General features: G+C 47.1%; 42 protein-coding genes and 1 tRNA gene (1 of these 43 cut by a window edge). 23 read left to right on the top strand and 20 right to left on the bottom strand.

What is annotated here, in order from left to right; all coding sequences use genetic code 11:
• Positions 1-111 precede the first annotated feature (111 nt).
• The 5 genes from K0504_RS13110 (at position 112) to K0504_RS13090 (ending at position 3,719) form a co-directional block, all read left to right on the top strand.
• Positions 112-1,245 (top strand): serine hydrolase domain-containing protein, encoded by a 1,134-nt coding sequence (locus K0504_RS13110; protein ID WP_220104650.1) that lies wholly within the window; start codon positions 112-114, stop codon positions 1,243-1,245.
• 320 nt (positions 1,246-1,565) lie between these two features.
• Positions 1,566-2,006, top strand: coding sequence for an energy transducer TonB (locus K0504_RS13105; RefSeq protein ID WP_220104649.1), 441 nt, complete (start codon positions 1,566-1,568; stop codon positions 2,004-2,006).
• A 122-nt stretch (positions 2,007-2,128) separates the two neighbouring features.
• Entirely contained in the window at positions 2,129-2,440 is a 312-nt protein-coding gene (locus K0504_RS13100; RefSeq protein WP_220104648.1) for a hypothetical protein, read from the top strand.
• 431 nt (positions 2,441-2,871) lie between these two features.
• Positions 2,872-3,264, top strand: a complete 393-nt coding sequence (locus tag K0504_RS13095; RefSeq protein WP_220104647.1) for a VOC family protein — start codon at positions 2,872-2,874, stop codon at positions 3,262-3,264.
• 8 nt (positions 3,265-3,272) lie between these two features.
• The gene (locus tag K0504_RS13090; protein ID WP_225918133.1) at positions 3,273-3,719 is read left to right on the top strand and encodes an MBOAT family O-acyltransferase; all 447 of its coding nucleotides are present in this window, start codon (positions 3,273-3,275) and stop codon (positions 3,717-3,719) included.
• 52 nt (positions 3,720-3,771) lie between these two features.
• On the opposite strand, the gene K0504_RS13085 is transcribed toward K0504_RS13090, so the two are convergent.
• From K0504_RS13085 to rsxA, 9 genes are all read right to left on the bottom strand, one after another.
• Positions 3,772-4,329, bottom strand: a complete 558-nt coding sequence (locus tag K0504_RS13085) for a hypothetical protein (RefSeq protein WP_220104645.1) — start codon at positions 4,327-4,329, stop codon at positions 3,772-3,774.
• A gap of 168 nt (positions 4,330-4,497) precedes the next feature.
• Complete coding sequence (locus K0504_RS13080) at positions 4,498-5,034, bottom strand: flavodoxin (RefSeq protein WP_220104644.1); 537 nt, start codon at positions 5,032-5,034, stop codon at positions 4,498-4,500.
• 321 nt (positions 5,035-5,355) lie between these two features.
• A complete protein-coding gene (locus K0504_RS13075; RefSeq protein WP_220104643.1) occupies positions 5,356-5,616 on the bottom strand; it encodes an RnfH family protein in 261 nt (86 codons plus the stop codon).
• The gene (locus K0504_RS13070; protein ID WP_220104642.1) at positions 5,607-6,281 is read right to left on the bottom strand and encodes an electron transport complex subunit E; all 675 of its coding nucleotides are present in this window, start codon (positions 6,279-6,281) and stop codon (positions 5,607-5,609) included. Before K0504_RS13070 ends, K0504_RS13075 begins: the two co-directional genes overlap by 10 nt.
• Complete coding sequence (rsxG, locus tag K0504_RS13065) at positions 6,278-6,916, bottom strand: electron transport complex subunit RsxG (protein ID WP_220104641.1); 639 nt, start codon at positions 6,914-6,916, stop codon at positions 6,278-6,280. The genes K0504_RS13070 and rsxG overlap by 4 nt, the downstream gene beginning before the upstream one ends.
• A 9-nt stretch (positions 6,917-6,925) precedes the next feature.
• Entirely contained in the window at positions 6,926-7,930 is a 1,005-nt protein-coding gene (locus tag K0504_RS13060) for an RnfABCDGE type electron transport complex subunit D (RefSeq protein WP_220104640.1), read from the bottom strand.
• A 15-nt stretch (positions 7,931-7,945) separates the two neighbouring features.
• Positions 7,946-9,448 (bottom strand): electron transport complex subunit RsxC, encoded by a 1,503-nt coding sequence (gene rsxC, locus K0504_RS13055; protein ID WP_220104639.1) that lies wholly within the window; start codon positions 9,446-9,448, stop codon positions 7,946-7,948.
• Between the two features lie 108 nt (positions 9,449-9,556).
• A complete protein-coding gene (locus K0504_RS13050; RefSeq protein ID WP_225918132.1) occupies positions 9,557-10,084 on the bottom strand; it encodes an RnfABCDGE type electron transport complex subunit B in 528 nt (175 codons plus the stop codon).
• Between the two features lie 29 nt (positions 10,085-10,113).
• The gene (gene rsxA / locus K0504_RS13045) at positions 10,114-10,698 is read right to left on the bottom strand and encodes an electron transport complex subunit RsxA (RefSeq protein ID WP_220104638.1); all 585 of its coding nucleotides are present in this window, start codon (positions 10,696-10,698) and stop codon (positions 10,114-10,116) included.
• A gap of 352 nt (positions 10,699-11,050) precedes the next feature.
• Between rsxA and nifL the strand changes: the two genes are divergently transcribed.
• The 8 genes from nifL to K0504_RS13005 all read left to right on the top strand — a co-directional run bounded on the left by nifL (position 11,051) and on the right by K0504_RS13005 (position 20,389).
• Positions 11,051-12,661 (top strand): nitrogen fixation negative regulator NifL, encoded by a 1,611-nt coding sequence (nifL, locus tag K0504_RS13040; protein ID WP_220104637.1) that lies wholly within the window; start codon positions 11,051-11,053, stop codon positions 12,659-12,661.
• The gene (gene nifA, locus K0504_RS13035; protein WP_220104636.1) at positions 12,658-14,208 is read left to right on the top strand and encodes a nif-specific transcriptional activator NifA; all 1,551 of its coding nucleotides are present in this window, start codon (positions 12,658-12,660) and stop codon (positions 14,206-14,208) included. Before nifL ends, nifA begins: the two co-directional genes overlap by 4 nt.
• A gap of 168 nt (positions 14,209-14,376) precedes the next feature.
• The gene (locus K0504_RS13030) at positions 14,377-15,210 is read left to right on the top strand and encodes a lipase family protein (RefSeq protein ID WP_220104635.1); all 834 of its coding nucleotides are present in this window, start codon (positions 14,377-14,379) and stop codon (positions 15,208-15,210) included.
• Between the two features lie 171 nt (positions 15,211-15,381).
• Positions 15,382-16,764 carry a nitrogenase cofactor biosynthesis protein NifB gene (gene nifB, locus K0504_RS13025; protein WP_220104634.1) on the top strand — a complete coding sequence of 461 codons (1,383 nt, stop codon included), beginning with the start codon at positions 15,382-15,384 and terminating at the stop codon, positions 16,762-16,764.
• A complete protein-coding gene (locus K0504_RS13020) occupies positions 16,764-17,081 on the top strand; it encodes a 4Fe-4S binding protein (RefSeq protein WP_220104633.1) in 318 nt (105 codons plus the stop codon). The genes nifB and K0504_RS13020 overlap by 1 nt, the downstream gene beginning before the upstream one ends.
• Positions 17,065-17,709, top strand: coding sequence for a nitrogen fixation protein NifQ (locus K0504_RS13015; protein WP_220104632.1), 645 nt, complete (start codon positions 17,065-17,067; stop codon positions 17,707-17,709). The genes K0504_RS13020 and K0504_RS13015 overlap by 17 nt, the downstream gene beginning before the upstream one ends.
• 81 nt (positions 17,710-17,790) lie before the next feature.
• On the top strand, positions 17,791-18,336 hold the full coding sequence (locus K0504_RS13010) for a DUF3124 domain-containing protein (RefSeq protein ID WP_220104631.1): 546 nt from the start codon (positions 17,791-17,793) through the stop codon (positions 18,334-18,336).
• Positions 18,337-18,457: 121 nt separating this feature from the next.
• Positions 18,458-20,389, top strand: a complete 1,932-nt coding sequence (locus K0504_RS13005) for a GGDEF domain-containing protein (RefSeq protein WP_220104630.1) — start codon at positions 18,458-18,460, stop codon at positions 20,387-20,389.
• Here the strand turns inward: K0504_RS13005 and K0504_RS13000 are convergent.
• On the bottom strand, positions 20,379-20,768 hold the full coding sequence (locus K0504_RS13000; RefSeq protein ID WP_225918131.1) for a DUF3224 domain-containing protein: 390 nt from the start codon (positions 20,766-20,768) through the stop codon (positions 20,379-20,381). The genes K0504_RS13005 and K0504_RS13000 overlap by 11 nt on opposite strands.
• Before the next feature lie 171 nt (positions 20,769-20,939).
• Here K0504_RS13000 and K0504_RS12995 point away from each other — a divergent pair, with 171 nt between their 5' ends.
• A complete protein-coding gene (locus K0504_RS12995; protein WP_220104629.1) occupies positions 20,940-23,288 on the top strand; it encodes a YgiQ family radical SAM protein in 2,349 nt (782 codons plus the stop codon).
• Positions 23,289-23,298: 10 nt separating this feature from the next.
• Here K0504_RS12995 and K0504_RS12990 read toward each other — a convergent pair whose 3' ends face one another.
• The 4 genes from K0504_RS12990 to K0504_RS12975 form a co-directional block, all read right to left on the bottom strand.
• Positions 23,299-24,129 (bottom strand): alpha/beta hydrolase, encoded by an 831-nt coding sequence (locus tag K0504_RS12990; RefSeq protein WP_220104628.1) that lies wholly within the window; start codon positions 24,127-24,129, stop codon positions 23,299-23,301.
• 203 nt (positions 24,130-24,332) lie between these two features.
• Positions 24,333-24,809, bottom strand: coding sequence for an Lrp/AsnC family transcriptional regulator (locus K0504_RS12985; protein ID WP_449867077.1), 477 nt, complete (start codon positions 24,807-24,809; stop codon positions 24,333-24,335).
• Between the two features lie 383 nt (positions 24,810-25,192).
• The gene (locus K0504_RS12980) at positions 25,193-30,622 is read right to left on the bottom strand and encodes a response regulator (protein ID WP_220104626.1); all 5,430 of its coding nucleotides are present in this window, start codon (positions 30,620-30,622) and stop codon (positions 25,193-25,195) included.
• 203 nt (positions 30,623-30,825) lie between these two features.
• A complete protein-coding gene (locus K0504_RS12975; RefSeq protein ID WP_220104625.1) occupies positions 30,826-31,395 on the bottom strand; it encodes a hypothetical protein in 570 nt (189 codons plus the stop codon).
• Positions 31,396-31,719: 324 nt separating this feature from the next.
• On the opposite strand from K0504_RS12975, the gene K0504_RS12970 reads away from it, so the two are divergent.
• The 4 genes from K0504_RS12970 (at position 31,720) to K0504_RS12955 (ending at position 38,621) form a co-directional block, all read left to right on the top strand.
• Positions 31,720-32,310 carry an ECF-type sigma factor gene (locus K0504_RS12970; RefSeq protein WP_220104624.1) on the top strand — a complete coding sequence of 197 codons (591 nt, stop codon included), beginning with the start codon at positions 31,720-31,722 and terminating at the stop codon, positions 32,308-32,310.
• The gene (locus tag K0504_RS12965; protein ID WP_220104623.1) at positions 32,310-35,144 is read left to right on the top strand and encodes a serine/threonine-protein kinase; all 2,835 of its coding nucleotides are present in this window, start codon (positions 32,310-32,312) and stop codon (positions 35,142-35,144) included. Before K0504_RS12970 ends, K0504_RS12965 begins: the two co-directional genes overlap by 1 nt.
• A 398-nt stretch (positions 35,145-35,542) precedes the next feature.
• Positions 35,543-36,994: a hypothetical protein gene (locus K0504_RS12960; RefSeq protein WP_220104622.1), complete on the top strand. Its 1,452-nt coding sequence runs from the start codon at positions 35,543-35,545 to the stop codon at positions 36,992-36,994.
• 466 nt (positions 36,995-37,460) lie between these two features.
• A complete protein-coding gene (locus K0504_RS12955) occupies positions 37,461-38,621 on the top strand; it encodes a site-specific integrase (protein ID WP_220104621.1) in 1,161 nt (386 codons plus the stop codon).
• 179 nt (positions 38,622-38,800) lie between these two features.
• On the opposite strand, the gene K0504_RS12950 is transcribed toward K0504_RS12955, so the two are convergent.
• On the bottom strand, positions 38,801-39,106 hold the full coding sequence (locus K0504_RS12950) for a hypothetical protein (protein ID WP_220104620.1): 306 nt from the start codon (positions 39,104-39,106) through the stop codon (positions 38,801-38,803).
• Between the two features lie 108 nt (positions 39,107-39,214).
• Here K0504_RS12950 and K0504_RS12945 point away from each other — a divergent pair, with 108 nt between their 5' ends.
• The 3 genes from K0504_RS12945 to K0504_RS12935 all read left to right on the top strand — a co-directional run bounded on the left by K0504_RS12945 (position 39,215) and on the right by K0504_RS12935 (position 41,270).
• Positions 39,215-40,234 carry a TIR domain-containing protein gene (locus tag K0504_RS12945; protein ID WP_220104619.1) on the top strand — a complete coding sequence of 340 codons (1,020 nt, stop codon included), beginning with the start codon at positions 39,215-39,217 and terminating at the stop codon, positions 40,232-40,234.
• Positions 40,235-40,354: 120 nt separating this feature from the next.
• Complete coding sequence (locus tag K0504_RS12940) at positions 40,355-40,768, top strand: hypothetical protein (RefSeq protein ID WP_220104618.1); 414 nt, start codon at positions 40,355-40,357, stop codon at positions 40,766-40,768.
• Entirely contained in the window at positions 40,758-41,270 is a 513-nt protein-coding gene (locus tag K0504_RS12935; RefSeq protein WP_220104617.1) for a hypothetical protein, read from the top strand. Before K0504_RS12940 ends, K0504_RS12935 begins: the two co-directional genes overlap by 11 nt.
• A gap of 235 nt (positions 41,271-41,505) precedes the next feature.
• Here the strand turns inward: K0504_RS12935 and K0504_RS12930 are convergent, their stop codons facing one another.
• The 3 genes from K0504_RS12930 to K0504_RS12920 form a co-directional block, all read right to left on the bottom strand.
• The gene (locus tag K0504_RS12930; protein WP_220104616.1) at positions 41,506-41,787 is read right to left on the bottom strand and encodes a hypothetical protein; all 282 of its coding nucleotides are present in this window, start codon (positions 41,785-41,787) and stop codon (positions 41,506-41,508) included.
• An 89-nt stretch (positions 41,788-41,876) separates the two neighbouring features.
• Entirely contained in the window at positions 41,877-42,734 is an 858-nt protein-coding gene (mobV, locus tag K0504_RS12925; RefSeq protein WP_220104615.1) for a MobV family relaxase, read from the bottom strand.
• Positions 42,731-43,174, bottom strand: a complete 444-nt coding sequence (locus tag K0504_RS12920) for a hypothetical protein (RefSeq protein WP_220104614.1) — start codon at positions 43,172-43,174, stop codon at positions 42,731-42,733. The genes mobV and K0504_RS12920 overlap by 4 nt, the downstream gene beginning before the upstream one ends.
• Before the next feature lie 276 nt (positions 43,175-43,450).
• Between K0504_RS12920 and K0504_RS12915 the strand changes: the two genes are divergently transcribed.
• Positions 43,451-43,897, top strand: coding sequence for a hypothetical protein (locus tag K0504_RS12915; protein ID WP_220104613.1), 447 nt, complete (start codon positions 43,451-43,453; stop codon positions 43,895-43,897).
• A gap of 383 nt (positions 43,898-44,280) precedes the next feature.
• Here the strand turns inward: K0504_RS12915 and K0504_RS12910 are convergent, their stop codons facing one another.
• Together K0504_RS12910 and K0504_RS12905 are read right to left on the bottom strand one after the other, a co-directional pair.
• A complete protein-coding gene (locus K0504_RS12910) occupies positions 44,281-44,973 on the bottom strand; it encodes a hypothetical protein (protein WP_220104612.1) in 693 nt (230 codons plus the stop codon).
• Between the two features lie 671 nt (positions 44,974-45,644).
• A tRNA-Val gene (locus K0504_RS12905) sits at positions 45,645-45,721 on the bottom strand.
• A gap of 307 nt (positions 45,722-46,028) precedes the next feature.
• Between K0504_RS12905 and pheS the strand changes: the two genes are divergently transcribed.
• Positions 46,029-46,821 carry the 5' portion of a phenylalanine--tRNA ligase subunit alpha gene (pheS, locus tag K0504_RS12900; RefSeq protein ID WP_220104611.1) on the top strand. It continues 188 nt past the right edge of the window, so only the first 793 of its 981 coding nucleotides appear in the window; the start codon lies at positions 46,029-46,031; the stop codon falls past the right edge of the window.

Here is a 46,821-nt window from a genome sequence, read left to right as displayed (position 1 = left end):
CAGTGTGGCTCTGGTTCGACTAACCCACGATAAACCGCAGGAGATCGACACTTCGCCTCAGGGAATCATGATGTCTAGCCATACTCATCACTCATGGAGTCGGATTTAAAGATGAAAATGAAAATGTATAAATACATTGGATTGTTCTTATTAACATTAATTCAGACTGCATCAGCTAAAGATGAATTGTCGTTTAAAGACTGGCGAAATACTGCTATCAATTCAAATTTTTCAGGTGTGGTTTTGGTTGCTGCAGGTAATAAAGTCTTGTTTAAAGAAGCTTTCGGGCTGGCAAATAGAGAGAAGAATATACCTTTTTCCGAAGATACAATTTTTAATATTGGCTCACTAACAAAACAATTTACAGCAACTGCAATTTTAAAACTGCATGAATCTAATAAACTCTCTGTCAATGATCCGCTCTCTAAGTTTTTTGATAATGTTCCCGATGACAAGAAAAAAATTACAGTACATCACCTATTAACACACACTGCTGGTTTTGTTGCTACCCGAGGAGGGGGTAGTTCAAATTTGTATGATGTTGTGACAAGAAAGGAGTTAATTGAAACTGCTTTAAAATCAAAATTACTTGCTCTGCCCGGGGAAGAATATAATTACTCAAATATTGGTTATAACCTACTCGCGATAATTATCGAAAAAATCACAGCGGATAACTATGAAAATTTTTATTATGAAAATCTTTTTGAACCAGCAGGTTTAACTGAAACAGGTTATCGTCTACCCAAACGGGCTGAAAATAGAGTCGCTATAAATTACGGTGCAGATCAAACTGCTTATCAACGACTATTTTCTATTGAAGCAAAAAGTCTCCCCGTCGGAAGCCCTTTTCAGCATTTAAAGATCAAGAAAGGCCCACGCTTTAATATGGAGGGCGCAGGAGGCATGTCATCTACTGTAGGAGATCTATTCTTTTGGTATATGGCTTTGAGTTCAAATTTGATTCTTACTGACGAATCTAAAAAGCAATTATTCTTACCACACAATGCATCGTTAGAGAAAGAGTCCAAATCACATTATGGTTATGGTTGGGATATTAAATCTACTGCTAGAGGAACATTACATGCCCAACACAATGGTTCCAATGGGTACTCTTTTGCCGATATGCATTATTTTGTTGATGAAAATATTTTTATTGTACTAGCGACAAATGACATAGATGTTTATCCAAAAGTTATAATGGACGAGCTTTTATTACTAGTAGAGTCAGGTATGGCTAACAAGTGACTGTGGTGCGACAACTGATTTCTTCGGAAAAGTCATAGTGAAGCATATAGAAAAGGGTTTTGATTCTCGGAGAATATTTGGCTTCGAAGGAAAGCCAAGTGCTAGTGGCTTGGCTATTGAATGGTAATCTAACGATAAACTGGTACTGAGCTTCGATAACTTACAGAAAGTTAGAATTATCGCCCAACATGGAAGACAGACGAGTGATTTTGACATTGAGTATAGATATCGAGGTGATTCGTCGCATTAACAAGAATTATCAGTTTTCTCGTTTCACTCGCCCGCCGTTTCTGGCGTTAGGTCAACTAAGGAAGGTTTAGATGAAATATCAAATATTAAAGTTAATTTCAATATTGCCAATCGTAATTGTAACTAGTGCGAATGCAAACTATGCAGATGTAAAACTCACTCATATCAACCCAGAAAAATCAGCCGCTCAATGGATTAGAACTAAACAGTTCTCACCTCAATATCCTATTGAACTGGCAATGAAAGGTATTGTTGGTTGTGGTGTATTTAAAGTTACCGTCGATGAAAATGGTAAAACAGGTGATGTTGAATTGGTTAGCTCAATTCCAAAGAAAGTTATTTATAAACCAGCCAAAAAGGTTATAAAAAGTTGGGAGTGGAAAAATGTTTCCGATGAGCCTAATTTGGCTGAAGAAAAAGTCATTCGTTTAGATTTTTGCATGGGTGGTAAAACAGAAGTCGAAGCTAAGGCAAGGTGTGCTGAACAAGCAAAATTAGAGTGTAGTGCATAAATTCACCTGGCGAGTTAATGAATTAAATGGCTCGAAACATCAGGGTTTTGCTCCTTAATGCATAATGTCACCCTGTTGTTTTCTTCTTTTTATTAAGGCGTGAGTTTAACAAGGAGAGTTAAATGGGTAATTTGCTGTTTAAAGAAAAAGTAGTTGTAGTCTTTTGTTGGGGGGCTAGTTTTTTGTTTCTTGGAACCGGTTGGTATAGCTTTTTAAATTCTCAAGCTAACTTGAGTAATTTAGCTATTTCAACTGGTGTGGCAATAACTTTGTTTGGTGCTAGTTTGATTCCTAGAATTTTTTTTGTACCTGTTAAATCGGCATTGTCAGATGTTCAATCGCCTATATTGGTCAAATCGGAAACACAGCAATGTTTAACATTAGGCGGCATAGTCATTAGTTCTATTGGCTTGGTTATCCAACTGTTTACCTAACAATAAATTTAACAAGGACAAAAGAAGTTGGCGGTTGTCTCAACTAGCGCATAGTAAACACATCAAGCCGTAATTCAAGCAGGCAGTGATAGCAAAACTACGTGCCAATTTTGTTGGGAGTTGCGCTCTAGTTTAATCAAATCGCCGCTACGTTTCGGGCCTTGGTGCCGTCACTGGCTAGTCAGTGACGGCAGTTGAGCGATTTCATCGCCAATCACTCTTATGATTGGACGTTAAACCTATAAGCGCCCAGTGATGCTGAGTAGTTGCCCCTTTCCCACGAGCGCCCGTTCTTGAAACCTGTATTGCCCTTTACTTATTTTGGTAAATCAAACGGCTTAACGCTTCAAATTTAGCGTGACGTTTTGCGCTTGCTGCATTATCACTTAATAGTATATGAGTTGTAGATCACCACATCATGAGGGCAGGTTATGCACTTAGGCGTATTTTCAATCAGTTTATCGGTTAAAGATTTAGCTAAATCGAAAGCTTTTTATCAAACCATTGGCTTTGATGTGTTTGCCGGCGATGAGGCGCACAATTATCTCATTATGAAAAATGGCGACACCCTGATTGGCTTATTTCAAGGCATGTTCGACAACAACATGTTGACGTTTAATCCGGGGAGGGATGCCAATGCGCAGGAGTTGGCCGAATTTACCGACGTGCAGGCCATATACCAACATGCCGTTGCTAACGGGCTTGAGGTTAAAAATGAAAACTTACCCGAAGGCAATGAGCAGCAAACTACTGGGCCTGGTCATTTCATGCTCATGGATCCCGATGGTAACGCTATTTTGATCGATCAGCACCGCGCATCATGAGCCAAATCATGTCTCTGGCGAATTACGTTAAGCGACGCAACGGAGTGGCGCTAGGCGCGCCGCACTCGATGCGCAATATGCTTTATCGATCGTTTGGTGCGGGGTCGTTTGCCCAGTTCTGGCAACACTGGAATCCTATTTGGGGTTATTACTTAGCGCGCAAGGTGGCAAGGCCGCTAAGTGCCGTGTTGCCAACGTGGATGGCAGTGATCATCACCTTTGCGGTGAGCGGCGCGCTGCACGACATTGCCATTTCGTTGGTGAAAGGGCGTGTGGTGGTTCTTTTTAGCCCTTGGTTTGTACTGATGAGTTTGGTGGTTTTAGCCAGTAGGCAGCCAACGCTTGCGTTTCATCAATCCCCTTGGTTGCTGCGCGCTAGTATCAATTTGTTCATCATTCTGGCTTGTTTAGCCGTGAGTCTGTGGTTATTGCCGTTGTTGGGCTATGGTCACTAAAAAGGGCCCTGTGCGGGGCCCTTTGGTTGAATTTCGGTGGTTGGCTGTTCTCTCAATCATCTAAGTCTTTGAGGTGATCAATCTTCAAGTGCTCTGGAATTTCAATTTTCTCGTCGGCTTGTTTTTCTTTTCGTTTTTGCTCTTTTTCGGCCTCAATCTGCTTCATGGCATCTTGCAAGGCAACCTCGCTATGAAAAGCGGTGGCGTCGTATTCATCGCCCACTGCAATAATCATCAGTTCGCCATCAATCATGTTGCCTGCAAAGACATAGTTTTGTTGCATCTCTGATGGCCAGTAGCCGGTCGGATCTTCTTTGTTTGACGGGCTAATGCCGCAATAGCCGGTGAGGCTGGCGTCTACATAAACAGGCACATCACCACGAAACGCTTCTTGTAAGTTGATGACCACACCTTTGACGCCCTCATAATAATCAGGCAGGCGGTAAATACGGGAAACTGAGCCAATAAACACATAGTCTGAGAGGCCGATGGCCTTCATCATCGATGCCTTACGGGCTAACGGCTCACCATTGGTTTGACAGGCTAAGGCGTGGGGAATGCTCACAACCAATGCAATGAAGAGTAGGCAGCGGCTATAAAAATTTTGCATGGACAACTCAAACTATGACAACAAATGCTCTGGCGAGCATTTTAACCAGTTTGGCAAGCCAGCTCCATCTTTTGCCACGTAAAGCTTGGTGGTTGTGAAATGTGGTTGTCATGAGTCAGCCCGTTTTCTGGGCTGAGCTCATGTTCAACTGTAAATTCAGCGGGTTCGTTATACGCCAAAGGCCGATTTAACGGAGTTCAGCCAAGCTTCAATACGCTCTGCGTGCTGATCACTTTGGTTATCGTTGTCGAGTACCAAACCAACAAACTCGTCTTCGTCCAACGCTTGAGAAGCATTAAAGGTATAACCTTCCGCAGGCCAAGCGCCTACCATTTCGGCACCGCATTCTGCTACGGCGTCATATAGCTCGCCTAGACCATCTACAAATTCATCAGGGTAGTTAACTTGATCACCTAAACCATAAACGGCCACTTTCTTGCCGGCTAAATCTAAGTCATCAAAGTTTGGCATGAACTCTTCCCAGCTTTCAGCCTGAGACTCCGACGATAAGCCGGGTAGCTGGCCTTCACCGAGTGTTGGTGTGCCCAAAATCAGGTAGTCATAGCCAGCCAATGTATCGGCATCAATACGATTGATGTTCAATGGCTTATCAGCTAATTCTTCGCCCAATGCTTTGTGCATCATTTTGGCGATTTTGCGAGTGGTTCCTGTGTCTGTTCCGAAAAAGATCCCAATTGCGGCCATGGCGCTACTCCTTGTTAGGTGCTTGATGAATTTGCTCTACAAACCAACAAGCGCTTATTGAAATTAAGAAAACAAAACGTTTGAACGATTAAGTCATGGAGTTGCAATAGACCTGCCAGTTAAGAGGTTATTTAAGTGGTTGAAAGTAAAGGAATGTTGATTCTTGGATTTGATGCTTGTACGGGCTTTGTCATAAAGGCGACAAACAAGGACGACAAATAAATGAGGTTGGTGTTGAGGCGGGACAATGGCTTTAGCTAACGATGGTGGTTGCGTCCGGCAGCAACGACTCAATGAACTGCCAGACATTCGCATTAGTGATTAATCATCATCGTCGTCATCTTCATCGGCTTGCCAAGTGATGGGGCGATAAATTTCCACTCGGTCGCCATCCACGAGCGCGGCATCTAAGGTCACGAACTTACCGAAGACGCCAATCTTTTGTTGCTCCAATTGAATGTCGGGGCACAAATCCAAGATGCCCGATTGGTTGATGGCGCTGACAGCAGTAGCGCCGTCAGCCAGTTCTAATTCAAGCCATAATTGCTGGCCGGGTTCAGCATAGGCAACACTTACGCGCATGATTGCTCTCCTTGCAAACGATGTTGACGGGCTTCAAGCCAACGCTGCCATTGGCGCTGAGCCATGAGCATAAAGCCGAGGATCAAGAAGCCGCCTGGCGGTAAAATCATTAACAATAACCCTCGGTAGTTGGGGATCACCGTGATTTCTAAGAATTCGAAGTGGCTGCCGAGTAATAAGCTGGCATCGGCAAACAACGTACCTGAGCCAAGAATCTCGCGGAATCCACCGAGTACGACGAGCACCCAAGTAAACCCTAGGCCCATGGCCACTCCATCAGCAACAGCGGGCAGGGCCGGCTGTTTGCTGGCAAATGATTCAACCCGGCCTAGAATGGCGCAGTTGGTAACAATGAGCGGAATAAACAAGCCCAGCACCTTGTGCAATGAATGCATCCAGGCGTTGAGTACCAGGTCGGTTAGTGTTACCAGAGTTGCGATCATCAAAATATTGATTGGGATGCGTACCGCACGACTAATGGCCGGTTGAAACACCGAAGCCAGCAGGTTGGCGCAGACCATAACGGCCAGCGTCGCTAACCCAAGACCAAGACCATTGGTGGCTGAGGAGGTAACGGCCAGCAGCGGACATAGCGCTAAACACTGGCTAAGGACCACGTTGTTGCGCCATAACCCTTCGGCAAAAATACTGCGATAGTTGCTCATGATGATTCTCCCTCAGAAGCCTTCGCATGTGCCAGCGACTCCAAATCAAGCAGAGCCTGATGGACGCGGTTGACGACTGCGCGTGGGGTAATGGTGGCGCCGCTAAATTGATCAAATTCGCCGCCATCTTTTTTAACGGCCCATTGATTTTCAGGCGTATTGGTCAGTGATAAACCATCGAAACTGGTGATCCAATCATGTTTAGCCACTTCAATTTTGTCACCTAAACCAGGGGTTTCGGCATGGCTTAGCACGCGTACACCAATGATTTGTAATTGCTCGTCTAGGCCGATCATCAGTTTGATGGGGCCGGCGTAACCGCTCGCTTCGGTTTCCACTACGTAGCCAGAGGCCGCGCCATTGTCACTGGCGGTAAACAGCTGATACTGGCGCCCATCAACCCGCCAATTGGTTGATGTAGCAATCAAATCATTACTGTAGCGTGCGACGGGCATAACGAGCGCTAGTGCCATCTGTTGGTCTTCATACTGACGCATGGCGATAGCAGGGGCTGTCACTTGACTGATCAGCAACAACAAACCTGTAGCAAGGCCAGTCGCGGCGGCTAACGATGCCGATTGATAAGATGTGTAGTCGCGAATTTTGTCGAGGTGATTTTGAATACAAGGCAACATCAGAAGCTCCTACAACGAAAATCGATTGGGTTGGCCAAAAACAGCAGGTTTCAGGTAATGATCAATAACCGGCGTGGTGGCATTCATAATCAGTACCGCAAAGGCCACGCCTTCGGGGTAACTGCCAAACGTGCGTATCAACCAAATCAGCACACCACAGCCAATGCCGAATAAAATTTGCCCTTTGGGACTGGTGGGTGATGTCACCATGTCGGTTGCAATAAAAAATGCTGCGAGCATTGCTCCACCACTGAGTACATGAGCGCTGGCTGAACCAAAACTTTCAGGAGCAATGGCATGTGAAATGGCTGCAGGAATAGCAATGCTGAGCAACAAGGTGGCGGGAATCCGCCAGTGAATGATGCCGCGCCAAATTAGGAACAAACCGCCAAGCAAAATAAGTAGGGCACTGGTTTCGCCTAAGCTACCGGCGTGATGACCCGTGGTTAATTCACTTAGCGAGGGCAGCGCGCCGGTTAGTTGGCTCAATGGTGTGGCCGCGCTAACGCCATCAATCGCGTTAGTCGATAACCATTGTTCACCCAGCAATAAGCCGTCGGCACCTTGTTGCGGTGGGTTCGGTAAACGCCAATCGGTCAGTTCGACTGGGAAGCAAATGAGCAACATGACGCGGCCAAGCATGGCTGGATTAAATGGGTTTTGACCGAGGCCTCCAAACACCGTTTTACCAATCACGATGGCAAAAAACACGCCGCTAACGGCTATCCACCAAGGCGTTGATGGCGGCAAACTAAGCGCCAGTAACCAACCAGTGAGTATCGCTGAGCCATCAAGTGCGCTGTGGGTGGATTTGCCAAGCAGTTTAAGGCCAATGTATTCAAACAACACCGCGCTGCTCACACAGGCGAGTAACACGATGACGGCATTAATGCCAAACAGGTAAAGGCCGAATACGGTTGCGGGCACCAATGCGGCTATCACCAAAAACATCAAATGGGTGGTGGATGTGCCACCGTGAGTGTGAGGGCCGGCAACCGGCGTAAATTGAACCATGAGTAAACTCCGGAATTAATTGCTGGTTGGCGTTGAATCGGTGCTGTCGGCTTTCTTACGAGGCGTTCGAGCGGGCCGTTTTCGAGTTTTCGAACGGGCTGCCTTAGCGGCCTTTTTAGCTTCGGCCTCGCGCATGAGTCGAGCCTGACGCGCTTCGGTGAGCTGTCGAGCATGAGCCGATTTACGCTCCATGGTTCGCGACGCATTGAGTGAACTTCGGGCGTGCTGAAAATACTGCACCAGTGGAATTCGTGATGGGCAAACATACGAGCAGGCACCACAGAGCAGGCAGTTGTCTAGCCCAAAGTGGCGCGCGCCATCGAGATCTGAGACGCGACTATGAGCAGCCATTTGAAACGGCATTAACCCCATTGGACAAGCATTCACACAGCGGCCGCAACGCACGCAGTCGTGGCTTTGTTCGGCGCGGATTTCATCGGCACTTAACGCCAGAATACCGCCAATACTTTTATCAATTGGCACAAACGGTGACGGCAGCACTTGCCCCATCATTGGGCCGCCAGCAACTAGTCGCGCCGCTTCCATTTTCAAACCACCACAACGCGCAATGAGATCCGAAACTAATGTGCCCATGGCAACAATGAGGTTGGTGGGTTGTTCCAGTGCGCCACCCGAGATGGTCATCACGCGACGGATTAATGGGCGCTGATAGCGTACGGCTTCAAACACGGCTTGTGCGGTGGCGACGTTGTGCACCAAAATTCCGATTTCAGTACTGAGCTGGCCGGGCGGTACCGTATGGCCGGTAACTGCTTTAATCAGATGGCGTTCTGAGCCCATTGGATACAAGCTGGGTACGATTTGAACGGACAGGTTAGGCCGATCGGCAACGGCCGATTGCATGGTTGAAATGGAGTCGGGCTTATTGTCTTCAATGGCAATAATGGCCTGCTCGCAGCCGATGGCTCGAACCATTAACGCTGCACCTTCGGCAATCTCTGCGGCTTTTTCACGCATCAAACGATCATCACAGGTTAAATAAGGTTCGCACTCACCGCCATTGAGCAGTAAGGTTTTGACGCCTTTTTGGCGCGCAAAACGAAGCTTTAAGCCACTCGGGAAACCGGCGCCACCTAAGCCAACAATGCCCGCATCCAGCACCCGCTGAATGATCTCTTCTGGAGTTAGCTTGCTGGTATCGCACGGTACATGGGGAATGCCCCAGGTCGGATCGCCATTTCCCTTAATCATTAAGGTGTTGGTTTTCAGGCCCGATGGATGGGCTGAAACGTGAGGTTGAATGGCTTCAACAACGCCATTGATGGGCGCATGCAAAGGCACGCACATATCATTGGGGCCACTGGCAACTAACTGACCTTTGACGATGGTGTCGCCAACATTCACATGCGAGCGCAACACCACACCGTTGCGTTGCTGCAAACTCAGGCAAACACGGCGCGGCTCTTCGCTGCTAACAATTGCTGTATTTTCGGTCAGCTCTTTGTGACCCCGAGGGTGAATACCACCGCTAAAGGGTTTTTTGCGAAGTCCTAGCATGATTCGGCTCCTACGTCAGATAGATGCCAATTGCAGTACCGCAGAGCGCTGAATTGACGAGCGAAAAACGTCATGAATTGTTCCTTGTCCATTAGGTGGCTCCTGCGGTTATGCCACGCGCGGCTTCGGCCACTGCCAGGTATGCAATTCAGGTGCAACGGGTTGCATGGAGAGACAACCTTGTGGGCAGGCTTTTTCACACAGTCGGCAACCGGTACAAACATGACGAATGACGGTATGCATCTGCCGATTGGCGCCCACAATGGCGTCAAACGGACAAGCTTTAAAACAGCGGGTACAGCCAGAGCACTGAGATTCGTCAATGTGCGCAACGACCATCACATCCTCGCCATCGCCGCTCAGCGCAACGCCCAACATGGAAGAAATACTTTGGGCCAATGAACGGCCACCGGGCGGGCAGCAGTCGGGGCCAAGCTTGCCTGCCACCATGGCTTCGGCCGCTTGCCGACAACCGGGCTCACCGCATTGACCACATTGACCGCCGGGCAGCATCCCTTCGAGTTCGTCAACGCGCGGATCGCCGGCCACTTTAAGGGTTTTAGACGCCCACCCCAATAAACCACCAAACACTGCACCAACGGCACTCAGGGCTAAAATGGAAATTAATGTCATCATGTTGCTGACTCCTTATGAAGTGGCGGTGATTAAGCGCTGCCGACGATGCCGGCAAATCCCATGAAGGCCATCGACAGCAAGCCTGCGGTAATAAATGCGATGGGAATTCCGGCCAGTGATTCGGGCACGTTGGCAAGCTTCAGGCGCTGGCGAAGGCCTGCAAACAAGACAATTACCAAAGAAAATCCAACCGCTGAGCCAAAGGCGTAAAACAACGTTTGCAGCAATGTCATGTCTTGCTGAACAACCAAAATGGCGACACCCAACACGGCACAGTTGGTGGTGATCAACGGTAAGAAAATGCCAAGAGACTGATACAGCGGCGGGCTGATTTTTTGGATCACCAGTTCGGTAAACTGAACCACTGCCGCAATCACTAGAATGAAGGCCAAGATCCGCATGATTTGTAGATCGAGTGGCGCCAGTAAAAAATGCTCAACGAGCCAAGACGCCAGCGCGGTTAGGCATAAAACAAAGGTGGTGGCAAAGCCCATTCCAATCGCGCTGTCGATGCGCCCTGACACGCCCATAAACGGACACAGCCCAAGAAATTTGGCCAATACCACGTTATTAACTAAGGCCGTACTGATCAGCAGAAGTAAGTGTTCAGACATGGTTGCTACTCGGCAGAAAGAGATTCATGCCGAACTATGTTGCAGATGCCATACCAGCTAGCGTGCTTGCCTCAAATCAGTGAGGAATCCCTTTTGTGGTGCGCAATTAGCCCAAAATTGACGACAAAACCAACCCACCGCTAAGTGTCTTTTCTGACAAATTATCCAAAAACTTTGTACGGGTTTGTTACAAATCAAACAATGACTCGTTATTGAGCCCTTGTGGCATGGGCGATCACGTGTGGGAATGAGCCTTGCAGCATGACTATTACCGTAGTGCATGATTTGCTTGCCCAGCTATGTAGCGCTGAGCTTTCGGATCATGAGGTAAATGCAGTAGTTAAGGAGCGACATGACTAAGTCTTTTACAGTGCCAGCCGCTAGCGGCAGAACGCTCGAATCGGAAGCCGGCCCTGCCTCATCATTGAATCAGATGGTTCAAATTGTTGAACAGGCACCCATGGCTATTTCCATTAGTGATATGAAGGCCAATATCGTCTACGTGAATGAGGGCTTCAGCCGCATCACCGGCTATGAAGTAGATGAAGTCGTCGGCTGCAATCACTCCATTTTGAGTTATCGCACCACACCCAGTCAGGTGTATCAATCGTTATGGAGCGCCATTACCGCTGGCGAATGTTGGCAAGGGCGGTTGATTAATCGGCGTAAGAGTGGCGAACGCTATTTAGCCGATGTCACCATTTCGCCGTTGCGCGATGATCTGGGTGAAATCACCCATTTTATGGGGATGCACCGTGATGTGACCGAAACCCATGCAATGAATACGCGCCTCAACAACCAAAATACGGTGGTTGAAGCCGTATTAAATGCGGCGCCCGTTGCCATTGCCTTGCTTGATGAAAAGCACAATGTGGTGCTTGATAACTTGGCTTATAAAGCGTTGGCGGCCGATTTTGACAACGAGCCTGCTTACGAAGTGTTAACGCGGTTGAAGCAACAACTCGGCGTTGATGCGATTCGTAAACTCATGACGGCCAACTATGCCGAAGGTCATAGTGTTAGCGTGGATATGAAACGCCAGCAAGATCAACGCTGGTTTAGTTGCCGAGTGTCATCGTTGTCGGTTGATGACGGTGATGTGGATGGTTATTTCACGCCCAAGCCGCAACCTCATTTGATTTTGGCGATTTCCGAATACACGCGGGAAAAACGCCATATCGAGCGACAGCGCATCAGCGAATTACAACGCTCTACCGCCGAATCGGAAATGATGCACGCGATGCAAGAGACGTTGCATGCTGCGATTCATCAGATGCAGGGCCCCATCAACATGATTGAGGCAGCTGTTACCATGATGTGCCGCACCACCAAGCAATGTCCGGGCATGGATGCAATGGAAGATGCCTTGCGAACTGGTGCTGAATCGGTCGAACAATTGAAATTGGCACTACCTGAGCGGGCGTCTGAAGCAACGCAACCGGTCAATGTGAATCAGTTGATTCATGATATTTCAGCCATGGCCACCGAACGATTGTTAGCGCGCTCGATTCCGCTGCAGTTGTCGTTAATGGCAACGTTGCCATCGATTAATGGTCAGCCATCGCGGTTGCGCGTCGCCCTCAAACAACTGTTGGATAACGCCATTGACGCGATTGATTTCTCGAAGTCATCGCAGCGGCAGATATTAATTTCAAGCTTCTTAGATCATGACGAAGTGGTGATCACGTTTGATGATAGTGGCCCTGGCGTTGATAAATCACGCAAGCTCAAAATTTTCCAACCCTTTGTGAGTACGAAACCGGCAACGTCATCGGGTTGTCGCGGCATTGGGTTAAGCATTGTGCAGCAGGTGATTAATGAACATAGCGGCACCATAGACATTCAAGAGAGTGATTTTGGTGGCTGTTGTGCTCGCTTGGTGATCCCTAAACGAGGCCAAATGGCAGAACGCGGGGCTAGCTTTATTTCTAACGCGGTCATGGGTGAAGGAGGTGATGTATGACATCTGCAACTATCTCACCCCGAACGATCGCCGAAAGCCACCTCGCAGCTTTATATGAAGTGAGCAGCGTGCTGGGTGACAGTCTTGACTACCAGCAAACCATGACGAGCGTGTTACGGGTTTTGCATGACAAAGCCAAGCTCAAGCATGCCATGCTGACCTTGCTTGATGATGAGAAACAGGCGTTAGTCATCGACAACCTGCATGCGCCCGACAATGTCGAATCGAGCCAAACCAATAATATTCGCTATAAAAGCGGCGAAGGGGTCATTGGTACCGTGATGCGTTTGGCGCAGCCGGTGGTGTTAACCAAAGTGTCGAACGACATGCGTTTCGCCGATAAGTTGGCGTTGTATGAATTGAATAAGCCGTTTATTGCGGTACCAGTTACCAAAGGTAAATCCGGCGTGCTCGGCGTGCTTGCTGCCCAACCAGAAATAGAGGACACCGAATTACTGGCCGACTTTACTCGGTTCATGGAAATGACCGCCAATTTGGTAGCGCGTAACGTTGAGTTAGCGAAGGGCGTTGAAGCCAAACAAGACAACTTGGAAAAAGAGCGCGACAGGCTTCGTCGTAAGGTACGTAACAATTACAGCCTCGATAACATGGTGGGCCATTCGCAAGCCATGCGACGGGTGTTTGAGCAAATCCGCTTAGTCTCTAAATGGGACAGTACGGTGCTGGTTCGCGGTGAATCTGGCACGGGTAAAGAGCTGATCGCCAATGCCATTCACTACAATTCGCCACGTGCCACTGGGCCGTTTGTAAAGCTCAACTGCGCGGCGTTACCTGATAACTTATTGGAATCAGAGCTTTTTGGTCACGAGAAAGGCGCCTTTACCGGAGCGATGAAACTGCGCAAGGGGCGTTTTGAAACTGCTGATGGCGGCACCTTGTTTCTTGATGAAGTAGGCGAAATTTCAGCCGCATTTCAGGCTAAGTTATTACGGGTACTTCAAGAAGGCGAGTTCGAGCGTGTTGGTGGTAACCAAACGCTGTCGGTTGATGTGCGCATCATTGCGGCCACCAACCGAAACTTAGAAGAGGAAGTGCGCCAAGAGCGGTTTCGGGAAGATCTGTATTACCGCCTTAACGTGATGCCCATCTATCCAGCACCATTGCGTGAACGTGTTGAGGATATTCCTGAACTGACGCAGTTTTTGCTGGAAAAAATTGGCAACCAACAAAAACGTAAGCTGTCGGTTTCCGACGGCGCGATACGCTTGATGATGAATTACGAATGGCCTGGTAACGTGCGGCAGCTTGAAAATATGCTGGAGCGAGCCTCCATCATGAGCGAAACCGGCGAGATCGATCAGGACTTAATCATGTTGGATGACGTTAACGGCGATCGCTTGGCGAGTCGTTCGGCACCAGCTGCAACCGATCTCGACAACCCCGATCTAAATGATCGAGAGCGAGTGATTGCTGCGCTGGAGCAGGCCGGTTGGGTTCAGGCTAAAGCTGCGCGTTTGTTGAACATGACGCCACGGCAAATTGCCTATCGTATTCAAACTATGAATATCCGTATGCGGCAGCTCTAATGCCATTCGCCACCGCTGCAGGCGCCAACCCATAAAGCGCAGCGGTTATCGACAAGCTCCATTGGGGCCTTGTCTGGCGGATCACATTTGTGCTTCTGAATTGCAACTATAGTTAGCCAGCCTAAACTGGCTAACTATAGTTGTGCCAACTAATTCAGGGTGAATGTGATGCTTAAAGTCTCTCCTTATGTTTCGAAACTCGATGCTGGCAATGCTTACTGGATGGCGCGCTTAGCCGAAGCTGTCTATAGCCACCGTTCTGAAAACGATTTGCGACCCGATGAAGCTGCTATTTTGGCCACGCTGAAGGCTGATGACGAAGGCTTTCAGTCAGTCTTTGGTGCCGACAATAACAGCGCGCAAGCGGCGCTGATAGAGCACCAAGACTACCTGTGTATTAGTTGCCGCGGCACCGATGAGTTGGCTGATTGGCTCGACAACATCAAGGCGTTCCCTTCGGAGCAGTTGTTTGGCAAATTCCACCGTGGCTTTTGGCATTCAGTCGAAGACATTTGGGCGCCCATCGCCGAGCGCTTAGCGGCTGTTCAAGCTCAGCAGCAACAGCAAAAAGGGCGCAAACTGCCGGTCTTTATTACTGGCCACAGTTTAGGCGGTGCCATGGCCGTTATCATGGCGGCCAAATTTGTTCATGCCGATGAGCCATTCACCAGTGTTTACACCTTTGGCCAGCCACGCGCCATGACGCGCGAAACGGCACGTTTGTTTAATGTTGAATGTGGCGAACGGGTTTATCGATTCCATAACAACAATGACATGGTGACGCGAGTGCCAGCGCGGGCTATGGGCTATAGCCACGTCGGATGTTATTTGTATATTTCGGAAGAAAAGAGTATCCACCGAGAGCCCGGTTTTTGGTTTCGTTTCCTCGATGCGATTGATGGCGCCGTTGCCGCGGTGAAAGAAAAAGGCCTAGACGGTATTGAAGACCATGGCATGGCGCGTTACCTCGCCTCCATTAAACGCTGGAACTATCACGACTAACATTGTGTGTCAGTTTTGCCACAAGTTGTCATCATCGTTGCTGTTTGTTACATGGCGAATACCTGTAACGCATTGATTTTAAGATGGTTGATGTGTGGAATATAGTTTGCACTAACTCCTTATAAGACGAGGCAGTGTTGCCTTCGGTAACACGCTTAAAGGAGTATGACTATGGTGCAATCAAACGGAGGCTGTGCAAGTGCCTCACCGGCAGCAGCTTCAAGCTGTGAGCAATCAGGCAAATCTGCCGCCGATCTCGGTTTAAATTTGGACGATCCGTCGTTGTCGTCCGACGTTGTTAGTAAGGTGACGTCGCATCCCTGTTATTCCCCCGAGGGCCATAAATACGCCCGCATTCATTTGCCCGTTGCGCCGGCTTGCAACATTCAATGCAATTACTGCAATCGTAAATTTGACTGTAGCAATGAATCTCGGCCGGGCGTGGTGTCCAAGCTATTGTCGCCCGCCAAAGGGGTGCAGCGCTTTGTAAAAGTCAAAGAACGCATCCCTGAAACCAATGTGGTTGGTATTGCTGGGCCAGGCGATCCGCTGGCAAATCCTGCGGCAACATTGGCAACGTTAAAAGCTGCGGCAAAGCAAGACAGCGACGTGCACCTGTGTGTTTCTACCAATGGTTTGGCGCTGCTTGAGTTAGTCCCTTCGTTAGTTAAAGTCGGGGTGTCGCACCTGACTATTACCATTAACTGCATTGATGCGGCCATTGGCGCCAAAATCTACCCTTGGATTTACTTCAACCACAAACGATTACGCGGTCGCGAAGCATCGCAAGTTCTAATCGACCGTCAATTAGCGGGACTAAAAGCCGCTGTTGCCGCGGGGATGTTGGTGAAGGTCAATACGGTGCTTATTCCTGGCATCAATGACCATCATATCGAGGCGCTGGCGCAGGAATTAAAACTGCATGGCGCATTGCTTCATAACATCATGCCGTTAATTTCCGATCCGGCTCACGGCACATATTTTGGCCTCACGGGTCAACGTCAACCAACCGAAGATGAAGTTGCCGAGGCGCGTGCCGCCGCTGGTTCCAATATGGCTCAAATGAGTCATTGTCAGCAATGTCGTGCCGATGCCGTTGGGCACTTAGGGCAGGACATAGATCTGGACGCCGATGAGTCGGTGAAGCCAGTGCAGCAAGAAGTCGCTGAATCATATTTGGTAGCCGTGGCAACTAAAAGTGATGTGCTGATCGATCAGCACTTTGGCCATGCTCAATCCTTTGCGCTTTATCAGATTTACGAGGACAGCATTGCGCCAATGGGTCGCCGTGATGTCAGCCAATATTGCGTTGACAATGAATGCGATGAAACTGAGTCGCGTATGGCGAGCATGCTGCAGGCGCTAGAAGGAGTATCGTCAGTATTATGTGCCCGAATCGGCATGACACCTTGGCAAGCATTGGAGCAAGCGGGCGTGATGCCATCTACCGATTATGCCTTGTTTGACATTCAGCAAGCCTTATCGGCACTTCAACAACAATGGCTTGAGCAGGGTAAGTTTTCCCAACAGTCTCGTTGTAAGGAGGCAGTGTAATGGCCTATTCAATCACTTCTGCATGTATTGGTTGTAACGCTTGTAAATTGGTTTGCCCGCAAAAGGCCATTGTCAGTAGTGCCACGGGCTATGCCATTGCCGAGCACCGCTGTAATGAGTGTGTGGGTCACCATGCCGATCCGCAATGTGCCAGTATTTGCCCCATCGAAACCGCGATTGTTGATCAAGACCATCGGGCACTAAATCCACCAGGCTCATTAACGGGGTTGCCTAATGAACGTCAGGTGATTGCCATGACGAAGTTGGCGGCAAAAGTCTCGGGAGGAAAAGGAGGCGCACATGCTACTAACGGCTGACGGAGATGCTAATTTATCCCATGGAGGCTTTGGCAGTTGCCATGGGGTGACACGAAAACGATTTGATGATGACACCTTGCTATCGCAGCATGGTGCCAATCAACTCATTGCTGCCACGGCAAAAGCACAATTGTGCTCGGTTGCCTCATTGCCGTATGGCTTAGGGTTAGAGCATGCGGCTTATCAAGAGCTGTTGCGACAGCTTAATCACAGCGTCTTATTTCAACTCGATGAGGCTTGGCAAGTCTCATCAGGGCCAAACAAACAGCGGGCAGCGGCATTGGCCGCTCTGGTCAATCTGCAACTGTCAGAGCGAAATGAGCTGGTGACGTTGTTGATGAGTCATCTCAACCCCGCCGTTTACCACGGTGAACTTGTCGCCGTCATCGTGGCAACTGCCTCGTTAACGCCAGGTCATCTTTGGAAATCACTTGGCCTAGCCTCACGGGCTCAACTGCGCCAGCTCTTGAACTATTTCTTTCCGCAGCTGGTGGCTAAGAACGATAACAACATGCGTTGGAAGCGTTTCTTTTATCGTTGTTTGTGCGAGCAGTCCGGTGATTATGTTTGCAAAGCCCCGAATTGCGTTGATTGCAGCTCCTACCGTGAGTGTTTTGTTGCCGAATAAGCCTTGCCGCTGATTGACGAGTAGTTGCTCTAGGCCATCGGCTACTACGCTTAACGTTGATGACGTTCGGTGGAGTGGCCAATGAAAAATCAAAAGCTGTTGTTACAACTCTTGTTTTCGGCGTTGGTCTTTTGCTTGATCATCGGTGGCGGCTATTTGGCAAACTTGCTTGAAAAAATCGAGGCCATTGACGATCAGTTACGATTTGAAATGCGCCGAGACAACCAGCTGTCTGCTGAGCTCGGGCGGTTGCCTTCGGGACATTACCAAACTGTGGTCGCAGTGTATGGTCAATATTGGTCTTCAACAGCCCCCCAGTTACTGCAATTACTACTGATCAACGCAGATCCTGTTCAGCCCATTATCATCGAGTCGATTGAGCTGATTGACAATGACGGTCAGTCGGTTGCTTTGCTGGTGGGGCATGATGTTGAGTTAGCTGCGCAAGCCAGTCATCACACCGAACTTTCAATACCGTACATGCACAAAGCCAAGGTCTCGGTGGCATTCATTCGTTGGCGCAGCAATAACTCAGTAACGGTGCCGGTTGCCCATTTGCTCTCACTTGAACACGGCGACAACCCTGTTGATATGGTGAGTGTTGGCACGCATTCAGTTCGTAAATAGCAAGCGAGCTGTGGGCCAGATCATAGAAACCATAGTATTTGAATGGGATTAATTGCGCCGTTGAGTACCGCCAACCACACTCAAAAGGCTTGTTGGATCAGCAAGGGGTAGGAGATTTACCGTGGCACGAACGCGCATTGGTTATATCACCAACGAAGTTATTGGCAGTTACCAATGGCCTTTGTTCGACGCTGTCATCGACGCTGCTCAACAAGCCGACATCGATTTGATTGCCTACGAAGGGCGCAGCATCAATAGCCCGCTATTCCGCGATACACAATACAACCTCATTTTTGACTTTGTTGATCAACACCAGCTTGATGGTTTGCTGATCTCATCCGGCGCGGTGTTCTGTTTTGTTGAGCCACCGCAAGTGGCACAGTGGCTTGGTGATCGCTTTCAACTGCCATTAGCCAGTATTAGTTTGCCGCTGCCGGGCGCAAGTAATGTGCTGCTGCGCAATGACATTGGCTTTAAAGCCTTGCTTGAGCACGTGATAGAGCAACATCATTGCCGGCGATTGGTTTTTGTTAGCGGGCCTGAGCGCAATGAAGAGGCAAGTGGGCGGCGGCGTATGTTCGTTCGAGCGGTTGCTGCAGACTCGGCACTTCACGCGGATTATATTAAAGGCGATTTCACTGCCCAGAGTGGGTCGCGCGCAATGGAACAGATCATCAATTGGATAGACCAAGGTCAGCAAATTGATGCAGTTGTTTTTGCTAATGATGACATGGCGGTTGCGGGCTTAGAGTACTTAGCCAAACACCGCGCAGCATTGATGAACCAGTTTGTAGTCACTGGTTTTGATGACTCGCCGAGTGCTCGATTAGTGGTGCCTTCGTTGTCGACGGTCAGCCAGCCATTTGAAAAAATAGCCAAAAGAGCCATTCAATGTTTGCTCGATCAAATCGAGGATAATGCTAAGCCGCAAGATTATTGGTTTGATACCGTGCCGATTTATCGCAACAGTTGTGGCTGTGAACCCGAGCAAATGTCGGTCATGCATCCAATGCTGAGATTTGCGTCTAACAAATACAAAATGCACGAGATGACGCAAACTTATAAGGTCAACGAGCTGTTAGCTCAGTTGGCCACCGGTTTACCGTATTTCGACATTAAAGGTTGTTATGTCGCGCTCTATGAAGGCGGACGATTTCCGCATACGGAAGTGGGGCATGATCGTATTCCGAAGCGATCACGACTCATTTTTGCCTACCACGACAGTCAGCACTGCCCGCTGCAAGGGGCTATTACGTACAATACTCGCCAAATTTTACCCTCCAGCTTTTTAAACACAGAGCAGCCGCAACCGCTGCTCGTTAAGCCGTTGATGTTTGATAACCAGCATTTTGGTTTCATTGTGTTTGATGTCACCGTTGGCTGGTTGGAAGATATGGAGTACGTGCGGCGACAAGTGGCGCGTACTTTAAATGCCGCATTGTTATTTGAAGAAAAGAATAAGGCGGTGGAAGCGGCTGAGCTTGCCAACGAAAAATTACGCGCGTTGAACCAGCAATTAGAAACGTTAAATGAATTGTTAGTGAAACGATCTGTGACGGATGAGTTAACCGGCCTGTATAACCGTCGTGGTTTTTTTGATTTGGTGCGGCAATACGCCATTACCGATCGAGTGCTAAATCGTTGCACCTTGTTTTATGTCGACATGAACGATTTGAAAATGGTCAACGATCAACTTGGTCATCAGCAGGGCGACGTGGCGATTCAAATGCTGGCCGATGCGCTGCGTAAGACTTTTCGTCAGGAAGATATTATCGGCCGAATCGGTGGTGACGAATTTGTCGTCTGTGCAAAACGGTGTGGGCCGGATGATATTGAGCCGCTAGAGCAGCGTTTTAAGCAAGTGTTAGAGCGCTGCAATAGCAATGCTGATCTGCCTTGGGATGTGTCATCGTGTATGGGCTATCAGATCTTTAATGGTGGCACCGAGCAAGATCTAGAGCGGGCGCTGGAGCGCGCCGACAATATGCTGTACGAACGTAAAGCTGAGTATAAAAAGCAAAAAGCAGAGCAAGCCAACAAGCCTACTCATTAATCTCAAGATTTAGCTGATAATTAGCGGTGCCGGCTTCGCCAGAAATAAATGAACCTTGCCCCAACATAGCCGCCAATTCATCTGTTCCAGAACTTGCCACAATGACAAACTCACTGCTGGCCACACCATTAATGAACTGACCATTGTGTTGCAATGTGACGGTACCCGAGCGGCCTTCGATTGTGCCCGTGATGGTTTCCAAACCAACGAACACAGCTGAACCATCGGCCTGATAACTCATCAAGTATTGAATGTCACTATTGCCAACAATTGCGCCGGTGTAGCTTTGGGTGATTTTGGCATGGCTTTTTTTCGAGCCATCGGTGTTTTCCAAGTATGGGGTTTCGTCCCAACCGGTTATTTGAAATACGCCTTCCATTTCTATTCTCGTTGGTGAAAGAGCTAAAACCATAGCCGTATTGAGACACATTCTCTAGTCAGACCATTTGTTGGTGGGTTTGTTCTTGATATACCTGACTAAATTACTTGGGATTAAAGTCTGGCGCGGAACCGTGTATAATTCGCGCTCCTAAATCGGAGTGACCACTACATGCAAGCTAAGCTCGCCGTTGAACCTATCTTTGAACATCCCAAATACTGGGCTGAATGCTATGGCACAGCACCGTTTTTGCCAACATCTCGGGCTGAAATGGATGAGCTTGGCTGGGATAGTTGCGACATCATTATTGTGACCGGTGATGCTTATGTCGATCACCCAAGCTTTGGTATGGCAGTGGTGGGCCGTTTACTTGAAGCTCAAGGTTTCCGAGTTGGCATCATTGCGCAGCCCGATTGGCACAACAAAGATGCCTTTATGGCACTTGGCCAACCGAATCTGTTCTTTGGCCTCACGGCGGGCAATATGGACTCAATGATCAACCGTTACACGGCTGATCGAAAACTACGTCAGGACGACGCTTACACCCCCAATAATGAAGGTGGCAAGCGGCCTGATCGCGCGGTACTCGTGTACTCGCAACGTTGCCGAGAAGCCTACAAAGAAACGCCGATCATTTTAGGCGGGATTGAAGCGAGCCTACGCCGCGTTGCCCATTATGATTACTGGTCCGATAAAGTGCGTCGCTCGGTACTGTTTGATGCCAAAGGCGATATTTTGTTGTTTGGCAATGCTGAACGGGCATTGGTTGAAGTCGCTCACCGCTTGGCTGCAGGCGAAGATGTGAAGTCGATGACCAATATTCGCGGCACTGCGGTGATTCTTCCCCAAGCGCCTGAACACTATAAATTGATTGATTCGAGCCGTATCGAAAAGCCAGGCAAGGCCTTTGTCGCACCGAATCCGTATGAATATCAGAGCGATTGTGACAGTAAAAAAGACACCACGAAACAGCCGCAAACCGTCGAGCCACAGCCGATTGTGGTGCGGCCTTCTCGCCATGATGCTGAAACCACAGCTGTTCGCTTACCGCCATTTGAAAAGCTAAATAACGACCGTATTTTGTACGCCCATGCGAGTCGTGTTTTGCATTTGGAAACGAATCCTTATTCTGGCCGAGCGTTGATCCAGCGCCACGGCGATCGAGAATTGTGGGTGAATCAGGCTCCGATTCCTCTAACTACCGATGAAATGGATTATGTCTTTGGTTTGCCGTTTGCACGGGTACCACATCCGAAATATGGTAAAGCCAAGATCCCGGCCTATGACATGATCAAAACGTCCGTCAACATCATGCGTGGCTGCTTTGGTGGTTGTTCATTCTGCTCTATTACCGAACATGAAGGACGGATTATTCAAAACCGCTCAAAAGAATCAATTTTGAGCGAGATTGAAGATATTAGAGACAAAGTTCCGGGTTTTACCGGTGTTATTTCCGATCTTGGTGGCCCAACGGCAAACATGTACCGGCTTGGCTGTATGGATGAAAAAGCCGAAATCAATTGCCGCCGACCGTCGTGCGTGTTCCCCGACATTTGTAAAAAGCTCAATACGGATCATAAGCACACCATCGATTTGTACCGTGAAGCGCGCAAAGTTAAAGGCGTCAAAAAGGTCATGGTGGCGTCTGGCGTTCGTTATGATTTGGCCATTGAATCACCCGAGTATGTCAAAGAACTGGTCACCCACCATGTCGGTGGCTACTTGAAGATTGCGCCTGAACATACTGAAAAATCGCCGCTCGATTTAATGATGAAACCGGGCATGGGCGCTTATGACAAATTCAAAGCCATGTTCGAAAAATACAGTGCTGAAGCAGGCAAGAAGCAATACCTGATCCCGTACTTTATTTCTGCTCATCCAGGTACAACTGACGACGACATGCTGAATTTGGCGCTGTGGTTGAAGAAGAACGACTTCCAGTGCGACCAGGTACAGAATTTCTATCCGTCGCCCATGTGCAATGCGACGTCGATGTATTACTCAGAAACGAACCCGTTAAAAAAGGTGAAGTATAAAAAGCGCGATGAAGTGACCGTGCCAAAAGGAGAGCGCCAACGTCGCTTGCATAAAGCATTGCTGCGTTATCATGATCCTGCCAATTGGAAGCTGATCCGAGAAGGCCTAACGGCAATGGGTAAAAAGCACTTGATTGGCGACAAGCCGAGTTGTTTAGTGCCTGCTGACGATCGCTCTGAGCAGACCCCTGCACAGCGACGCAAGTCCGGTCGTCATGGTGCCAACCGTTTTGCCACTAAGCACAGCTCCAACCAGCCACATCATCGCCAAGGTCAGCACGGCAAGGCTGCGGAGGGCAAAGCTGCCAATAAACCCAATGGGCAAGGTAGCCAATCAAGCAACGGCGCAGCGAGTACGGGCTCGAAAGGTCAAGGAAATAAAGGCAAGTCAGGCAAGGGGGCCGCTGGCCAAGACAAATCTCGGCCTAATGCTGGTGGCTATAAAACGGGCGCTGGCCGCGGAAAAAACAAAGGGCGCCGTTAAGCGCCCAATGTTAGTTGTTGCGGTTATTAAATATATGGCGAAAGCCACGATTGTAGGCTTCCGGCGTCACGCCGCCGTGCGCTTCCCCTTCAATAATCTCAAACTGAAAGACCCAATCAGCATAATTTCGGCTTGCTAGCACTTCCGCCATGATCTTGCTTTCCATCACGTGGGGGACTGTTTCAGCGCCGCCCACCGCCATATAAAAACGACTATTAAGGCGCTGCTCGGTTGTTACCGCAAAGTGGCTGCCGCCATTTCGATAAAGCCTTGCTTCATCTTGTAACAGCTGACGATCATTGACGTACCAAGCTGGCGTGACGGCAATATGCATATTGAATAAATTGGGTTTGTTGAACAGGGTATAAAGGGCAAACAAGCCTCCGTAGGAGTTACCAACTAACGCGCGACGACTTGGATTGACTCTGAATTCTTTCTCAATATACGGAATCACTTGTTGTTCAATAAATTCTAAAAAGGCCTTTGCTCCGGCATTTGTGGCGGGGTTGGCTTTCGGAATAAAATCTTTCACGCGTAACTTACCGTAATCGATATCTTGGCCGGGGTATCCAATGCCAACGGCAATGACATCGGGCATTTTTCGATCGTAAACCAGTCCACCGATCACGCTGTTGATCAACGCAGTATGCCAATACGCATCCAAATAATAGACAACGGGGTAGTGTTTCTCTGCGCTGGTTTGATAGTCGGCTGGGAGGCGAATATGAAGTTCGTAATGTTTGTTTTCGGTCAGATCCGTTTGCAGTTGCCGCACTTGAATATTATTTAGCGTGTAATTGGGGAATTGTTCGGCCGCGCTCACCGAGCCCATTATCAACATGAGCACTAACCCGCAATGACGGCAAATACACCTTAATGTGTTGTGGATAGTGGCCCCGTTCATTTGAATGTCCTTATTGTGCTTGGCAATAAAATCGTTCGCCGAATTGTGGTGGCAACAATCCATTTCATTCAGCAGATGAGTGCGTGGTTGTGACGGACTCGGCAATTTGTCGACTTATCGCTGAATGCCCATTTTCTAAGTTAGCCCCGATAAGGCGTTAGCGGTAATTCTGTTTTATCAATAACCTTACGTAAAACGAAGCTTGAATGAACGCCGGTTACCCCGTCAATGCGCGTTAATCGCCCCAACAGAAACGACTGATAATAGTCCATGTCTGGCACCACCACGCGCAACATATAGTCAGCCGATTGCCCAGTCACAATGCTGCATTCAATTACTTCGGGAAAGTCGGCAATGATCGTTTCGAAATTGCTAAAGCGCTCTGGTGTGTGGCGATCCATCGTGACCGACAAGATGACCGTCAGCTTTAATTCCAACGCTTCTTGGTCTAACAGGGTTACATGTTTTTTGATGATGCCTGTTTGCTCTAGACGTTTCACGCGTCTGGCACATGGGGTAGGAGATAAGCCTATCTTTTCGGCCAACTCTAAATTGCTGATGCGGCCATTTTGCTGCATTTCGGTCAGGATCAATTGATCGTAGTGGTCGAGCTTTATCATGTTGACGACACCTAGTAAATTAGTGTGATGTTTGTCATGTTAATGTGTTGAGTGGTTAAATTCACTATAGATACGTGTTTTGGTGACTTATATCGCTAATAAATATTGTTTTCTAGCGTAATTTGGTGACACTCACTCAGAAGCCTTGGTTAGACTATTTGTAAATCAACAGTCTGTATTAACTGGCCATCCCGGTGAAACAGATTGCCCAACGGGAAACGTGTTGAAGGCTACCCAAAAGGTACGTTAGATCAGGTTCTCCCGGTGCTTCAAAAGAGCATGGCGGCAGGATTTTAATGGCAGAAGAACGTAACAGCATAAAGCAAACCGATAGCATCCCATTTTTGATGAGCCCGCAGCCTCTAGTACTGCGGGCTTTTTTATATGTTCAGTTGTTCTATGGTGATCGCGAGTTGCTCTAACTCGGCCAGTGCGGTATCAAAATCATATTCGCCAGCATGATGCTCAATACGCTCTAACTGCTGCGCGATAGCGGCGGGGTAGTCGTATTCCGCCAGCTGTTCGATTAAGTCGACGGCTTCAGCGTCGTAATCACTAAGCAGTAGTCGCACCTTGTTGATGTGTTCGGCAAGAATGTTGATGCCATCTTGGCTCAATGAAGCGTTGCTTGACGATGAGTCAGCACTCGAGTCGAGCAGTTGTTGAATTTTATCTGTAGCTTGCTGTAAGTGCTTGTCGCAGTTGAGCAATAAGGTTTCGATGTGCTCGTTGCTGGCTTCAAAGTCGTTATTGGGAGTCGCGCCAGCATCAAGGTTTTTCTGGCAATTGATCTCAAGCACATCGGCTGATTGTCTTAATTGCAGGGCGCCTATATTGCCAGCGTTGCCTTTTAAGGTATGGGCCAAGCGCGTGGCGGTTTGCCAGTCTAATTCGCCCCAAGCTTGGCGGAATTCGTTAGCAAATTGAGCCTGACCACTAATGAATTTTGCTAACAGTTTGTGGTAGAGCGCGACTTTGTTATTGCAGGTAGAAAGCCCTGCTTGTTGATCAAGCACGGCCAGTTCATCAGCCTGTTCCTGCGGTGATGTGGTTTGTTCTATGTCAGAAGCCTCCGCGCGGGGAGCGCTACCGGCGTTAAACCACTTGGCCATCGTGGCTATCATGGCATCGAAATCGATAGGCTTGGAAATATAATCGTTCATTTGTGCTTGCAGTACTTTTTCACGATCACCGGCCATGGCATTGGCCGTCATGGCAATAATGGGCAAATCGGGTAAAAATTTTCGAATCGCTTGCGTGGCTGAATAACCATCCATAATTGGCATTTGGATATCCATCAGGATGCCATCAAATGACTCCTGCTTGGCCATTGCAATGGCTTCCTCGCCGTTATTTGCCAATTTGGCGGAGACGCCCAAATCGCTCAGTAACTCCAATGCTAGCTCTTGATTTAATTCGTTATCTTCTACTAACAAAATGTGGCATTGGCTGAGTTGTTGACGTTGTAACTGTTGCTGCTTGTGTTGATCGGCATCGGATTGATAAAGCGCTAAATCAAGGCCTGCTTGACGAATAAGCTCATTGTAAATGACCGATGCTGTAATAGGTTTGGGGAGATAGCTGTTGATTCCAGCCTGCTCAGCCTTGTGACGAAAACCTTGATGATCATAGGCTGAAATGAGGATGCAATGCAGCTCCGGTTTGTTTTGTCGTAATTGCTGACAGGTTTCTATGCCGTCCATTTCCGGCATGTTCCAGTCGACGATAGCAACATCAATTGGTGCGGCTACAGCCATGTCCACGGCAGCTGCGCCGGAATTGGCCGTGAACACCTCACAACCAAACGATGAAATGATGGATGACATCACCTCGCTTGCCGGCTCGTTGTCATCCACAACTAGTACGGTTAAATCAGCCAACGAATTAGCTGAGCCGAGCGCTCTTGACGCGGCGCGATCCGGATTCAATTTAAGCCAAGCGTTAAATTGGAAGTTGCTGCCTTGACCGATTTCGCTCTCAATCCAGATGTTACCGCCCATCAGCTCAACAAGCTTGCGGCAGATGGTCAAGCCCAGGCCAGTGCCGCCGTATTGACGCGTTGTGGACGAGTCCGCCTGAGTAAACGATTGAAATAATTTGCGTTGCTGTTCAGGGCTAATACCAATGCCGGTATCTTTAACGGAAAAACAAAGCTGACATTGATCGGCTGTTTGTTGTAATAGGCGCACCGAAAAAATGATTTCACCATGATCAGTAAACTTAATCGCGTTGCTGGCTAAGTTGGTCAAAATTTGGCTGATACGTAGCGGGTCGCCCATCAAATTGTTGGGTACATCAGCGCCGATATCAATAACTAACTCAACGCCTTTCTGCTGGGCTTTGACTTGAATGAGAGTAAGCAGGTTATCAAGAATATCGCGCAAGCTGATATCCAGCACTTCCATGTCTAATTTGCCAGCTTCGATTTTTGAAAAGTCGAGAATGTCGTTGATGATCCCCAGCAGCGAGGCAGCTGCATGCTCGACTTTACGTAGGTAGTTTTTGGATTTACGCGGAAGGTCACCATTGAGTGCTAAATGCGTCATACCAATGATGGCATTCATTGGTGTACGAATTTCGTGACTCATATTCGCGAGGAAGTCTGATTTAGCCTGGTTGGCCTGCTCTGCATCTTCTTTTGCTTGACTGAGTTGCTGTGTCAACAGGGCAATTTTATTAATGTCGTAGCACCACACCAAGGTGGCTTGTTGGCTGCGAAACTCGGTATCGCTGAAACTAGTTAAGCAGCGAAACTTGCTGCCATCGGGCCGGCATAATTCAATTTCTGTAGTGGCAACAAACCCTTGGTCTTTTCGAAGTTGGATATGTTGTTGACGCAGCTCTTCATCGCAATAATAGGAATGTTTGCCCGGCTGGTAGGTGTCACCGGTCTGGCAACCAATCAGATCATTAAAGGTTTGATTAGAGAAGACAAAGACCTGCCGTTGCATAATAGCAACGCCAATGGGCGCCGAGTTGAGTATGGTGAACAGCAATTGTTCGCGCTGCTGCAATTTGGCTTCGGCCGCTTCTCGGGCACGAATGTGGGCTGACAGTTTACGGTTCCAGACGATTACCACCAGTAAAATGACAAAGGCGCCAGCACCAATTCGCCAAACCAAGGTGTAATCTGCTTTTTCAACAACATTGTCGGGCACCCAATTGAGTACGATGGTGTCTCGTTGCTGTTGACTAATGGTGCGTTGTGCTTTCGCAATAATACCGCGCAAAAGCTTTTCTGACTTCAAGGTGTACAGCGTTGAGGCAACCGCATGGTTAAATTTCCCACCGATTTTTAAGTTGGTTAGCCCTTTGGTTTGAATGAGGTAATTGAGCACGACTAAAGAGTCGACGGTGCCATCGAGTTGGCCTGATGAAACTTGCTGCAGCGCTTGTTGGGTGTTGTCGAGAAGTTGCCAATCAACACCTGGGTAGTTATCCATAATAACGTCTGTTTGTGACGCGCCACGAATGATGCCGATTTTAAGGCCAGTTAATTGATCGGGCGAGTAACGATCAGCTGCACTTTGGTGAATGGCAAATGCAACATCGGATGTGACAAAAGGTTGCGCTGCTAAATAGTCCAATGCCAGCAAGGGATTGCCAATGGCAGCAGATGCCATGGGCGTGCTTCGTTGCTCAATCAGTGTGACTGACTCGCTCCAACTCGCCACCTCGACGGGCTCGAACACAATCCCGCTTTGTTCACTGAGAAGCGAGAGGTAATCGGCAACGATGCCAATAAAATTTCCATTTCCGTCAAATGATTCCAGTGGCAATGCGGCTGGGTCAACGGCAACTTGAATCACCGGATTTTGGGCTAACCACGAGCGTTCTTCGTAGGTGAGATTAAGTAACTGGCCGGACAGACCGTAAGACTCATAACGTTGGCGTAAGTAAGTCAGCTGTTCGCTACTCAGAAAATTAAATTGAGAGAGATCGGGTATGTGCGCTGAATTGATTTGTTGTGGTGTATCGGCTTGTAAATACAGATGTATGCGGCCGACCATCAAGCTACTGCCCGCTTCTTGGTAATAACTTTCTTTCGATATAACGACGAGATCTTCGGCATTAATGGCTTCAACGGCAGTCAACTCGCCATTGTGTTGCTGTAGCCGTATTAACACCGATTTAGGTGATTCTGACTCAACTCGAATCGCCTTGATATTACTGTCTTGCTGAAAGATATGGAGAATACTATTTAAGCCGCTGATGTCATTGTTGAACACATAAGGCGCGATAACCTCAGCGATTAAGTCGGCGCGTTCTATTTGTAGAGTGAAATCCGAATTGAAATACAAGTTTAGAATGTCGGAATATTCTGGCGTGCTCTTAAGGCGCGCTAGCGCTGTATTAAATTTGTCCCTTAGCGTTTCATTGCGAAACGCTACTCGCAGCCCATATTGATGTGAAAAGATCTGATGCTCGCTGATGTCTTCGGTTTTGATGTTGGTGGTGCCGGAATGCTGTATTGCCCAATGCAACATTTTTGGGTTGCTAACGAGTACCTGAGCATCGCCTTTAAGGAAGTGATCGATCGAATTTGGAATTGACGTGTATTCCATATACTCCAGATGATTGGCTTCAATTAATTGCAAATACTCCTCATCGAGTTGTTCTTTGGCTCTTCGATAGGCCGAAACTTTCAGGCCCTTTAAGTCCTGTATTGATGCCAAATTAATGCCATCTTTCTTTTGCGTTAATGCCGCCACTTCTAGATCAATAAAGGGCTCTGAGTAGTAATAATCATCATCATCTGGAAGATATGGCGTGACGGAAAAATCAATACTTTCATCATCATTCAATACGCTAACGGATCGAGAAACTGGGATCTGTTCTGCCCGATTGATGCGGTAACCCATTTGCGACAATACATGGCGCACTACCGCAAATTCAGCGCCTAACTCGGAACTTTGGTCATACATAAATGGCCGCCGGCCATACCCGAATGCACCCGTTAATGCCCGCTTGGATTGACTATCGGCCAACCAATGTCTGGCAATGGCGTTTTTCGTGGCTAAAGGAATTTTCTTTAAGGTTTTATTGATAATGCTGGTGAGCAACGGATGTTGCTTGCTAATGCCCATATGAATGGGAATGTGACGCCTCTCAGATATCTGCATGTTTTGTCTAACATTGGATAATTGCAGCGTTTTCTTGAGGTACAGCGCCGTTGGTAAATCAATGATGGTGCCAAATACTTCGCCAGTATTCACCGCTCGCAAGCAATGAGCGACGGACTTATAGCGAACCAAGGGAATATTGGGGTAGCGTTGTGATAGCCAAGTCTCGAGCTGAAAGCCTTCTACCACAGCGATTGAGCGGCCACTCAGTGCTGATGTATAGCCTAATCTCGGCGCCGATTCATCGGTAAATAAGTACTCTGAGTGATGGATGTAGTCATTGGAAAAATTGATGAAGCTGCGTTTAGCGTCATCAACAAAAATCATGGGTACAACATCAATATCATGATTAGCAATGCCGTCCATCATTTGTGACCAAGTGAGGCCAAGCTGATATTTGAATGTAATACCTGTTAGTTTGCTGATTTCGTTTAAATAATTTCGAGAAATACCTGCAAACTCACCATTGTCACCAATAAATGCATACGGATAGATATTGGCATCGGGAGCAACACGAATGCTGGGCGTCCGTTGGATCCAGAGTTGCTCTTGCTCTGAGAGATAACTTAAATCGCGAGCGGTACTGATCGGGTGATAAAGACATATCTGCGCCAAAACTAACCACGCTAAAACTGCGCCGAAGCACCTATATATTGCAGGAAAAGAAGCCAAGCGGGTTGTTTCCATAAGTTGAAGTGTCTTACTAACATCTTGTTTTGTAGTTGATATTAGTTGAGTAAGCAAAGAATGGCGAAGTTAACTATAAGAATGGTGATGTCAGCCAAACAAGCGCTTGGCTGACGGTATTGTTGCGCGAAGACAGGAAACCAGTTTGGCTAAAATGCTTCAAGATCAACTCTTCATCGTACTGGCGTGAACTGTGGCGTGAATTATTGCGCGCCTTCCAGTCCCATTTGTTCCAACGTTTGGAAAAACCAGCTGGCATGCTGCTTCATTGCTGCTTTATCGTTGTCTGAAATTGAGCTCATGGCCGCGGCCATGCTGTTAAATTCATCTAGTTGCGCTTGTTGTTCGGCAAGCATTTCGGCAGACGCGCCATTTTGCTGCATCGCAGCCATGCGCTGGGTGATGGATGTCGTTAAGGTTTGAAAATCCATGCCCATTGCTTCGAATTGCAAGGTCATGCCGGCCAGCATGGCGCGACGAAAGACATCAAATCCTTCTTCAATATTGCTAAAGCCATGTTCTTTAGCAATTTTGTTGATTTCATCATAAGCACCAACGGATTTTAAGTGACCGACAAAGCCGGAGCCATCATCAGCAAAGAAGTCCTGTTCTTCGCCTTGATTTTCCCACTCAGGGTGTTGTTCTGCTAAAGCAGTTATATCGGCCATGGTGTTGAGTGCAGCTTCGAGTGTTGGCTGATCGAGTGCGGTAAGTGCCCAACTGTAGGGTATGAGAACTAAGCCTAGGAATAAGCTTAAAAGTTTACTTTTCATCGTTCGTCCTTGTTTGAGAATATTGGCTTCAAAAAACACTCTGCGATCCTAGTCGAGATAGCCCGTATTGCCAATCCAAATCGGTATGCAAAGCGCATCATTGTTCACATGACTTCACAATAAGGCACAAACAGCAGGGCAATTCCGTCACTTTATGCATTTTAAACTCAATGGAGCGAGAAAATGCGTTAATACAGAATTCACCAGACCGCAGCCGGCAAACCTGAATGTCGATAGACGTGGATATAACGATATAGAAAACGTATTCTCGCAAGCTGTTAATGTGTTGTTTGTTAGCGAAATATCGCTATGGATGTTGATTAGATGTCGTTGAACGAAGTAGAGCATGCGACCCAACTATTGCTCCGCTGGCAAAGCCGAGATAAAAATGCCAGCAAAGAATTGATCGAGCACGCTTATCAGGATGTTCGATCCATTATCAGCCGGCTCATACAGTCGCGCAGGCCAACGGAAACCTTATTGCAGGATAGCTCGGTGACTGAATTGGCGAATGAGTCGATTGTTAAACTGTATAAGTGGCGAAATGATGAAACGCCAATCGAGAATCGGCGTGAATTCTTTGAGTATGTCAGGATTTCTGTGTGGCATTTACTGTTCGGTAAACCGCATCATCAAGTGGCGCTAGAAAACGAAAACAAACAAGCTGCATTGCGCGAGTTTCAACAACTTTTACCGCAAGCGCTGAATTATCAATTCGAATCAAATCATGATCTTTACTGCGCGTTGGAGGAACTAAGGCAGCATTACCCTCGTCAGTTTCAGGTGTTTGAATTCAAACATTTTGCATTTGTCGCCAACTACCAAATTGCTGATCTACTCGATATTTCCCCAAGAACTGTTGATAACGACGTGCGCTTTGCTGCAGCTTGGTTGAAAAAACGGTTGTCTAGTTAATGGATGCATCAGCGCTATATGTTGAGCTGTTGGCGCTTGATCAGCAACAGCAGAAGCAGCGTCTGTTGGCGCTATCGGAAACGGATGCAAAACTCGCGAAGGATTTAGCTGGCATGCTGTCGCTCGGCACTGACGCCGATATGGAGGATGACTGGCTCCAGCAACGATTAAGTGCTGGCGCAGTTGATGAGCAACACTATGTTGGCAAACAGGTGATGGGCTTTGAGATCACCAGCATGTTGTCGAGCAAAGGCGGAATGGGGCGTGTGTTTGCCGCTCATCAGCAGGTAAAAGGGCGCCATGACCAAACGTTGCATCATGCGGCGGTAAAACTATTGCGCAATGACGTGGTTGCACAAGGCGACCTCAACAAATATTTCTATCGAGAAGCGGCCAGTTTAATCGAGCTGAATCACGCCAATATCTGCCAGGTCTATGGTGTGTCGGAGTTGGAAGGGCAGGCATGCATCGTGATGGAGCTGATTCGAGGCGACACCCTCGACGACTATTTAGCGCAACAGTTGCCGAAGCTTTCTCTGTCGTGCCGCTACCAGTTATGTGAGCAGCTACTGGGTGCAATGAGTTATGCCCATCGGAAGCATATTTTCCATGCTGATCTCAAGCCACAAAACATTATGATTAGCTCGGATAACCAGCTGAAAATTATCGATTTAGGGCTAGCCAAAGGAATTGATGATGTTGGGTTAAACAAGGGCGAGGGCAGCTATATACAAGGGTTTTCCAAGCAATGGTCATCACCGGAGCAACAACAAGGGCGCTGGCACCATTCTCAATCTGATGTGTACTCACTTGGCTTGCTACTTCAATTAATATTGAGCGATTGCGTTGAGCTTTCGCGTCAACAGCGCCAAGAGCTCGACTGGATTGTTGCCAAAGCAACGGATCACAACGCAGAACGACGCTTTGAGCACGCCAGCGCGTTATTAGCCGAACTCAGAAATTGGCGGCAAGGATTGCCCGTCCTGGGTTATCGCGCCGACCGTTGGTATCGAGCGAGTAAGTTTTGCCGGCAAAATCCGTGGCAAGCGACGGCAATCGGATTGTTGTTAAGTGGTTTGCTGGGTTTTTCTATCCTTTCGTATCTACACACGCAGCGGCTTTTAGTTGAGCAACGTTCCGCGAATCAGGTGATTACTCACTTTGAGCGAACCATGAATGCCAACTTGCCATCTCTTAGTTATGTTTATCAATCGCTTACTGTGGAAGAGTTGTACCAAGCTGCAACGCACGACTGGTTGGAACATGAAGCTCAGCTGTTAGCTGATGCACGTATTAAAACCGGCATGATTCTGGTGAAAGGCTTAGTCCGAAGTAATCAGCCTGCGCTAGCCATCGAGGTATTGAAACGACTCCAACCGATCATGCAGGCACAAAATCCACTGTGGCAATGGCAAGCGTGGTATTTACGAGCGCAAGGCTTGGCACAAGAAGAAGGGCGAGGCTATTTCTCTCGTTCTTTTCATCACGATATTGAGCTATTGAAGCAACCTCAGTTATTACCGACTGAAGCAGCCGGTTCGGATGTTGCGCGAGCGCTAATCGCAGACATTGATTTAGCAGCATCGGTTCAGACCATGCCGGCTCAAAAGCTTATCGCTACCATTTATTCGTTTGGAATTGTGATGCCTTTTGAGCCGGAAATTCGGCAACGGCAAATTGATCAAGTAAGAAAAATGCTTGCCGCGTTAGTAAAAACGCAGCAGTGGTCAACACTCAGCGACGATGACCAATTGGCGCTATTCAACATTGTTATTCAGCATTACCCATCATCTAGATTTCTCAATCATGTGGTGATGACTACCCCTTTAAACCCTGATTTCAAGCAGGCGCTACGGCCAGCGGTCGATGCGCTTTATCAGCGCCGTCAAACGCTAAATGTGAGTCAACAGAACTATTTAGGAAGCGTCGGCTTACTGGTATTCGATTACCCAGATAACCAAGCTTACACGGTGCTACAAAATCAGTTGTTTCAGTCGACCGACTACAAGGTGCGTAAAAGCTTTGCCGCCTTGTATGCGGAGATGAATCCACTAGAAGGGGAAAGCTATCATCAAAAAGTTGCCCATTGGCAACGCAAGCAACAATCGTTAACGGCGGAATATAAGGCTTCTAGCGCACCGTTGAACCAACAGTTGAATGTGCAAGCCATCAGAGCGATTGAACTCGGCCAAATTGATCAAGCGGAGCAAGTCGTCAACTCCGCCCAATCATCGGTTTACACCATGGATCCTGAAGTTCATCACAGTGGCCTGCTGTTAGCTCAATTAACACTCGCAATTCTGCAGCGCGATCAGCAGCGTATTGGCGCTCTAACACAGCAGTACGCCGACTTTGAGGCGCAATACCTTGATATGGTAACGACTAGCTACGGTGAAATACCTGAAGACCAACGTATTTATTACATCAATATTGAGGTGATGGCGTGGCACTGGATGATTGCCGGATCCTTTCCTGAACAACTTGAATTCGTGCGACAAGCTCCACTAAACCAAATACTTTCTGAGCAAGATTTTTTAGCGCAAACCGTTTACATGGAGCAAGTGTTGGGTCAGTCAACGGCAACTTCATCGGCGCTTATTTCCATGTGGCGTGAGCAAGGCTTCTCGTTAACACCACCGAGCTCCAATACAAGCTTGGCAATCGGGCTAGATCGCTATATCGAAATGGTCTTCTTATATGGCACTAGCGTATCGGCTCAACATGCCACCGAGTTGCTTCAACATGTTCAGCAGTCTTATCCAGAAACGAGCAATTTTTACACATCAAAAATTGAACAGATGATATTCAATTTGAATCGTTTACAGCGGCCATGAATTAAATCTTTAGTGCGCCTGTTGATGATTGGTTTTTGATGCTAATGTGCTCGGCTTATCAAACCTTTAGGTCAACACAAAGGGGCGAACAATTGCCTTGTGAACGCCTTTGGGCGCCATTCTTAACGCCAGGTTTTGGCTATGCGTTGAGTTGACGAATTTAACGCAACCTAATTGAGTGTGTCAGGCATCTTTGGCTGTTTGGTCATTTGCCGTGGCAAACACGCTTTTCTTTTTTTCAAAATAAATTGCGTAAATAAATCGTTTATTCGTACCTGTCGTTCGGCGTGGCTACAAAGCACAGTAGCCCGTAACGGCAATTGACGCTGATTTTAAAAGGAGCAATGCCAGCACATGGGCGCTCCTATCAAACTAACCCGTTTTTATAAGGAAGAGTAATGCGAACTAGCATTCTTTGTTTAAGCTTTGCATCAATGATGGCGATGTCATCATCTGCACATGCCTTTTTTGGCAGCGATGTTGTGTTGAAAAAGGATCACCCGCCGCTTGAACCAACTTGGGTAGAGAAGAACGACAACGAAGTATTACGCTCGGTGTATGAAATCGAACTTTCAGCTCAGGCTCAAGTTGATACCTACTTGGAAGAGCATACGTCGCTCCTTAAGTTACGTTACGTCGACTTGGAAACGATTGACACCATCAAGCCACTGGAATTACCGCTGGCATACGATGGCATCGAAGCAAAAAGCGTTCGAACAAAGTATGCAACTTACATCAACACGATTGTTGACGGCATTGAGGCAAAGCGGCAGTTACGCAGACAAGAAATTGCCCAGAAAGAGCTAGAGCAGACTAACAACGTTGCTGAGCTGGCGCAGCTTGAAGCGAACCGTACCGCATACGTTGCTGATATGCAGGTGGTGTATGACGAGCGCGATAGCACCATTCAAAAATTGGCCGACAGCGAACAGCGCGTCAAAGATCTTTCTGCACAGCTTGCGACTTTTCTAAATGGCAATGCACCACTTAAAAAAGCGCTCAAAGACAAGCACTTTGAAAAGCCGAAAATGAAAGAAGGTAACTGTGAGCAGCCCGTTGAGACGAAAAGTACCTCTATCGCAATAGGGCAATCGGTAGAAGGTTTTTGTTTTACAGCGAAAATCTCGGTGGAAAAAGGCAGTTCAGAGGCATTTGCCCAGAACTCTGGACTCATGTCTGCGGTCAACAACGCTATTGCTGCCATTGGCCAAGAGAAAATGAATCAAGGTGCTAGCTACAATAAATCGACCGGTCGAGATGGCTATAAGCAACAGATTAAATCCTATCGATATGGCGGTATTCGCGATGCAGAAATTGCTGCAAAAGAAAAGTATGGCAGTACCGAGAAAGGCTTAGGCTTCGCTATTGAACGATTGACGAAAACGAATAATGGCCTTGCTAATAGCATCAAACGGTTGCAACAAAACCTAGCGAGCAATGCCGTTAGTGATTACAAGCGAAACCAAAATAAAGAGCAGCTAAAGGCGGTATATGGTGAGCTTGAAATTGCCCTGATCAGCTATTTAGATGCATCTTTCGAAGCAATCATTGGCGAACCTGTTCAGCAGTCCGATGAGAATTACCTGCAAATAGAATTGAGTGAGTTTGATGGTTTGTTGCTGGTCAAAGATACTTACCCGGCAAGCAAAGGGCTCCAACGTGAAGTGTTTTTAATTAACACACACAATATTGTTAACAGCAAAGCTATCCAAAAACACTTTGATGGCAAGCCAATTTCAACACGCGCAGCAGCTGGCCAAGATGGTTTACTACTGTGGCAAGGTGCAGAAGCAAATTATCCCCGCATTGCCAAAAGTGTAAGACACTTCTTAGAAGAGCTAGCACGTTAAGCTGGCAGGTTTACCACTAAACGTGGATTGTTAATTTGTTTAAAAGCCGCGCAATAGCGCGGTTTTTTTATGTTTAGAGAAGCTGAAAGCCAAGAGCGTCATACCCATTAACGCAAACGAACACTCATGAATAAACTTAGTTAGTGTTAGCGATTAGGGACGGCAAAGAGATGTTTGTTGTTCGTGATGTTGGTCTAGGCGTTATAACAAACTAGGGTGCTTAAAAAGAGTCAAATATCTCGTAAGACACTGTGATATATATAAGAAAGTTGGTACGACCGAGTGGACTCGAACCACCGACCCCCACCATGTCAAGTTGATGCTCGATAATTTAATTGCCTAAAAAACAGTAGTTTAAGGTTTGTTGACTGGTGATGTCACTAATTTGTCTCTTCTTGGTCGCTTTTTTTGAAAACCTGCTAGTATCTCTGGCGTCATTGAGCGGTACTACAGGGAGTAAGTAAAAATGGCGACGATTCGCAAGCGGCAAGGAAAGGGCGGCACTTCATATCAAGCAATTGTGCGGCACAAGTCACTCAACGGAAAAACACTAGTCAAAACATTTAGCAAGAAAGCTCTTGCTGTTAAATGGGCTGCGGCCAAAGAAGCGGCTTTGGCAAGCTCTCAGTTTGTTAATTTAGCAGAAGCAAAACAGGTAACGTTTTGTGCTATCGCAGACTTTTATCTTCAGAAGGTCACTCCAACCAAAGCAAGCTCCACTGCTAAAGAAGAGCGCTACATCATCGAGCGTGTAAAGCGCTATGCGGCGGGTTGTACTATTGATAAATGTGACCAAGATTACTGGCGTGAATTCGGGCTGTATCGAAAGGAAGTAGATGCGGTTTCGTCAGATACGTTGCTTAAGGACTTGCAAAAGATTCACGCTGTTTTTGTAGCGGCCAAGGAGCTAATGAAAGCCCCTATTGCTGAAAGCCCTATTGCAGCTGCGAAAAAGCAACTGAATTTGCTCAATCAGCTCAATGAGTCTGGTTTGCAGCGAGATCGCCGCATAAGTTCTGACGAGCGTAATCAAATAGAGTTGTACAAGCCAAAGCGCTTTACTCCGATCAGAGAAGGAGCGCTATTTGCCATTGAAACGGGCATGAGGCGAGGTGAAATATCACGTATGACTTGGTCGAATGTAGATTGGCAAAACGCAATCTACAAAGTTGAAACCCAAAAAACGGATAAAACCCGCAAGCGTGTTAGCAAGGGGCGCGACGTTCCCTTATCGGATGAAGCTTTATCGATACTTCGCACAATCAAAGCGTTGCGCGATTCAGGAAAGGTCAATTTCGGAGAATATGTTTGGCCGTGGCGTTGTCCTCATTCTTTCACTACGGCATTTTCGCGCATGTGTAAGCGACTGGGAATTGATGGGCTGGTCTTGCATGTCTGTAGGCATGAATTCGGCTCAACGGAAACAGATAGAGGCGTCGACTCGCGAAAGGTTGCAGCAGCGATGGGGCATACAGATCTTCGCTCTATGTCGCGATACAGTCACCCCGATATGATTCTCTATCACTCGCAAGAAAAGGAACAAAGAGTCCAGACTTCGTACGCAGAACCTCTGGTGGCCTTCACTGTGACAGTGAATGGTATGAATGTCTGTTGCAGCAACATCTAGTAGATATTTGATGGGTAGATAACCGCCTGCACATAGGCGGTTCGAAATTAAAGATAACTGCACGTTACGTATTTTCAAGTGTGTTAGCCCGAACGCAACCTGTCATTTTTTACCGCAAGGCTTAATTATATCTGGGAGGGCGCTCTAACTCGTTTCTGCCCCAAAGTGCGTTAGAGTAACTACTCTCTTGCTAAACGGGGCATTGCCTTTCTGAGCGAAGAAAGTTCGCGGCTCCAACCCATTCGCCTTTGCCACAATTGACCATCCTCAACGACGTCATAGCAGTCGATTCGATCAGTCTTAAATAATTCAATTTTGTGAGTGACCGGCTCACCGGAATCAAAGTCAGTTATTTCGATGACCCGACGCAGTTTAGGTATCTGCCGAGGCTTGTCATAATCTTGAGCTGGCTCAGATTCTCGATTGGCGCGGTTACTGTATGATTGGTTTATGTTTTTTTGATATTTATTTGTGCGGCGATACATAGGATCCTCCTACCTTATAAGGTAGATCAACCTTGTAAGGTCGTACTAATAAACTGTTAGCAGCCCAGTCTAGTTTTGATGTAATTCCATAGGAAGGTAGAAGAATAAATGAAAGTTTTTTTAAGTTGGTCAGGTGAATTAAGCCATAAAGTTGCACTTACATTGAGAGATTGGTTGCCATCAGTAATACAATCTATAGAACCATATGTTTCATCTGAGGATATCGATAAAGGCGCTCGCTGGAGTACTGATATTGCTTCTGAGTTAGCTGATTCAAGCTATGGAATATTATGTGTAACGAAGGAAAATTTACACGCGCCATGGCTTACATTTGAAGCTGGTGCATTGTCAAAAACGATGGATAAATCTTATGTTAGCCCATTTCTTTTTGACATTAAAAGGTCAGAAGTAAACGGCCCTATTTTACAGTTTCAATCAACTGTTTTTGAAAAAGATGACGTTAAAAAGTTATTGTTATCATTAAACAAAGCGGACAGTGCTGAACAGCTTACAACTGAAAGGTTAGAAAAAGCCCTAGACGTTTGGTATCCAGATTTAGAAAGTCGCTTAAATCAACTTATTGATGCACAGCCAAACTCAGCGGAGCCAGAAGAAGAACAGCAACAAGACTTGATATCAAATCAAATTCTTGAAGAAATTCTAGACCTATCACGTGTAAATCAAAAACTACTTAGAAGTCCAAACCTTGATGTTCATAAAGAACTTGAAGATCTTAGAAGTATGCTAGGTGAAATTATTTCTCGAACAGAGCGTGAAAAAGAAATGCGTATGAGGAAAAGAAAGAAATTTCATCCACATATGCTCGAAGAACTTTTGCATATGTCCCCTAGGTTTGAGAAGAACTTAACTGGCTTTCAAATTGCTATCAGCCTATTTCGCGAAGATTTCCCATGGATCTATGACGCAGGTGTAGACTTAGCTAGAACTCTTCGCTCTGATGTTAACCATGAAGAAAAGCGTGACACCGTAGAAGCATTCCAAGAGTTAATTGAATTATCGTTTGAACATCCGATGATGCGAGACATGTATATGCCTGATGAACGAATGTACATGATGGCTAGGGAGTTACCTCATATCTTAAGAAGAACGCTAGAAAGGTATATGTAGCTGCTAACAAGCCAATTCAAAGGACAAAAAACAGCTGGCTTTTGCTCCTTCGTCGCTAATTTTAGCCAGCTATTTTTGTGCCTCTGATTGGGGCGTTAGGTGTCAAAGGAGTTTCTTCAGGTGCCATTGGATTTCTACGAAGAACTACTGAATAACAAACGATTCTGCGAAAGCTTAGGTCGGCTGCTACTTCTCTCTGGAAAGCTTGAATCGGCTTTAAAGAAATTATTGGATGAGAACGGTGTAAAGATAAGGACGCGTGCAACGCTAGGGGAACTAGTTGGAGCATGTCAAAAAAATGGTCTTACGAATTTAGATTTAGATGACTTGTTCACGTTTATTGTCACAAGAAGAAACTATCTCACCCACAACCTTTATCCTCTCTTCAACGAGGAAATTGAGGTTACATTACTTCCTCGTGAAGACCTTTGTCCCGATGACGCTGATTATTATTTCCCCAAATGTGTGAATGATCTTATCTCTTATATTGAGTTTACTATTAAGCATATAGCAGTTGTCAGCAATGACACCTAACAAGCGCCTCAAAAGCGCTCGCTGGGACGCCAAAACTTCGCGGCAATTTAGTTTTGTGCGTAGCCCAATTGTTCAACAAAATTGCCGCTACGTTTTGTCGCCCTTTATGCGGGCGTTGGTTTCTGAGGGAAGTATGAGTCAAATCCAAGACAGCGATTCACGTCTAATTTTCCTGACAACAGCTATTGCTATAGCAATGTTAGTAGCTGGTGAAGATTCAATCTCTTGGACTGTTCCAGTTAAAGGTGTTGCCGCTTGGTGGTTGCTTCTGGGCTTGCATGTTTTCTTTGGTGTTTGTCATTGGTCAAGAAGAGGCAGCCTGTTCAATTTCAAAATGCTTGGCGATGCTCGCCGTTCTACAAAATGGCGTTCTGGAAAGAAATCGGCATCTGCAAAAACTGATGTATACCTCAATACCATTTTTCTAGGTTTTATGTTTTATCTAGGGGTCATACTTATGGCAACCCAGTTGATATGGTTAACGTACTATCAAAAAGCCTAACAAGAAAAACCATTAGGATAAGTTAACCGCGCGGCTCCGCCGCTAACTTGCACCATGTTTTAGGCGTTACTACCACAGCCTAACTCGGAATTGTCCAGAGATGAGTTATCTTGCTAGGCGTTAGGTTTGGCGGTCAGGAGTGTAATTATTAGCAAGGTAGGTTGTTTGTGAGGGCTCTTTTAGCTCCTTACTGCTTGTTGCCTCTCGGCTTCCAAGGGAACATAGGGCAGCCCAGCTAGGCTGCTTCTTTTGCATGAACCAGCAGCGCAACGCTCACAGTTGGAAAGAAGTTTTTGCGGCCAACTTTTTTCGGCTTAACTGCAATGGTTTCATCGCTGATTTGCCGCTCTACTGTGCCGTGCTTAATGTCGAAGAGTTCAGCATATTGTTCCGAGCACATAAGCGGGCCGAATTGCATTATTAGCATGGCCGTGGTGGCTGCGACCTCCGCGGGCAGTCTATCTAGCCCTTGCTTCAAATAGAACTCAGCGCTGATTTGATTGTGTGACTTGTTCATTGGATTCCTTTCCAAACTGCAATTCCAAGACGAACGTTGTGTACTCACTACACAATTGCTAACACAATTGTCGTTCGCTCTGCGAGGCCCTAACGTCTCAACCTCGGGCCAAGCTTTGGCGTAGATGAATTGAACGACGCATACTCGCTAAGGGCCATGTATGCATCGGAAAGTTGTCGAATACGTTCTTTTAAACTGTTTATCCGCTCATTGTTTTCATCTGACGCCAACTGCGTAATCTGCTTAAAACTGCGCTGCCAGTTGGCAAAACTCAAAGGAGATCTTGCCGTTGGTACAGGCAGGCCCAATGCCTCACAATTACGTGCCGCCTCATTCAGTTGAGCATAGAAATCAGCTAATTTTTGGTGCGTTGCCTTTGAGCCTTTGCGACCTCGATGCAAGCCCAAATTTTTCATCGCCGCAGCATAACTGCTTTGCAATTCACTTAGCTTTTGTTTGCCACCAAAGAGTCGTCGCGCACTCATACCGAACTTACCCGTGGCTTTTTCATAGGTCGGCACTAATAGCACGTGCACATGAGGTGTTCGCTCATCCATGTGCAAAAAATAGCTAACTACGCGATCTCCGAATGTTTGGCGCAACCACGTCAAGTTGGCTTTTTCCCACTCTCTCAAATCTTGAGATGCTCGAGCTCTATAGCGCTGTCCGTCAGAGGTTTTCAACCACTCTGGTGAAAACGTGAGAACGAGTTCTACTGCAAGAACGCCGTTGCTCCTCAATTTTTGAATGCCTTTGCTGGCTATGTGCTGCTTAACGTCATGTGTGATATTGCCGGATCCTATTCGAACTCGATTAAGGTGAGCCTTGCCTGAGTTGGCGTTAGGTGTGTTGCGATGTCGACCAATGTGAGCGCTACACGCTGCCAGCGCCCCAAACGTTTTGATCTTCGCCAATCTCAATATGGCAAATGACGAACTGATGCTCATCGCTTTGCTCCGCTGAGGGTTGGGCGGGGGGCGGTATCTTCAAATGGCAGATTCAACTGCGCGCTTAGAGAACTATCCGCCTCTTGCCTGCTTTTTCGGTCGGCATACGCCTTTACAATCTTATCTAGGATTTGAGCTGACCCTGCCGCTTGCGCCAGCTCCATGTAATGTGAACAAAATCGCAATGCGTTTTGAGTACCGTCAAATAGCCCAGCAGTTTCCTGTCGAAATTTGAAAACCTCCTGTTGCAGTTTTTGCAGAGCCAAATTTTCTGTGCTGCCTCCTCGCTCATCCTCATCCATCGCGGAAATTTCAACGTTAATGCGCTTGTTGCGCTTCCATCGTGAATTGGTTGATGGAATTACAATCTGCGCCCGCATTGATTCGCCGTCCTTTAAGCTCGGTTCAATTGGTTCGATTGACGTAATTTTGTACTGCATGTCACATGTCCTTATGTGTTTGTGTTGGTTAATGGTTATATTGACAGGATTTTTGAAATTCGATCGAAAAAAAGAATAAAAAAATTACAACAGGCTGAAATTAAACAAAATTTAGTTTAAATAATTTATTTTAAACGGGTGGTTAATGATATTTTCTTGGTTATGTTATAGGAGGTTTTGGGTGTTTTGCTTTTTGTTCTCTGTTTAGGGCTTTTTTTTTGTGTTTTGGTATATGTTACTGCCGGATTCATGGCCGAACTGAAAAGGAAGATTGGTATGGCGAAAACATCACCGCTAGCGCGGACTGTTCGGAAAACAGTCCTCAGCAAAGACTCCGGAGAGATCATCACTCTTGAAGAGACTGAAGAAGTCACGGTACGTCGAACGAAAATTGACGAGACATTTTTTGTGGTTATGAACGAAGGGATGGAACGATGGTTGCTGCTACCGAAGCCAGTAATGAGCTTGCTGCTCTCGCTAGCAAGTAGAATCTGTTTAGAGGACAGATTTTTGATTGATATTTCCCCCCGAATGCGTGATGAACTAGCAAAGCTGTTTGAAGTATCGACAAAGACGATTACCAACAGAGTGTTGGAGCTGAAAAGGATAGGTATTCTGCGCCCAACGCTGCACCGGGGCACTTATGCGCTGGATCCGCGGTGCTTTTTCAGAGGCCCGTTAGGAGAGCGCTCTAAGGCGGTCAAAGAATTTGATGCGCTATGATTACCGTGAATGAACAGCCTAAAATCACTATGAACGTGATCACCAAAAAAGTGTTTTTTTTAACGAATTTTGACTGGATGTTTCCCTTGGCTACGGGAGTAAGACCACTTAGCCAAGGGAGTTGTTATCACTCGTATGCAGGTATATATGCTTTATTTCGTTGTGAACGATGAGAAAAATAGTTAGCTCCGGCTTAACTTACCAAGCCTAATTGGATTAGTCACAAATTCACCTGACACCCATCAGATAACTTAATGACAAAAGATCTTCAAAGCCGGTTTTATCGAATTGCCGCCGATGGAGACAGATTGAGACTGCATGCAGATATGTACAAAGTCGCTCTCACTTACTGTAAGGAATTGGTTGATCTTTTTATACTTGGTTTACTCTCGGATGGTCGAATCTGATTCCTTTTTCTCGGTCATGCATCCACACAACCACCCTCGCTCACGCTTATCGTCTTTGGACGATGAATCGCACTTTTCAACAGTAATCTTAGAAATATTAGACGTTTTATAAACTGTTATTCTGCGGCGGCATGATTTCCAAGCGAATCCGTGATGTTTACTGACGGCCGAGTGCCTGCTGCAACTGGACACACAGAATAGGCAAAGGTAAGTGATCGACTGGTACGCGACGACTAAAGCTGATAATGCGATGAAAATCGTTTTAGTGGCAATTTTATAGATATTTTCTGGCTCAAATTGCAACGCCAACAATATGAACAATATCAGCGTTATGCTTAGCCAAACCGTGCCGCCGATTAACTCAATATCAAAGCTGGTGGTCTTCCCCGACTTTTCCGTCTTCTCAAGCTCATTCGCGAGAATGCTCTTTAGATGGCGGACGCTCCACGGACTGTCAAAGTGAGCCAAAAAAATGTGGCTCGAGCTCTTACAGCTGCCGACCAGCCCGGCACAAACAAATATATTCCTAGTGATAAGTCCGCCTGATTTGGAGTCCGAGGCTATGCTGCCATATTCGCCTTGGCGAATGGTGGTTGGTTCTGACGGCAGCGCGGAATGCTGGTTGATGTCCTTGGTTTCATGAGTATTGACCGCTTTGTCTTGTTCCATGTCAGATACTTCCTGCTAACAGCTCTTGGTAGTGTGTGAAACGACTTGTTGTTATTTCATACGGTAGGACACTCCTGAAGTGATGGGAAGGGTGTTTAGGGTATAAAGCACGGATGTAGACAGCGGGGCCCATAGGCGCTAAACGATTATGTTGTGGCCTCGGCTTCATTAGTGTCAGGTCGAGTATGAGCTATTACAGCCCAACGCGGCAGCTCAGAGATTTTTATCGAGTCATGTTGGCCTGCCGGCGCGGCTCGATAATTTGCAGGTCAACTAACTCAAGATTGGTGCTGTTGATGCGCCATAGAATTCAACATTAACGAAACGTGTTGTATTTGCTTTGTTTGATGGTTCGCGTCCGATTTTTTATCTCCATAGATACTTACGTTCACGTTCCTTACGCCATTTCGATTGATTCCACCAACTATGGGAGTTCATCGAAAATCTGCTGCGAGAATCAGCTTGTTTGGACTGCGCGCAGCTATTCCGTTTTGTCACTTGTGTGTCACTGGCGATTGTGAAAAGACATAAAGTGACTAATGTCACATCTTTTGTAACTCAATGAAATACAGCGAATTACAACGAGGTACAGCGAAAGTGACAAAAGTGACAAATGCCTAAATAGTCTTGAGTTTGGAATGATTTTAAGGTGTTGAATTGATTGGGAAAATTGGTACGACCGAGTGGACTCGAACCACCGACCCCCACCATGTCAAGGTGGTGCTCTAACCAGCTGAGCTACGGTCGTACATTTTCGCTAGGCGGAAGCCCGTGTGCGAAGAGGGCGCTATAATAGCGGCGGTTATTTTCCCTTGCAATAGTTTTTGTCGAAACTTTTGTAATTGCGTGCTGGTCGCACATTCCTTAATCAATTTATCCCCAAACAGTCGGTCAACCTCGCGCTTTATGGCGCTCAAGTATTAAAAACCATACATATTTTTAGGTCTTATGCGTTTAATTAATGGCGTTTTTAGGTAGACTTACCGGCTACAAAATTTTGCCATTCGCATAGGCTCTAATTTTAGGGCCTACCAATCGTAGATAAGAGTAACGATATGCTGAACCTGGACGCACTGGTGGCCGAGGCGCTGGCTGCTATTGACGGTGCACAACAAGTGGCCGCACTTGATGACGTGCGCGTTAACTATTTAGGAAAGAAAGGTCGTTTGACCGAACAACTCAAATCGCTGGGTAAATTAAGCCCGGAAGAGCGGCCTGCCGCTGGTCAAGCGATTAACAAAGCCAAACAACAAGTTCAGCAAGCGATTACTGAGCGCATGAAAGCGTTGCAGCAAGCTGAGTTGAATGCCAAGTTGGCTTCTGAAACCATCGATGTGTCACTGCCGGGCCGCCGTATGCCCGAAGCGGGTTTACATCCGGTTTCGCGCACCATTAATCGCATCAAAACTTACTTCGGTGAGCTTGGCTTTGAAGTCAAGCAAGGGCCTGAAGTGGAAGATTCGTTCCACAACTTTGATGCCTTGAATATTCCGGCTCATCACCCCGCTCGTGCTGATCACGACACGTTTTATTTCAACCCTGAGCTGGTGTTGCGCACTCAAACCTCTGGCGTGCAGATCCGCACCATGGAAAATGAGCAGCCGCCGCTACGCATTATCTCGCCGGGCCGAGTTTATCGAAACGACTACGATCAAACGCACACGCCAATGTTTCATCAGGTCGAAGGCCTGATGGTTGACGAAAATGCGTCGTTCTCTGAGCTCAAAGGTATTCTTCACGACTTTTTGCAAAACTTCTTCGAGAAGGATTTAACCATCCGGTTCCGTCCATCGTATTTCCCGTTTACTGAACCATCAGCTGAAGTTGATGTGCTTGGTGAAAATGGTT

The sequence above is a fragment of the Neiella holothuriorum genome (assembly GCF_019457915.1).
GTDB classification, from domain to species: domain Bacteria; phylum Pseudomonadota; class Gammaproteobacteria; order Enterobacterales; family Neiellaceae; genus Neiella; species Neiella holothuriorum.
The sequence above is the reverse complement of the archived record's forward strand: the minus strand, read 5'-3'. Positions and strand labels throughout refer to the sequence as shown.

Bases quoted from the DNA above. Each gene is read 5' to 3' on its own strand.
- K0504_RS13110 (WP_220104650.1), top strand. From the start codon at position 112: ATGAAAATGAAAATGTATAAATACATTGGATTGTTCTTATTAACATTA.
- K0504_RS13105 (WP_220104649.1), top strand. From the start codon at position 1,566: ATGAAATATCAAATATTAAAGTTAATTTCAATATTGCCAATCGTAATT.
- K0504_RS13100 (WP_220104648.1), top strand. From the start codon at position 2,129: ATGGGTAATTTGCTGTTTAAAGAAAAAGTAGTTGTAGTCTTTTGTTGG.
- K0504_RS13095 (WP_220104647.1), top strand. From the start codon at position 2,872: ATGCACTTAGGCGTATTTTCAATCAGTTTATCGGTTAAAGATTTAGCT.
- K0504_RS13090 (WP_225918133.1), top strand. From the start codon at position 3,273: ATGTCTCTGGCGAATTACGTTAAGCGACGCAACGGAGTGGCGCTAGGC.
- K0504_RS13085 (WP_220104645.1), bottom strand. From the start codon at position 4,329: ATGCAAAATTTTTATAGCCGCTGCCTACTCTTCATTGCATTGGTTGTG.
- K0504_RS13080 (WP_220104644.1), bottom strand. From the start codon at position 5,034: ATGGCCGCAATTGGGATCTTTTTCGGAACAGACACAGGAACCACTCGC.
- K0504_RS13075 (WP_220104643.1), bottom strand. From the start codon at position 5,616: ATGCGCGTAAGTGTTGCCTATGCTGAACCCGGCCAGCAATTATGGCTT.
- K0504_RS13070 (WP_220104642.1), bottom strand. From the start codon at position 6,281: ATGAGCAACTATCGCAGTATTTTTGCCGAAGGGTTATGGCGCAACAAC.
- rsxG (WP_220104641.1), bottom strand. From the start codon at position 6,916: ATGTTGCCTTGTATTCAAAATCACCTCGACAAAATTCGCGACTACACA.
- K0504_RS13060 (WP_220104640.1), bottom strand. From the start codon at position 7,930: ATGGTTCAATTTACGCCGGTTGCCGGCCCTCACACTCACGGTGGCACA.
- rsxC (WP_220104639.1), bottom strand. From the start codon at position 9,448: ATGCTAGGACTTCGCAAAAAACCCTTTAGCGGTGGTATTCACCCTCGG.
- K0504_RS13050 (WP_225918132.1), bottom strand. From the start codon at position 10,084: ATGATGACATTAATTTCCATTTTAGCCCTGAGTGCCGTTGGTGCAGTG.
- rsxA (WP_220104638.1), bottom strand. From the start codon at position 10,698: ATGTCTGAACACTTACTTCTGCTGATCAGTACGGCCTTAGTTAATAAC.
- nifL (WP_220104637.1), top strand. From the start codon at position 11,051: ATGACTAAGTCTTTTACAGTGCCAGCCGCTAGCGGCAGAACGCTCGAA.
- nifA (WP_220104636.1), top strand. From the start codon at position 12,658: ATGACATCTGCAACTATCTCACCCCGAACGATCGCCGAAAGCCACCTC.
- K0504_RS13030 (WP_220104635.1), top strand. From the start codon at position 14,377: ATGCTTAAAGTCTCTCCTTATGTTTCGAAACTCGATGCTGGCAATGCT.
- nifB (WP_220104634.1), top strand. From the start codon at position 15,382: ATGGTGCAATCAAACGGAGGCTGTGCAAGTGCCTCACCGGCAGCAGCT.
- K0504_RS13020 (WP_220104633.1), top strand. From the start codon at position 16,764: ATGGCCTATTCAATCACTTCTGCATGTATTGGTTGTAACGCTTGTAAA.
- K0504_RS13015 (WP_220104632.1), top strand. From the start codon at position 17,065: ATGCTACTAACGGCTGACGGAGATGCTAATTTATCCCATGGAGGCTTT.
- K0504_RS13010 (WP_220104631.1), top strand. From the start codon at position 17,791: ATGAAAAATCAAAAGCTGTTGTTACAACTCTTGTTTTCGGCGTTGGTC.
- K0504_RS13000 (WP_225918131.1), bottom strand. From the start codon at position 20,768: ATGGAAGGCGTATTTCAAATAACCGGTTGGGACGAAACCCCATACTTG.
- K0504_RS12995 (WP_220104629.1), top strand. From the start codon at position 20,940: ATGCAAGCTAAGCTCGCCGTTGAACCTATCTTTGAACATCCCAAATAC.
- K0504_RS12990 (WP_220104628.1), bottom strand. From the start codon at position 24,129: ATGTTGATAATGGGCTCGGTGAGCGCGGCCGAACAATTCCCCAATTAC.
- K0504_RS12980 (WP_220104626.1), bottom strand. From the start codon at position 30,622: ATGGAAACAACCCGCTTGGCTTCTTTTCCTGCAATATATAGGTGCTTC.
- K0504_RS12975 (WP_220104625.1), bottom strand. From the start codon at position 31,395: ATGAAAAGTAAACTTTTAAGCTTATTCCTAGGCTTAGTTCTCATACCC.
- K0504_RS12970 (WP_220104624.1), top strand. From the start codon at position 31,720: ATGTCGTTGAACGAAGTAGAGCATGCGACCCAACTATTGCTCCGCTGG.
- K0504_RS12965 (WP_220104623.1), top strand. From the start codon at position 32,310: ATGGATGCATCAGCGCTATATGTTGAGCTGTTGGCGCTTGATCAGCAA.
- K0504_RS12960 (WP_220104622.1), top strand. From the start codon at position 35,543: ATGCGAACTAGCATTCTTTGTTTAAGCTTTGCATCAATGATGGCGATG.
- K0504_RS12955 (WP_220104621.1), top strand. From the start codon at position 37,461: ATGGCGACGATTCGCAAGCGGCAAGGAAAGGGCGGCACTTCATATCAA.
- K0504_RS12950 (WP_220104620.1), bottom strand. From the start codon at position 39,106: ATGTATCGCCGCACAAATAAATATCAAAAAAACATAAACCAATCATAC.
- K0504_RS12945 (WP_220104619.1), top strand. From the start codon at position 39,215: ATGAAAGTTTTTTTAAGTTGGTCAGGTGAATTAAGCCATAAAGTTGCA.
- K0504_RS12935 (WP_220104617.1), top strand. From the start codon at position 40,758: ATGACACCTAACAAGCGCCTCAAAAGCGCTCGCTGGGACGCCAAAACT.
- K0504_RS12930 (WP_220104616.1), bottom strand. From the start codon at position 41,787: ATGAACAAGTCACACAATCAAATCAGCGCTGAGTTCTATTTGAAGCAA.
- mobV (WP_220104615.1), bottom strand. From the start codon at position 42,734: ATGAGCATCAGTTCGTCATTTGCCATATTGAGATTGGCGAAGATCAAA.
- K0504_RS12920 (WP_220104614.1), bottom strand. From the start codon at position 43,174: ATGCAGTACAAAATTACGTCAATCGAACCAATTGAACCGAGCTTAAAG.
- K0504_RS12915 (WP_220104613.1), top strand. From the start codon at position 43,451: ATGGCGAAAACATCACCGCTAGCGCGGACTGTTCGGAAAACAGTCCTC.
- K0504_RS12910 (WP_220104612.1), bottom strand. From the start codon at position 44,973: ATGGAACAAGACAAAGCGGTCAATACTCATGAAACCAAGGACATCAAC.